This window comes from Bacillus sp. FSL H8-0545 (assembly GCF_038006105.1).
GTDB classification, from domain to species: Bacteria; Bacillota; Bacilli; order Bacillales; family Bacillaceae_G; genus Bacillus_A; species Bacillus_A cereus_U.
The window spans coordinates 1,221,545-1,279,215 of record NZ_JBBOUO010000001.1; the positions used below are offsets into that span (position 1 = coordinate 1,221,545).

The following is a 57,671-nucleotide window of genomic DNA, read 5'->3' on the forward strand; positions in this document are numbered from 1 at the left end:
CTTTTTCTAGTTCATCTACTCCTGATGTTAATTTATGCAAAGCGTCTTGTTGTTGTTTTAACGTTTCTAAAGTAAGTTGCTCTAATTGTTTCCCAGCTGAAGAGAAGAGGGAAAGAGATTGAGACCAGTTTTTCCAAAATGCATCGACTAATTCGTATGGCTTAGTTTCCATTGTGTGACCTCCAAATGTTTTTTTGCATATTATGAACGCAGATTACTCTGCTGTACCACCAGGTGAAGATGAAGAATCCTTTTCATCCTTTTCTGGAGAAGTAGAAAATGGAAAGAATGCATTGGTGTATAACGTGAAAAACGTCCGCAACATATTTTGATAATGTTCAAAAGAAGTCGCACATGTTGTTAAATATTGCTCTCCATATTCTGTTAAAGAATAAATTCGTTTCGCTGGCCCGCCTTCGCTTGTATCCCAAGTAGAAGAAATAAGATTTTCTTTTTCTAATTTGCGTAGTGTCCTATACACATTACCTTGGTCAACAGAAGAAAAGCCGATGTCCATTAGCATTTGAATAAGTTTGTAACCATGAAGACTCCAGTCTTTTAGACAGAGAAGTAAGAAAGGAACTAAGAAGTTTTTTGGCATGGAGTTTGGTTGTTTCGCTTGGTTTTTTTCCAAACTTTCTGGGTGTTCTGGTTCATTATGTAGCATGATTGTGCATCACCTCATGAATCAGTTAGATGGAATTTTTTGCTTATAAGTGCAATTTACACCTATCTGTTTTTAATGTCAATACATTTGTTGGAAAATAAAGAAAAATAAAATATATACTTGAATTTCTATTCGGAATATTAGAAAATAGTGAATAGGTTGAATTGTTTCAAAAACGAAAAAGGGAGTGTAGTCGAAGTGATTGATCAAAAATTCGATCCATTGCAAGCATGGAAAAATGCTTATGAACAAACCGAAACATTTTGGGGAAAAGCGCTCAATGAAACAATTAAAACAGAAGAATATTCTGCTTGGATGGGCAGCGTTCTAGATTTGAATTTGTTTTATCAAAAAGCATTAAATGATACGACAAAAAATTATTTAGAACAGGTGAATGTGCCGACGAGAGAGGATATCGCTAGAGTAGCTACGCTTGTTATTAACTTAGAAAATAAAGTTGATAACATCGAGGAAATTCTAGAAGAGAAAGTGGATTCATTAGGACAAGCTCCTACATTAAAGCGTGATGTTACGAAAGTAAAACAAGATATGCGCACGTTGGAAACGAAAGTTGATCAAATTTTAGAATTGCTAGAAAAGCAAAATGCAGTACTAGCTAAACTACAAGTACCTGTAAAAGAAGAAGTAAAGCCTGTAAATAAGCCAGAAAATAAAAAATGATAATCACGTTTGTTTATAACGTGTAAAAGAGAGAGGGAGAATCTCTTTTCATGTATAAACAACGAAACATAATTAATATATGGACTCAATTAGTATGAGTACCAAAATGATTCATAACAATCGTTCACAAATTCATTTAAGGGGGAAAAGAAATGGTTCAATTAAATGGCAAAGTAGCAATCGTAACAGGTGGGGCAAAAGGAATTGGAAAAGCAATTACAGTAGCATTAGCAGAAGAGGGAGCAAAAGTAGTTATTAACTATAACAGCAGTAAAGAAGCAGCTGAAAACTTAGTAAATGAATTAGGAAAAGAAGGACATGATGTTTATGCAGTTCAAGCGGATGTTTCTAAAGTAGAAGATGCAAACAGACTTGTAGAAGAAGCTGTGAATCATTTTGGTAAAGTTGATATCCTTGTTAATAATGCTGGTATTACAAGAGATCGTACATTCAAAAAGTTAAATCGTGAAGATTGGGAGCGCGTAATTGACGTGAACTTAAGCAGTGTATTTAATACGACAAGCGCTGTACTTCCATACATATCGGAAGCAGAAGAAGGTAGAATCATTAGTATTTCGTCTATTATTGGCCAAGCAGGTGGATTTGGACAAACAAACTACTCAGCAGCAAAAGCAGGTATGTTAGGATTTACAAAATCATTAGCGTTAGAACTTGCAAGAACAAATGTAACTGTAAACGCAATTTGCCCAGGATTTATTGATACTGAAATGGTAGCAGAAGTACCAGAAGAAGTGCGTCAAAAAATCGTTGCGAAAATCCCGAAAAAACGTTTTGGTCAAGCTGATGAAATTGCAAAAGGTGTAGTATATCTATGCCGTGACGGTGCGTATATCACAGGTCAGCAATTAAACATTAACGGCGGATTATACATGTAATGAAGTAAGAAAAAAGTGCATATCCATAGCAGGAATGCACTTCTTTTTTTAGAAAGAAATTGACCAAAAAGGAGATAGAAAAAATGACTACATTCGTAACGGAATGGGAAAAGCAATTGGAGTTGTACCCAGAAGAATATCGTAAAGCATATCGCCGTGTGAAAAGAGCGAGCGAAGTTTTATTACGCGAACCAGAACCACAAGTTGGTTTAACGCCGAAAGAGGTTATTTGGACGAAGAATAAAACGAAGCTTTATCGTTACATTCCAAAACAAGAAAAAACACAGAGAGTTCCAATCTTATTAATATACGCTCTTATTAATAAACCGTATATTATGGATTTAACTCCAGGTAATAGTTTAGTGGAATATTTAGTAGATCGTGGTTTTGATGTGTATATGCTTGATTGGGGCACATTTGGTTTAGAAGATAGTCATTTGAAATTTGATGATTTCGTGTTCGATTATATTGCAAAAGCAGTGAAAAAGGTAATGAGAACTGCAAAATCGGACGAGATTTCTTTACTTGGTTATTGCATGGGTGGAACGTTAACATCTATTTATGCAGCGCTTCATCCGGACATGCCAATTCGTAACTTGATTTTTATGACAAGTCCTTTTGATTTCTCTGAAACAGGATTATACGGTCCTTTATTAGATGAGAAATATTTCAATTTAGATAAAGCGGTTGATACATTCGGAAATATTCCGCCAGAAATGATTGATTTCGGAAATAAGATGTTAAAACCAATTACAAACTTTGTCGGCCCATATGTTGCTTTAGTCGATCGTTCAGAAAATGAGCGCTTCGTCGAAAGTTGGAAATTAGTTCAAAAGTGGGTAGGCGATGGTATTCCGTTCCCAGGTGAATCTTATAGACAATGGATTCGTGATTTTTATCAAAATAATAAATTAGTGAAGGGTGAACTCGTTATTCGCGGACAAAAGGTAGACCTTGCAAATATTAAGGCGAATGTCTTAAATATTTCTGCGAAACGTGATCACATTGCTCTGCCATGTCAAGTAGAAGCTTTACTTGATCATATTTCTAGCACAGATAAAGAGTATGTATGTTTGCCGACAGGACATATGTCTATCGTGTATGGTGGAACGGCTGTAAAGCAAACATATCCGACGGTTGGGAATTGGCTTGAAGAGCGTTCTAATTAAAGAGAAGAAATCCAACTAGCGTATGTTAGTTGGATTTTTTTATGGGAAATGACGAAACATAGGAAGGAGAAAAATACATTGTAGGAGTATAATTATGAAGCTTATGACTGGTAAGTTGTTTTGGAGTGCTGGAGTTTCTGTACCTTGTTATCCAACATTAGAAAATGATATGATATGTGATGTGCTAGTAATTGGAAGTGGAGAAGCAGGTGCTCATATAGCGTATTCATTAGCTAAAATTGGAATGCGTGTTATGCTCATTGAAAAAAGAGCAATTGCATGTGGTAGCACAGCTGCAAATACAGGATTATTACAATTTGTTAATGATAAATCGTTAACCTCTCTTATTCATACATTTGGTGAAGAGAAAGGGGTACGAGCATATAGACTTTGTTATGAAGCGCTGCAAACAATGGAGAAGGTTGTGCCAACTCTCGATATTGATCCCCATTTTATTCCGCGAAATAGTTTGTATTATGCAAGTAGAGATGAGGATATTTCATTTTTACAAGAAGAATATAATACGTTACGCCATTATGGATTTCCGGTTGAATATTTTACAGAGTCTGATATTAAGAAACGTTATTCATTTGCAAAACAAGCAGCGTTATATACAAGCGGTGATGCAGAAGTGAATCCGTATTTATTAGCGCATAGTCTTTTGCATAAAGCGAAACAAATGGGCGCTACTATATATGAACATACAGAGGCATTACATATTAAACAAATCCAAAATGATTTAATTTGTTACACGAATACAGGAAATAAAATCGTAGCAAAGAATGTTATTATGGCGACAGGTTATGAAGCAATTTTTGGAAAGAAAGAAAAAAATACAACAGTAGAAACGTCTTATGCCGTTGTGACAAATAAGATAGATCATTTTGAAGGCTGGCATGAGCAATCATTAATTTGGGAAACAGCACGTCCGTATTTGTATTGTCGAACGTATCAAAACCGCATTATTGTAGGCGGATTAGATGAGGCGCTGAAAATTCAAAAAATCGGCGATACGAAATTATTGCATAAGCGTAATCTCCTTATTAACATTGTAAAAGAAATGTTCCCGCAGTATAAAAATATACAGGCAGAGTACTATTGGGCAGCAGCATTTGGTGGCAGTCATGACGGTCTTCCTATTTTAAAAGAAGATAAAAACATACATAATTTATATTACGCACTGCCGTATGGGGGAAATGGAACTGTATATGGAATGGTATTTGCGAAATTATTTCAGCAGTTATTTACAAATGAAGAAAGTGATGATTTTTCTTTATTTAATCGATAGAAAAAAGGTAGCGAAGTGATGGAATGAGAGATATAAAAAAGTTTTTACAAAAGTTACGTCCCGTGCAACTTATCGTTGTATTTTATTTACTAGCGGTAGTTGTATCGGTAATTTTACTTAGTTTACCATTTGTTACGAAGCCTGGCGTGAAATGGACATTTATAGATGCGCTGTTTACATCTGTTAGTGCTGTAAGCGTTACAGGACTGTCTGTTGTGACTATTTCAGATACGTTTACAACAGCAGGAATTATTGTTTTAGCCCTGATTTTACAATTAGGCGGATTAGGAATTATGGCACTTGGTACATTCGTTTGGATTATAACGGGTAAAAAGATTGGTTTGCAGCGAAGAAGGTTAATTATGGCAGATCATAACCAAGGAAATTTATCGGGCCTTGTAGAATTGATGCGTTCTATTTTAATTGTAATTATTTCGATAGAACTCATTGGAGCAATACTATTAGGTACAAGATTTTTACTATATTTCCCGACTTGGCAAGAAGCTTATTTTCACGGTTTCTTTGCCGCTGTGAGTGCAACAACGAACGGAGGATTTGATTTAACAGGACAATCACTTATTCCGTACAAAAAAGATTATATTGTTCAAATGATTCATATGTTGCTTATTATTTTAGGAGCTATCGGTTTCCCAGTGCTAATGGAAGTAAAGCAATTCCTTAGTAAAAGGCGACAACAACTATTTCGCTTTTCATTATTTACAAAATTGACGACAATGACATTTTTTGCACTCGTTATTGTCGGAACAATTATGATTTTTCTATTAGAACGAAATCATTTTTTAGTAGGAAAGTCATGGCATGAAACTGTATTTTATACACTATTCCAATCTGTGACGACGCGAAGTGGTGGACTCGCTACAATGGACATACGTGAATTATCACAACCAACGCTTTTATTTATGAGTATATTAATGTTCATTGGAGCATCTCCAAGTTCAGTTGGGGGCGGGATACGTACAACAACATTTGCTGTTAGTATATTATCGCTATATACATTTGCAAGGGGCGGGAGAACAGTCCGTATTTTCAAACGTCAGCTACATGAAGAGGACGTGTTGAAAGCATCTGTCGTTATGACAATGGGGATTTTATTATGTGCCTCAGCGCTATTTATTTTATCCATTACGGAAAATGTACCACTTATGAGTTTAATAGTTGAAGTTTGTTCTGCTTTCGGGACGACTGGACTATCAACAGGTATTACTCCAGAGTTAACAACTGTTGGTAAACTTGTACTCATTGTACTTATGTTTATCGGACGCGTCGGTATTTTAACATTTATATTAGCTAGTGGTGGAAGAGAACAACCACCTCGCTATAAATATCCGAAAGAGAGAATTATTATTGGATAGTATGAAACCATTCTACCTACGTTAGGTAGAATGGTTTTTTTAATCGTTAATTCCAAATTGAGGGTGCATAAAAGCATCATTTTTGTTATTAACTTCGTTTTTTAGTAGTTCTTGATTTTCTTCTGAGATCCATCCGATATCATTTGTAGGATGGATCCATTCTTCTCCAGCCATAACGGCAGGATCTATTTCATCACTCCAATTATTAAGAGGACTGTTAGTGGAATCGTATTTACTGTCTCCAATTACAACATCGTATTGATTAATAAAAGGTTGTTGCATTGGTTTTCCTGTTCCTTTAAAAGAGGGAAAGTTCATTTGATGAGGGAGCGTCTCGTCTAAAATTGGTGATTGGATCGTTTCTTTCTCCTTCAAAGTCATCGCTCCTTTTTATAATGGCTTGTTCGTATGTAGTATTTCCATATATAAGCTCTTATGTACTTGTTAACACTTTCCAGTAATAATTACTGTAAGTTGTTTCAAACTAGAATAGAAAGTTATTTAGTGAGAGCAGGTGAGTATGGTGGTAAAAAGAAAAGTAAAACAAAATGCAGCAATTAATAATAATAAAACTCCGAAAGAAAGCTTACCAGATGCAGAATTTGCATTAGAGTACGAAGGAGAAAATAGTGCGAAGTACGCAAATCGTAATTCAAAAAAAGGTAAACAAAAATGAGGCGTTTTTTACAAACGCCTCATTTTTTTGTGGGATTATAAAGGTTTTTTTAATTATTTGTAAATTTTACGTTAGATATTAGCAGAAAAATGCGAAAAAACATAGAAGTAGCAACGTATTACACAAAAACAAACAACAAACAAAAGATTAATGTTGGTTTAATACTGCTTTTACACTAGTTGTTTATATTTGAGTTGTACATAAGATTTGTAAAAGGAGAGAGAGACAGTGAAAAAAACAATCTTTAAGGCTGTAGCAACTGGAATGGTATTTTCGTTATTAATGGGGTGTGGTGCAAAGAAAGAAGAAAGTGCTGGAGCAAAAGTGAAAGATGATAGATTATCTGGATCATTAACTATTTACACAGCGATTGAAGAAGAGCTTGTACCGATTTATCTTGATTCTTTTAAACAGAAGTACCCAGACGTGAAGTTGAACATTGTTCGTGATTCAACTGGAGTTATTACAGCGAAATTGCTAGCTGAAGGAAAAAATACACAAGCAGATGTTGTATGGGGAACTGCAGCGTCTAGTCTATTAGCTTTAGATAAAAAAGATATGTTAAAAGGATACTCTCCAAAAGGAGCAAATCGTGTTCTTCCGCAATTTAAAGATGATAAGCAACCAGAAAAATGGGTAGGTAATACGGCATTTATGACGGGGATTGCTGTAAATAAAGAAGAATTAAAGAAGAAAAATTTACCGATGCCAGAATCATATGAAGATTTAACGAAACCAGAATATAAAGGAACGCTAGTTATGCCGCATCCAGCTTCTTCTGGAACAGGGTTTTTAACAGTTTCTGCATGGTTACAAATTATGGGGGAAGATAAGGGCTGGGATTATATGAAGAAACTTCATGATAATATGGCAACTTATACTCATTCAGGTTCAAAACCAGCAAAATTAGCAGGGGCGGGTGAATATCCAGTTGGTGTGTCAATGGTTTATAGTGCTTTGAAAGAAAAACAAAAAGGTGCACCAGTTGAAGTTGTACTGCCGAAAGAAGGATTAGGTTGGGAAGTAGAAGCGAACGCACTTATTAAAAAAGATAATGCAAAAAATGATAAATTAGCACAAGCATTTTTAGATTGGGCAATTACAGATGATGTAATGAAGTTATACTTTGAGAAAAATGGATTTGCGACAATTAAAAATGATTATAAACTTCCAGATGGGTTCCCTAAAGATGTGACAGAAAAGTTATATAAAAAGAATGACTTTAAATGGGCAGCAGAAAATCGCGACAAAATTTTAGAAAAATGGGAAAAAGAGTTTGGCCAAAAAGCAGAACCGAAAAAGTAAGTGAGTGGGAGAGAGAAAAATGAGCGAATATTTATCAATTCAACACATTCAAAAACAGTTTGATGCATTTACAGCGTTAAAAGATATTTCTTTTACTGTGAAAAAAAATGAGTTTGTTTGTTTATTAGGCCCAAGTGGTTGTGGGAAAACGACGTTGCTCAGAATTTTAGCAGGACTAGAAGAGGCAACAACAGGTAGTATTGCTGTGAATGGAAAAGATATTACAGCATTACCACCTGGAAAGAGGAACTTCGGAATGGTTTTTCAATCGTATGCATTATTTCCGAATTTAACTGCACTTGAAAACATTGCATATGGCTTAAAGACAAAAAAATATGGAAAAGCAGAAGTAAAAGAGAAAGCGCTATCGGCGTTAGAACTTGTTGATTTGCTGAATGTAAAAGATAAATATCCTGCTCAAATGTCTGGTGGACAGCAGCAGCGAGTAGCACTTGCACGTGCGCTCGCTCTGTCTCCCGATATTTTGTTACTTGATGAGCCGTTATCTGCTTTAGATGCAAAAGTGCGTGAAAAGTTGCGCAGAGAAATGCGTGATTTGCAGGAAAAAGTGGGAGTAACAACTATTATGGTAACGCATGATCAAGAAGAGGCATTAACGATGGCTGATAAAATTGTTGTAATGAATCATGCGGAAATTATGCAGATTGGAACACCAGAGGAGATTTATCAAAGACCAGCCAATCCGTTTGTGGCAGATTTTATTGGTTCTATTAATTTCTTTTCGAAAAATAACGAAGAACATGCAATTCGTCCTGAACATGTAACTATTGTACAAAATAATGGTATTAAAACAGTTGTAGAAAGCATGGAATTTCGCGGATCTGTATACCGGACGGAAGTGCGGGTCATAGAAGAGAAAACACACCTTTATAATGAGAAAATTGTAGTAGATATATTGGCATCAGAAGTAGAGGAAACTGCTATTAGAAAAGGAAAGCCAATTCAAATCTCTTTCTCAGAAAATCATATGTTGTCATATGGAAAGAAGGTCATTGTATAGATGGAGATGTTAGAAAACTTTAAGGTGGAAAGTACGAAAAAAAAGATTAAGAGACGTATCGGTAAAGAAGAGTGGATACAAAGACTATTAATTATTGGTATGCTTCTTTCATTTTTTATCATGCTTGTATTGCCTTTATTACAACTGTTTACACAGGCCTTTTATGATAAAGATGGAGCTTTCGTTGGTGTTGCGAATTTCAGTAAATATTTCACAACACCAACGCTAGTTCAATCATTACAAAATACGGTATGGGTTTCGGGCGCTACAACAATTATTTCAGTTACACTCGCTTTCGCTTATGCATATGCAATCGCTCGTACGAATGTTTTTGGAAAGCGCGTATTTCAATACATAGCATTATTACCATTATTCGCACCAACGATGATGCACGGTATTGCGCTTACATATTTATTTGGTAATCAAGGGTTAATAACAAAAGGGGTGTTTGGTTTATTTGAAGGAATACAAATACCGTTATACGGACCAGTAGGAATTGTAATGGCTGAAGTTATGTATACATTTCCACAAGCATTCCTTATTTTATTAATTGCTCTTCAAGGTTCTGATTATCGTTTATATGAAGCTTCTAATATGTTAGGTGCAAGTAAAGTGAAACAGTTTTTTACGGTTACTTTACCTAGTGTGAAATACGGATTAATTAGTGCGATGTTCGTTGTATTTACACTTAGTTTCACTGATTTTGGGGCACCTAAAATTGTTGGAGGACAATATAACGTACTTGCTACTGACGTATATAAGCAAGTAATTGGACAGCAAAATATGTCCATGGGCGCAACTGTCGGAATGATTTTACTAATCCCAGCTATTTTCGCATTTGCAGTTGATCGTATTACGCAAAGAAAACAGGCGAATCTCTTATCTTCAAAAGCAGTGCCTTACAGAATAATAAATAATAAGAAAAGAGATGTTATTTCATTCGTATATTGTAGCGTAGTTACGTTTATGATCATTCTTTTATTTGTGGCAGTTGGTATTGCTGCAAGTGTGAAAGTATGGCCATATAATATGAGTTTTACACTTGAGCATTTTAATTTTTCAAGTTTGACAGGAGACGGAATTGAAGCATTTAAAAATAGTGTAATTGTCTCAGCTATTACGGCAGTTATCGGGGTGATTTTAACATTTGTGTTCGCTTATGCGATTGAAAAAATAGAACAGCTACATTTTTTCAGAAAAGTAGGCTACTTTTTCTCTATTGTACCGTTAGCGATTCCTGGATTAGTACTTGGATTAGGATATGTCTTTTTCTTCAGTCAACCAACAATTCAAATTCTAGGACTTTCAGTAACAAATCCGTTTCATTCCTTATATGGCACAATTGCTGTTTTAATATTAGTAAATATCATTCATTTTTACTCTGTAACGTTTGTTACCGCAACGACTGCTTTAAAGAAACTGGACCGAGAGTTTGAACTTGTTTCACAGTCGATGAGTGTACCATTCTATAAAACTTTCTTTCGAGTAACAGTACCGATGTGTTTACCAGCTATTTTAGAAATGGTTATGTACTATTTCGTAAATTCAATGGTAACTGTATCGGCAGTAGTGTTCTTATATGCGGCTGATTTTAAACTAGCTGCTGTATCAATTGTAAATATGGATGATGCAGGAAATGTAGCACCAGCAGCTGCAATGAGTGTACTTATTGTTGTTACAAATATTGTAGTGAGAGTTGTATATGAATGGGGAACGAAAGCACTTCGTAACCGAACGTCACAATGGCAAAAAAGATAAGTAAGAAGGGTGATGGATAGAATGAAAATTGAAGCAGTTATTTTTGATTGGGCAGGTACGACAGTTGATTACGGATGTTTTGCACCACTGGAAGTATTCATGAAGATTTTTCATAAACGCGGTGTTGAAATTACAGCAGAAGAAGCACGTAAGCCAATGGGATTATTAAAAATAGATCATGTAAGGGCACTAACAGAAATGCCTCGTATTGCAAATGAGTGGAAGCGTGTTTTCGGACAATTACCAACAGAAGCAGACATTAATGAGATGTATGAAGAATTTGAAGAAATTCTCTTTGCTATTTTACCGTACTATGCCACACCAATTGATGGAGTAAAAGAAGTGGTTTCTTCACTACGTGAAAGAGGTATTAAAATTGGATCAACAACTGGTTATACGAGAGAAATGATGGACATTGTTGCAAAAGAAGCAGAAATACAAGGGTATAAACCTGATTTTCTTGTGACGCCAAATGATGTTCCAGCAGGTCGTCCATATCCGTGGATGTGTTATAAAAATGCGATGGAATTAGGTGTATATCCAATGAATCATATGATAAAAGTTGGAGACACCGTGTCAGATATGAAAGAGGGCAGAAATGCTGGAATGTGGACAGTTGGTGTAATCCTCGGTAGTAGTGAGCTCGGTTTAACGGAAGAGGAAGTTGAGAATATGGATCCGTTAGAGCTTCGTGAAAAAATAGAAGTAGTTCGTAATCGTTTCATTGAAAATGGGGCTCATTTTACAATTGAAACGATGCAGGAGCTCGAAAGCGTAATTGAACATATCGAGAAACAAGAACTTATTATTTCATAAAGGAGGCATAGGGTCATGAATGAAAATCACTATTTATTATTAACGCCAGGACCATTAACGACAACAAAAACTGTAAAAGAAGTTATGTTATACGATTGGTGTACGTGGGATGTTGAATATAACACGATGGTGCAAGATGTAAGAAATAGGCTTGTATCGTTAGCGACAAAGGAAGAAGAAAAGTACACAACAGTTTTAATGCAGGGAAGCGGTACGTTTGCGGTTGAAGCAGTAATTGGTTCTGTTATTCCTAGAAACGGAAAGCTGCTAGTTTGTACAAATGGTGCGTACGGTAAGCGGATTGTACAAATGGCAGAGATGTTACATATAGATGTGGTGGTCAGTCAAACAGAAGAGTGGGAGCCTACTAATATTGCAGAAGTAGAAAAGTTATTGCAACAAGATAAAAAGATTACGCATATAGCAGTTGTTCATTGTGAAACAACGACAGGTATTATTAATCCAATTGTAGATGTATGTGAATTAGGAAAACAATACGGAAAAGTTACACTGGTTGATGCGATGAGTAGTTTCGGTGGTATTGAAATAGATATCGCTGAGTTGCAAATTGACTTTCTAATTAGTAGTGCGAATAAATGTATTCAAGGTGTTCCCGGATTCGGTTTTGTCATCGCAAATCGTGATGAATTATTGAAATGCAAAGGGCAAGCCCGTTCTTTATCATTAGATTTATATGATCAATGGGAAACGATGGAAGAGCAAAATGGGAAATGGCGTTTTACTTCACCTACACATGTTGTACACGCTTTTTATCAGGCATTGCTTGAATTAGAAGAAGAAGGCGGGGTAAGAGCCCGTTACAATCGATATTATAATAATCAAAAATTATTAGTGAACAAAATGAAAGAAATAGGCTTCAAGCCATTAGTAGATGAAAAATATCAATCTCCTATTATTACATCTTTCATTTATCCAGAAGCAGGATTTGAATTTTTGCAGCTGTATAATGAATTAAAGCGATATGGATTTGTTATTTATCCTGGTAAAATTTCGAAAGTAGATACGTTCCGCATTGGAAATATCGGTGATGTACATGAAGACGATATTAATCGCTTAGTTGATAGTATTGCTAAAGGGGTTGTTATAGGGTGAAAGTATTTTGCTTAGGTGGAGCAGGTAAAATTTGTCGTGAAGCAATTTTAGATTTAGTTCAATTTTCATCTTTTGAGACGATTACGTTAGCCGATTTTAATGAAGAGGAAGGCCGAAAAGTAGTAGAGTGGTTAAATGATCCTCGTGTTGATTTTGTAAAAGTCGATGTGACAAATCATGAGGATACGGTCGCAAAAATGAAGGGCTATGACATTGTAATGGATGGCACGACGATAAAGTTAAATGGCTTGTCTACTCGCTGTATTGCAGATGCCGGCTGTCACGGTGTGAACTTGAATGGATTTGGTGAAGAAAATAAATCCCATTCTATATTTGTTCAAAACGGAAAAGCATGTTTACCTGGGTTTGGTATGACGCCAGGTGTAACGCAAATGATGGCTATGTATGCAGCAAATCAGCTAGATACTGTAGAGTCAGTTAGAGTAAGTCATGGCTCATATCGTCCAATTGCTTTTTCTGCATCAATTACAGAAACAACGACATATGAATATGATCCACATTTACCGTCGCGTACAGTGTATGAAGATGGTGAATTTAAGCAAGTACCTCCGTTTGCGCGCCCGAGAGAAATTGAATTACCAGCGCCTTACGGAAAAACAATGCAGTATATCATCCCGCACTCAGAAACGATTACGTTAGCGAAGGCACTGGAGGATAAAGGTGTTGGGCTGATAGAAACGAGAGGTACTTGGCCAGAGCAAAATATGCAGCTCGTTCGTGCTTTATATGATTATGGTATATTGCGTAATGATCAAATTGAAATAAACGGTAAAGAAATTGGTATTATGGATTGTATTTCGAAGTATCTATTACAATCGAAAGAAGGGCAAGCAACAGAGCTTTATGGTTATGCACTTCATGTAGAAGTAGTAGGTATGAAAAATAATCAAAAACAGCGACATGTATTATACCATACACATCCGCTATCTGACGATTCTGTAGTAGGTTGGGAGAAATTAAGAGCCTATACAAGAAATGTTGGTATCCCATTTGGAGTTGCTACAGAGTTAATTGCAAAAGGAGTAGTTAATAAAGTCGGTGTTATTACTCCTGAAGAAGCTTTTGAAAATCCACAAATTATTTTTGATGAATTGGAAAAGCGTGGTATTTATATTCATGAAGAAATTTTCACTGAAAAAGAAAATTATAACTTTGTATAAGTAAGGCAGTTTATGAGGTAGATATAAATGGGGTGAGGCTATGTCTGTAGTAGGTGAAGAGAGAAAGAGGACAATTCTTGAGAAGGTAGAGTTTAAAGGGAAAGTAAAAGTTTCAGAATTAGCGAGAGAGTTCGCAGTATCAACAGAGACGATTCGTCGGTATTTAGAAGAATTAGATCGTGAAAAAAAATTGAAGAAAGTGTATGGTGGAGCTGTTCAACTTCCGGGAGCTGGGATAGAGGCACCGATGTTAGAACGAGAGATGCTGCATATAGAAGAGAAGAAAAGAATTGGGTATAAAGCAGCAACGTTTGTGGAAGATGGGGATGTTATTGCGATTGATGATGGAAGTACACCACTTCAAATGGTGCCATATCTTGTTCATCGTAAAAATTTAACGATTGTTACGAGCTCTTTTCCAGTAGCGACACAATTAATATCTTCTATTAATAAAAAGATGTTTCACGGTGAAGTTTTATTTATTGGTGGAAAGGTATCTCCAAAACATTCACGTGTGTCGGGTTCTATTTCGCAGCAAGTAATTCATCAATTTCATTTTCATAAAGCATTCGTTTCGATTGATGGATTGTTACCTAGCTTTGGGGTTTCCAGCTTTGAATTAGAAAAAGCGAAACTGTCAGAAGCGATGATTAAATTATCGGAGAAAACGTATATTTTATGCGATCATACAAAGGTAGGCGTAAAAGGGAACTACCGAATATCAGGATTTTCTCGTATTCAACATGTTATTTGTGATAAGAAAATGCCATATAGTTTTGAAGAAGAAGTTAAAAAGCATAATATTCAATGGACAGTTTGCTAGTAATCAGTGGGAAATTCCAGCTCTCTTTAATTATTAGTAATGTTTAACGTGAATTTTGAGATGCTCATGAATAATGAGTAATAAAGGTTTGTATTCGTGCAAAAAAAGTGGACACATTTTCTCGCTTCCTTCATATAATTTACCAATAGAAAAAAAGTTGGCTGAAGGAAAGAGGGGACAGGAATGTCGGAACGGGTATATAATAAGCTTGTATTGTACGCGAATGTTTTGCAAAAACTCGGTGTTATTAATGAAAAAGAAAAAAGTGAAATCCTTCATACGATAGGTAAAAAAGCCCTTTGAATAAAGGGCTTTTTTATTTTTTATCGTTGGAAATATAATTTCAATGTAATATTCCTATTGACAATGATAATGAGATTCATTATCATTTATTTGTAGGTAATTGATAAAAGTTATCAATTACTAAAAATTATATAAGACAAGGGGATATTATTTTGAAAAAAAATTATATTAAGGCGCTAGTAGTAGCAACAACATTAGCAATTCCATTTGCTGCGTATTCTACTCCAGCATTAGCAGCAATAAAAATTGAAGCAAATCAGTCGGTAGCAGCAGTGAGTGATCGTACGTATGATACTGAGATTAAAATTTATAAGGATCAAAAAGACGAGCCATCTATGGTTTCTCAATACATAAAAAATCCTAAAGTAGCGATTGAAGACGGGAAAAAAATTGTTACTGTAACTGTACAAGATAGCGATTATTTTCAATACCTTAGAATAGAAGATAGAAACCAGCCGGGTGTATTTCATGATGTGAAAGTTTTGTCAGAAGATAAGAGAAAAAATGGGACGAAAGTAGTTCAATTTGAAATTGGTGAATTTGAGAAGAAGCATAATATGCAAATGCATATACTTATTCCGGCTATTGGATATGATCATAAATATCAAGTTCAATTTGAAATTAAAGATCCGACTTTAGGCGAGAAAGAAACAGGGAAACCAGATGATGATTCTAATTCAGGCAATACGGAAACGGATACTCCAGTTGATAGTCAAAACATGATAACAGATAAGAAACTACGAGAACTTGTTAATAAAAAAGTATTTAATAGAAAAGATTTAAATACACCAATTACGAAAGAAGAGTTATTACAAGTAAATGATTTGTTTTTAAATACGAATGAGATTCTTGATTATAGTGCATTAAAATATATGCCAAATTTAAAATCTTTAACAGTTGCGAATGCGAAGATAAAAGATCCGTCGTTCTTTACGAACTTAAAGCAATTGAAACATTTGGCTTTACGCGCTAATGAAATTGTAGATGTAACACCACTTGTTAAGATGGATAATTTAGAATCTCTTGATTTAAGTAATAATAAAATTACGAACGTTGCACCACTAACGGAAATGAAAAATGTAACAAGTTTATATTTAGCAGGAAATCAAATTGAGGATGTAGCACCATTAGCGAAAATGGAACAATTAGATTACTTGAATGTGGCAAACAATAAAATTTCAAACGTTGCTCCGTTAAGTAAGTTGAAAAATGTAACATACTTATCTTTAGCAGGAAATCAAATTGAAGATATTACACCGCTGTATACGTTACCGTTAAAAGATTTAGTATTAACGCGTAATAAAGTTAAAGATTTATCAGGAATTGATCAATTGAATCAATTACAAGAGTTATGGATTGGGAAAAATGAAATAAAAGATGTTACTCCTCTAAGTAAGATGACACAGTTGAAAGTTTTAAACTTACCTAATAATGAGTTAAAGGATATTACTCCATTATCAAGTCTAGTAAACTTACAAAAACTTGATTTGGAAGCAAATTACATTTCAGACTTAACACCAGTTAGCAATTTGAAAAAGTTAGTATTTCTAAGTTTTGTTGCAAATGAAATCCGTGATGTTCGACCAGTTGTAGAACTAAGTAAAACGGCTTACATCAATGTTCAAAATCAAAAAGTATTTTTAGAGGAAACAGAAGTAAATAAAGAAGTGAAAGTACCTGTATACGAAAAAGATGGTAAAATCTCTACAAAAATTCGTTTGAAGAGTGAAGGTGGTACGTATAGTAACGATGTGGTTAAGTGGAGTACACCAGGTGAGAAAGTATATGAATTTGGTGTGAAAGATCCATTTGCGGATACAGGAATCTTCTTCACAGGGTCTGTTATTCAAAATGTTGTAAATGAAAAAGTAGCGGAAGAAGTAATTGAATTTAAAGATGTGCCAAAGGGTCATTGGTCAGAGAAAGCAATTAACTATTTAGCGAAAGAAAAGTTATTTATAGGCTATGGAAATGGGCAATTTGGATTTGGTGACAACATTACTCGTGGTCAAGTAGCAGTTTTAATACAAAAGTACTTGAAGTTGGAGCAAAATGTAGAACAGAAAACGAAGTTCACAGATACGAAAGGAAATATGTATGAAGGGGCTATTGAGGCAGTTACACAAGCCGGAATTATGACGGGCGATGGTAATGGTACGTTCCGTCCAAATGGAGTATTAACTCGATATGAAATGTCAGTAGTACTACAAAAAGTATTCCAGTTAAAGGCAAATGAAAATAGTGTAGAGAGCTTTAAAGATGTACCAAAGGGTCATTGGGCAGAGGGATATGTGAAAGCTTTAGCGGACAATAATATATCAAAAGGTGACGGCAAAGGTGATTTTTCAGGTGATGATTTCGTAACACGTGAACAATACGCACAATTTTTGTATAACGCAATAATTAAATAATAAATGAGAAAAATACGTTATTCTTTAATAAGAAGAATAACGTATTTTTTATATGTACAAAATCAGGTGCGAAATAGACAGGAGTGCTTATATGTGATATGCCTATTTTTCCGATAGGTGCTGAAACCGTATTGACAAAAAGGTATTCTCGTGTGATAATTCAATTAAATTTTTAGAATAATCAAAAAACATTCCTTTTACATAGAAAGGATTTGAACATTATATTAATATTACGCCGGGGGTGACGAAATGTTATTTTTTCTGAAGAAATGGAACGCATTAAAAGATGTGAAAGCAGAATTGGCACTTCGCGATTGGTTTTATGGTACAAAAATTAGTTTATCGCTGTGTACGTCAAAAGAGCCATTAACATTTTTAGTGAATGTAGAGGGAAGAGATAAAGGGGTATTTTCTGAAGAAGATTTTATTGTCGTAAATTGCATGTGTGAGCCAGTATTTGAAAACGAAGAAAAACCAGCTACAGAGTCGTTTATGCATGCGGATATTTATAAAAAAAGTAGTGCAGAATGTATTTTACAAGTGCAAACTGTAGATAGTCATTTAATGTCAGAGCTATATGGGAAAGAAGGAGAAGTAACATTCGAAAAACGCAGTGTGGAACGTGTTTTTGGAAAAGATGGTATTACAGAAATGACAATTCCAATTGTAGAAGATGAAAAAAAATTCGCTAATTTATTAGAAAATAATGTTCCAAATTTTGTTGAAGGTGGAGGAGTAGTCCTTGTTCATAATTACGGAATGATCGTGTGGGGGAAAACCCCAGAAGAAGCGAAAAAATGGTTGGAAGGTATAGAGTATTTAATGAACTATCACGTAAAGCTTTTAATGATAAAAGGGGCAAAAAGTTCTGTTATATAAAGATGTATTCACAAATATTATCATTCTATAAAAATGAAAGCGTTTTAAAAAGAAATTTCACTCATAAAATATAGGTCTCCTTATTATATATAGATTACATGTTGACATGTAAGGAGGAACATATTTTGCGAGTTAAATATCATTTTCTGCCAAAACAGCAGGTGACATTTTGCAAAACGAATGATTCTGGTGAAAAGGCGTTACAAATTATGAATGAAACGGGATTCCGCGCAATCCCTGTATTAGCAGAAAATGAGAAGGAATTCACGGGGATTATTTATAAAGTAGATCTTTTAGAAAAGAAGTGTAATAGCAGATTAGAGGATGTAAGTACAGAAGATGTACTGGAAAATCCAAATTCGTTTATTTTTGAAAAGGATTCTTTTTTTAGAGCTTTTTACGTTATTCGCCGTCTCCCGTTTTTAGCGGTTTTAAATGAGTATAATGAATTTGTCGGCATTTTAACACATTCTAATGTATTTGATGTCATTGAGGATTCGTTCGGTATGCGGACGGGTGGTTATATATTAACAATTGCAACACAAGATTGTAAGGGAACAATTAAAGAGCTTGGGACATTATTAAAAGCATATAATATTGGTGGACTGTTTACGCTTGATAACGGTGATCAATATATTCGCCGTGTTATCGTAAATATATCGGATGAGTTAAATGAAAAAAAATTAAAGCAATTAATTGAAAAGATAGAAAAAAAGGGATTTAGGGTGAGTCATGTAGATTATATTTAAGTTAAACAAGGTACCTATCTGCTATATGTAGATAGGTACCTTGTTTAGTGTGAGAAATGAATCTTATTTTGAAACAGAAGGTGGAGACAATGCTAAATCAGATAAAAAAATAAAGTCTGCATGCTCACGAATTTTAGGAATAGAAGTTTCTATAACACGTGATGTAATTTCACCTGGAGCCCCAACGTGTCCGATAGCTACCATAATGGGTTTGTCTTGGATTTTTTTTATAAGTAATTGTGCTTGTTTTGAAATGTGATTTACCGTATATACATCATCAAAAAATAATTGGTTTTCAATAATAGGCACGCCTAATTCTTTCCCGATTTTTGGGACAACACTATTAGGGTTTGTTTTACTATCTAAATAAAATAAACCGTGTTTTTTGCAGGCAGAAAGTATAAGACGTACAATCCTTTCATCAGCGGTTACTTTTGATCCCATATGATTGTTCATACCTATTGCATGAGGTATTTCTTGAATTGCTTGTTCGAGTCGGTTGTTTATTTCTTCATCGCTTAAATCTGTTGTAATCGCTTTTGGTCCAAGCCACTCTTTTTTTCCTCTAATTGGTTCCATTGGCATATGTATAATAACTTCATGCCCTTTTTTATGGGCAGCTATTGCATCTTGTTTAGTAGAGGGAAGAAATGGCATAACAGCAACAGTGAGTGGAATAGGAAGTGATAACATCTTATCTGTGCCTTTCATATTATTGCCGAAATCATCGATGACAATAGCAACCTTATTCGTATGAGCATTTGCTTGAATAGGAAATAGGAAGAAGGGTATGAACAAGGTGAAGACGAGAAATGTAATAGTATATTTACGCATATAAATATCTCCTTTCTATTTTATTCCGCTATTTGCGGGCAGTAAGACTCCCACCTCAAAATTCGGCTGGAGCAAAGAAGTTAGGTGGGGGATTCACTGCCCGTAAACGCCCGATTGGTGAGGGCTAATAATCAGTGGGGATGAACAAAACCCCTACTGATTAAAGTTTCACTTTATCAATCATCATTATGTTTTGCGTTTTTATATAAATTAAACAAAAAATGTCGAAGAAAAGTATATGGAAAATAGAGAATCCGCAGTTTACTTGGTATTTGCTAAAAAAGAAGATGAAAAAAATGTCTATTATTGCGAATGTATTTACAAAGATAGAATAATTTGTAATAATTCTCAAAGTGAGGGTAAAGATTTGTAAATTACAGGGGGAAAATGTTAAAATTTCTGATTCTTCAAATTCAAATAGGATTAAGTGTTTAAAGGGCTAAAGTAGAAGAGACGTTGAGAGTATGGAAGAAAAATAAGGGGGATATGGATGTTTACTGTAAAAAGGAAGTACACATTAGAAAAGCTTTCGCATGATATTCATATGAAACGTGAAGAAATGATTCATTTAGGATTAACAAGTGGATTAAATAGTATGGAGACAATTCAAGTTAGTCAAGAATTGGACAAGCTTATCGTACAGTATCAGCGTTACAAAGAAAAACAAACACCGAAATGGTTTTCAATTATAAAGGTTCCTATTTTTCAAATTGGGTATGAAGGGAAATCGAGCAATTTTTGGAGAATGTTTGTGGCTGGTTTTATGAAATAAGTATAATTACCCTTTTAGGATAAGGATAATTATACTATGTGTAATGGAATCTCTATATGAACTGTCGTTCCTTTGTTTTCTTTACTATCAATAAATATATGCCCATTGTACATCTCTACAATTCGTTTACATATAACAAGCCCAAGACCTGTTCCAGTATCTTTATTAGTAAAGAACGGATGAAAGAGGTGTTTTTGAATATGTTTTGGAATCCCTTTTCCAGTATCAATAATTTGCAATTGTGCGTGTTTTTCGTTGTTTGTTACTACAATGGTTAATGTATCACCAGAAGCCATGGCTTCAATTGCATTTTTTGTAATGTTTAAAACCACTTGTTTCATATGGTCTTTTGAGCAACGTATATGAACAGGGTGGTCTGGCAAATGTAAATGAAATACAATGTTATGTAGATTCGCCTCGGATTGAATAATTAATGCTACCTCATTAAGAATCGTTCTTACATCATATGTTTGTTCAATGATAGCAGTTGGCTTTCCAAGAATAAGAAATTCGCTTACAATTTCATTAATACGTTCTATTTCTTGTTCAATCACTGAAAAATAAAACTGATCCTCTTCATCTTTATATTTTTCTTTTAACAGAGCAACGAGTCCTTTAATTCCAGTAAGAGGGTTACGGATTTCATGGGCTGTACTAGCTGCAAAAGTTCCAACCAATTCAATTTTTTGCAGTTCATTTTGTTGTCTTTCTAGTTTTGTTTGACGTTTTAATAACATATATTGAGCAAGTAAAAATAAAATAGACATTAAAAATAAAGTAGCTATACACTCTATTGAAACCCACTGGTATAAAGTTTTTTGATGAATAGGTAACGGAGAAACAGAGACTTTCCAATTTAATCTTTGGAGTGGGGTAGTAAGCATATTAGAATGCCCATCGCTTGTTTCGTTATTATCATCGGTTAGAAAAACTACATCATGTTTATCAGTCACTTCGAAATGATATTGTGGTTTAATAGCATTTAAAGAATATGAAATGTAGTCAAAGCGTAAACTTGCTAATAATAAGCCTGAGAGTTCCTTTTGTCTATTAAATATTGGCGAGGCAATCATAATAGCTTGATGCCCAAGAACACGATCTGTAATAACTGATGATACAGTTGTTTTCTTAGATTGCAATGCATCTTGGATGTATTGGCGGTCAGAAACGTCAATAGGCGGCGAATCGCCTTGGGATGCGATTGTAATCATCCCATCTGTTGTAGCGTAATATAGACCGGAAAAACGTTCATCATTTCCATCGGTATCATGTACAATTTGTTTAATCCCATTGATGTTTCCAGTTTCGGTCCCTACGACTTTTGCGAGCATTTCTAAGGCAGATATAGCTTCACCAAGGTGATGGTCTAAATAGTCTCTATATAAGAAGAGAACAGTGTGAGCAGATAGTTTGTTTGCCTGTTGCATTTGATAAGTGTGATACGAAAAAAATGTGGCACCAATCCCTATCGTTGGCAGTATAACAAGCAGTATGTAAAAAACTATGCTTTGTAATTTGACTTTCAAATTTGGTACTCCTTCTTTTTTTATTATCATTATATATAAACTATGTTAAAATTGTCATGTTTTTATTCAAGAATCATTTGCATTACATTAGGGAAAGGAAAAGGAAAAGGGATGAGTAAATATTCATTCGGCAGTTGTAATGAAGCGCTACGTTGCTTTTCTTTTTGTTGCGGAGAATTTAAGTGAAGGGTTGAAATGGTATGACATCAAATAATGAGCGAGAAGACATTTCTCAATCTTTAAAAGTATTTATTGCACTATCCCGTGTACATCGTTCTGTTATGGATACTACAAATAAATCCATACAAAGTAACGGATTAAATCCAACTGAGTTTGCTGTATTAGAATTACTATATCATAAAGGAGGCCAACCACTTCAGCAAATCGGTGAGCGTATTTTAATAGCTAGTGGCAGCATTACATACGTTGTAGATAAGCTAGAGAAAAAAGGGCTTGTAAAACGAATTCCATGCCCAAATGATAGGCGTGTTATTTATGCGCAGTTAACGGAGTCTGGAGAGAGCTTTATTGCTTCTATTTTTCCAGGTCATGAGCAAGTTATACATCAGTCTTTTGAAATGTTAACGAAGGATGAGAAGGATGAATTACTTGATCTATTAAAAAAAATTGGAAAGTATGAAAAATGATGATATGTTCCAAAGAAGCTTTGGATAAAGAAATCCAAGGCTTTTTTGTGTGCATATATTCATGACATCATCTACCGCATTTTGCTGAAGAATAAGAGGAGATTTGTAAGTAAGCATTGAATTATAGTAATGATGCATATAATGGAGAGGGGGCTCGTTCATGTCATTTAAAGACTATGAATATAAACGGCCAAATATTGAAGAATTAAAAGAGAAGTTTATTGTTGCTTTAGAAAAGTTCGATAAGGCAAAAACGCTTGAAGAACAACAACAAGTAATTAATTCAATTAATGAAATTCGTAATGATTTTGGTACAATGGGGAACCTTTGTTACATTCGCCATTCTGTTGATACGACAGATGCTTTTTATAAGGAAGAGCAAGATTTCTTTGATGAATACTCACCAGTTGTGCAAGGCTATGGAACAAAATATTATAAGGCGTTAATTAATTCGCCATTCCGTGAAGAATTAGAAGCGTATTATGGAAAGCAATTATTTGCTCTAGCTGAATGTGATTTAAAAACATATTCAGATGACGTAGTGAAAGATTTACAATTAGAGAATAAATTGTCTTCACAATATACACAGTTATTAGCATCTGCAAAAATTGACTTTGCAGGAGAAGAAAGAACGTTATCACAACTTATTCCGTTTATGCAAGGAAAAGAAAGAAGCGAACGTAAAGCAGCAAGTGAAGCATACTACGGATTTTTAGCTGAGAATGAGGAAGAGTTAGATCGTATTTATGATGAGCTTGTTAAAGTGAGAACGAAAATCGCAAAAACACTTGGTTTTAAAAACTTTGTTGAATTAGGATATGCAAGAATGTATCGTACAGATTATAACGCTGAAATGGTAGCGAACTATCGTCAGCAAGTATTAGATTATATCGTTCCGGTTGCAACAGAGTTAAGAAATAGACAAAAAGCACGCATTGGTGTAGAAAAGCTCGCTTATTATGATGAAAACTTTGAGTTTGCTACAGGTAATCCAACTCCAAAAGGCGATGCCGATTGGATTATTAATCACGGGAAAACGATGTATAAAGAATTATCAGCTGAAACAGATGAATTTTTTAATTTCATGCTAGATCATGATTTATTAGATTTAGTTGCGAAAAAAGGAAAAGCTGGTGGTGGATATTGTACATATATCGAGAATTATAAAGCGCCATTCATCTTCTCAAACTTTAATGGAACGTCTGGTGATATTGATGTATTAACACATGAAGCTGGTCATGCTTTCCAAGTATATGAAAGTCGTAAGTATGAAATTCCAGAATATAATTGGCCAACATATGAAGCGTGTGAAATCCATTCAATGAGTATGGAATTCTTTACATGGCCATGGATGAAGTTATTCTTTGAAGAAGATGCGGATAAATATTACTTCTCACACTTAAGTTCAGCACTTCTATTTTTACCGTACGGTGTATCTGTAGATGAATATCAACATTATGTATATGAAAATCCAGAAGCATCGCCAGCAGAACGTAAGTCAGCATGGCGTAACATAGAGAAGAAGTATTTACCACATCGTGATTATGAAGATAATGATTATTTAGAGCGTGGTGGTTTCTGGCAACGTCAAGGCCATATTTATAGCTCACCGTTCTATTATATTGACTACACGTTAGCTCAAATTTGTGCACTGCAATTTTGGAAACGTGCAAGAGATAATAGACAAGAGGCTTGGGAAGATTATGTGAATCTTTGTCAGCAAGGTGGAAGTAAATCATTCTTAGAATTAGTAGAAGTTGCAAATTTAACATCACCATTCGCTGAAGGGTGTGTAAAAAGTGTAATTACAGAAATTGAAGAGTGGTTACGTGCTGTTGACGACACAAAATTGTAAAAAACATGCACTTTTTTCACATGTTTAACATCGACATAATGGAAAAATGATGAGATAATAAAAGAAAATTCAGAATTATTTTAGGGGTGTTTCTAATGGGGAGCACCCCTTTTCACTAACAAAAAGGGGGAAAGCACTATGCTTCAATCTAATATGGATGTTAGTTTAGAAACTTTAGTCCACTCATTACAGTCTACACGAAGCACGCTGTTATCAGAAATTGAAATGTTAAATGATACGGAGGTGAATGTAAAGCCACGCCGTGATAAATGGAGTATTATTCAAATTTTGCATCATTTGCATTTAGTTGAACAGTCTGTCACATCTGCCCTTGTATATGCTTTGCAAAAAAAAGAAAGAAAACTTGCTCCATTTAAAGACCTCCAACTTACGCTTGATCGAACACATAAACGAGAAGCTCCTCAACAAATGAAACCAACAGAAACATTAATGAAAAAACTGCAAGGAATTCAATTACTAGAACATTCACGACAAGAATTGTTTCATGCACTTCATAGTGTGATAGATGAAAAAGAATTATTTGAAAATGGATTAAAACATCCTATTTTTAATGATTTGAATTTATATCAATGGGTTCAATTTCTGGATTTACACGAACAAAGACATCTTACACAGCTAAAAGAAGCGAAACATGCAATTTTACAGCGGTAAAGTGAAACTTTAATCAAGGGGCATATCACTGATTATTAGTCCGCAACAATCGGGCTGTCTCATCAAATAGCGGGAAAAAGGAAAAGAAGCGGCGAACCGCTTCTTTTTCCTTTTTTACTCATGCATAGTTTTATTTCTTATTTTGGAATACTACATGAGGAAGAGAAAAAGGAGTTGAAAAGTATGTCAAAGAAAAAGAGAGAAGAAGAGCGCGCTTGGAAAGCTCGGAAAGAAAATCAAAAGCCGCATGGAAAGGTGAAAGCTTTTGCAGAATTAGTTGAAGGAACAGAAAAAACGTGATGAACTTCATCACGTTTTTTGTATGATCGGGAAAGTTAATAAAAATGTTGTACCTGTTCCTTTTTCACTCATAATGTCAACCTTTCCATTCATTGCTTGAATAACACTGAAGACGACCATCATCCCGAGTCCGGTCCCTTTTTCTTTCGTCGAGTAGAAAGGTGACCCGAGGCGTTTTACTTGTTCTTGATCCATACCAATACCTGTATCTTTTATATATAATTGTATATGTTTATGATCTGGAACTAATGTAAGAATAAGGTCACCACCGTTGGGCATAGCCTCAATACAGTTTTTTAAAATATTTAATAGGCATTGGTTCAGCTTTTGCTTTTCACCAGCTATAAAGAAGGATGTACTTTGTTTTATGTAATGTATACGAACATTTGTTAAATTGGCGAGAGGTGTAATTAAAGATAACGCATGGAGTAATTCTTCCTCTACTTGTAATTGTTGTTCTTTTTCAATACTCGGTTTTGCAAAAGTTAGGTAGTCTGTAAGAACATGATTTGCTTGTTCGATACCATTAATGGCTATGTCGATATATAATTTTCGTTCCTTCTCAGAACATGTATCTGACTGTAAAAGTTGCAAAAATCCTTTAGTTGAAGTTAAAGGGTTGCGAATTTCATGAGAGATAGAAGCTGCCATTTCACCGATTAAATGAAATTTTTCAGCATTCATAAGTTCATTTTGGAGACGAACTTGCGTTTGTAATATGTGTAGCAAATATAAAATAAGGATTGTACCAAGCATCGTACATAGTTCGTACACGATAATATGTGGTATATAATCTGCCGTATTTGTAACCTCTGAAAGGAAAAATGGTATCCAGCCAAATCCGAATATGAGGCTGTAAAAGATAGCGAGTGCTATTTTTATACGATTAGAACTTCGGTTAAACAGTTTGTATGTTAATAGTAGAACAATGAATAGTAGAACCGAAGCTATAAAGGATGGGAAAACACCTATCCCTCCTAATAAAAAGCGATATATGTTTAATACAGCTAAGATGGAAGCACCGGCAATAGGACCTCCTGTTAATGTACCGACAATTAATACGATATGACGCATATCAAATTGAAATCCATAGTTTGTTTTTGCTGCGAAAGTGATACATAGTATGGTAGCGAGGCAACATAATACAATAAACATAGCTGAATTTAATTTAGGAGAGCGTTTCCCTTTTTGATTCCAAAATAAATGATATAAAAGCATTGTAACAAGGATGGATAATATATTTAAAAAGAGATAAATAATAAAGAGTTTCAGTGGGATGTCTCCTCTCTTCTAACATTAAATTAATCATACTATAAAATGAAAGAAATGAAATGTGAAATAGCGGAAAAAATCAGAAATTTTTTCTGGTAGTATACAATATGTTACAATAATCTTTGTCAATGAAAGAAGAAATTCCGTGCACTGCATGGGAGAGGTTCGCGAACTCCCTCTATAAAAAACTATGGAAACAACAATATCATTAGGTATTGTTTTGTTTTTTTATTGTGACAGTTCAAGAACGTTCTTTCTTCTTATTCGTAGTAGAGAAGGAGAATGAGTGAAATGAAAAAAGAAAAAGCAGTTGTTGTTTTTAGTGGTGGACAAGATAGTACAACATGTTTATTTTGGGCAATACAACAGTTTGCAGAAGTGGAAGCTGTAACGTTTAATTACAATCAACGTCATAAGTTAGAAATTGATTGTGCAGTGGAAATCGCGAAAGAGTTAGGAATTAAACATACGGTACTAGATATGAGTTTATTAAATCAACTTGCTCCAAATGCGTTAACGAGAACGGATATGGAGATTACACATGAAGAAGGTGAATTACCATCAACATTTGTAGATGGACGAAATTTACTGTTTTTATCATTTGCGGCTGTATTAGCAAAACAAGTTGGAGCACGTCATATTGTAACGGGTGTATGTGAAACTGATTTCAGTGGTTATCCAGATTGTCGTGACGTGTTTGTGAAATCATTAAACGTTACATTAAATTTATCTATGGATTATCCGTTTGTTATTCATACACCACTTATGTGGATTGATAAAGCAGAGACATGGAAATTATCTGATGAACTTGGAGCATTTGAGTTTGTTAGAGAAAAAACATTAACATGTTATAACGGAATCATTGGTGATGGTTGCGGTGAATGTCCAGCATGTCAACTTCGTAAAGCAGGATTAGATACGTATCTACAAGAACGCGAAGGAGCGAGCAACTAATGGATAACTTTTTTGGATTTCGCATCGTAGAAAATTTGCAAAAAATGGACAAGGATATTCAGCGTGAACAACTCAAATATCATAATAAAAGAGTAATGGTCAGCAAGGAATTTACATTTGATGCAGCGCACCATTTACACTGCTATGAAGGGAAATGTAAAAATTTACATGGACACACATATAAAGTCGTATTTGGAATTAGCGGATATGTAAATGAAATAGGCCTTGCAATTGACTTTGGCGATATAAAAGAGATTTGGAAAAATGAAATAGAAATTTATTTAGATCATCGTTATTTAAACGAAACATTGCCAGAAATGAATACGACTGCTGAAAATATGGTCGTTTGGATTTATGAAAAGATGGCAGAAGCATTAACGAAAGATAATCGTGCGAACGAATACAAGGGAGCTCGTGTTGAATTTGTTCGTCTTTTTGAGACGCCGACTAGTTATGCGGAAGTAAGACGGGAGTGGATGCTCGATGAGTAAAATCCCCGTCTTAGAAATATTTGGTCCGACCATTCAAGGAGAAGGGATGGTTGTAGGACAAAAGACAATGTTTATCCGTACAGCGGGCTGTGATTATAGCTGTGCTTGGTGTGATTCTGCTTTTACATGGGATGGATCGGCCAAAGATCAAATTAAACAAATGACACCGGAAGACATTTGGAATGAGCTTGTAGAAATTGGTGGAGAAAATTTTTCTCATGTTACGATTTCGGGTGGAAATCCTGTTTTGCTGAAAAATATGCAATTTCTTCTTTCTATATTAAAGGAGAATGGAATGCGAACAGCGGTAGAAACGCAAGGGAGTAAATGGCAAGATTGGTTGCTTCAAATTGATGAGGTAACGATTTCTCCAAAACCACCAAGTTCAGCTATGAAAACAGATTTTCAGATGTTAGATTCTGTTATTCATAAACTAGCAGAGAAAGATTTTAGTTTAAAAGTAGTAGTATTCGATGATCAAGATTTTGAATATGCAGTTAAGATACACGAGCGTTATCCGAATGTACCATTTTTCTTACAAGTAGGAAATGATGATACGAAAACAGTGGATGATGCGGTGCTTATAAAAAAACTATTAGAAAAATATGAGTGGCTTATTGAAAAAGCTGTGAATTGTAAAGAAATGAATGATGCGAAAGTACTGCCTCAGCTTCATGCGTTAGTATGGGGAAATAAACGAGGGGTATAATGAGAAGGGATGTTTAAAATGGCAGGAAGATTAGATGAAGATTTAAAAGATGTAACATTATTAGGAAATCAAAATACAAAATATTTATTTGAATATAGCCCGGGAATTTTAGAGGTATTTGATAATAACCATCCAAACCGTGATTACTTTGTAAAATTCAATTGTCCTGAATTTACAAGTTTATGTCCGAAAACAGGACAACCAGATTTTGCAACAATTTATATTAGCTACATTCCAGAACAAAGAATGGTAGAGAGTAAATCTTTAAAGCTATATTTATTTAGCTTCCGAAATCATGGTGACTTCCACGAAGATTGCATGAACGTTATTATGAATGATTTAATTAAATTAATGGATCCACGCTATATTGAGGTATGGGGGAAATTTACACCACGTGGTGGTATTTCAATCGATCCTTACTGTAACTACGGCCGCCCAGGAACTAAGTATGAGAAAATGGCAGACTACCGTATGATGAATCACGATTTATATCCAGAAAAGATCGATAATCGTTAATATAGAAAGAAAGGATCTGTATGATATACAGATCCTTTCTTTCTATTATATTATGCATGTTGATTAATGACAGTATAGTTTTTATGGCTTACAACTGTAAGAGGTTCCATATCTAGTTCTCTAAAATTCTCCATAATTGTTATATCAACAATAACGGAGTTTTGATTTACCTTTTGAACACGGCCTTGCATTCCACCTTTAAATTCAATGATATCTCCAGTTTCTGCGATCTGCATAAGCAACTCTCCTTGTTCCAGTTTTCCCAAAAAAAGAATAATTTGGGCTTTTTTATTTCCTCTTATTTTGAACTATATTTACTACTTTGTAAATGTTTCCAAAGTAAAAATTCGAAAAATATTCACTTTTTGTAAGGAAATATGTAAAAAATATTGTTTAGGAGAGGAATGATGAAAGTGCATACATCTTTATATAGGAGTATAATGAAAGATACAATAACCTACTAAAGTGGGAGAAATTAGGGGCGGTAAAATGATGTTTGAAGTTGTGGGGAGCTTTATAGCGATTTTATTATTTTTATTTTCTTATATGCAGTTGAAGAAAGTGCGTCATCATGAAACAACTACATATTTTGATGGACTGGATGGTGTGCACACATCGATAACATATGATAGTGGTGGGGATATATAACTTTCTTTTTATGCATGGTATGATGGCAATAAGAAATAGTACGTAATATAGTTCGTAAGTGATGAATGGGGAGTGGAAAGAATGCGAATTTCTTTTATTCGTCATGGTCGTTTGGACAGTACTATAGAGCCAATGACAATTATTTCATTTCGTGAATGGATGAAGCAATATGATTTAGGGACTACAGTAAAAAAAACTCCTATACCAATTGAAACAATTGAGATGATTGAATCAGCGAATTTGGTCGTAACGAGTGATCAGAGGCGTGCTGCGCGATCAACAGCCGAATTAACGGATTCTTTATCTTTTGTGCAAAATCCTCTTTTTAGGGAAGCTGAAGTTCCAACGAGTTTTTATGCTCCAAAATGGTTGAAATGTAAGCCTAATGTATGGATGTTTATTGGACGTACACGATGGATAGTTGGTTATAGTAAAGATGTTGAGTCTTATAAGGAAGTACGAGAAAGAGCAAGGCAAGCTGCTAATATGTTGCACCGCTATGCGCTCGTACATGGATGTATTGCCCTTGTAGGTCATAGTTATTTTAATCCGATGATTGGGACTGAACTGAGGGCAATGGGGTGGTCTGGTTCGCCTATTTTCCATAGGAAGCCATGGGGATGTACAACGTATACATTTCATGAGGCGATGGATGGAAATGTATTAAATACAAAATTAACTTAAAAGAGGCTGTCCCTTTGGCAGCCTCTTTCTCTACATAACAAGCAAAAAAGAATTGTCTTTTTAAGATATAGAAACCAATGACCGTAATGGTTTTATTAGATGGGCATACGGTTCGCCAACGAGCATAACGGTTGTATCTTTTTTATAACCAAGTTTTTCATATAGTGAAAAAGCACGTTTGTTTTCTAAATTAACAAGTAAGGCAATTTTTTCATGACCTTTTTCAGTTGCATGAAGTTCAGCGGCATCGATTAATTTAGAGCCAATGCCACGTCCACTGTACATATTTGAAACTGACAACGTGTCAATATAATACTCATCAAGTTCAGCTTCTTTTTCTAACGTAATGGATTCATCTTCATGTAGTTCTCTTAAGTGGTGTGCGATTGGTGCATCAAGTTGCTCAGCGTCACTACCGTGATAAACGACAATAACTCCAACTACTTTTCCATCTTGTTCAGCCACTAAACAGTTTTCATAGCTCAATCGATTATTTTCTTTTGCGAACCATGTTTCAAGTCCTAGTATTACTTTTGCTTCAATTGTGCTACCTGTGATTTTTTCAGCAATTTCGTGCAGAGCGTCATACAGTAAAGGTGCTACTCCTACCGCATCTGTCTTTTTTGCTTTCCGAATCATAGTATCCCTCCTAGTTCTATGTATATATTGTAGCATAAAATAAAATAACAAACAGTGGCTTGGAACTTTGTTATACAGAGCGTCAAAAAGTTTGATATAGAGAAGTAGCTATGTTAGTATATGATATTTAGTGCGAATATAATAAAGTGATATAGCTATAAAAATAATGAAAGTGAATTACATAATAGCAACGGGATAATTTTACCGTTGTCGACCTATAGAAGATGCGATAAAATAAACTATTGCAGAGAGGTGAAATACATGGATAAACAATTAGCAAATGCAATTTTGGATCAGCTGAAAAATGGTGAAATAAAGGAGTATGTTGCGACGAAAGATGTATTTTATACGTTCAGGGAAGTTGTTGTAAATCGAGAAGATTTTAAACATATTATCGGGAACGCACAGCGCGGTGGACAGGTAATTTATACATATTCAGAAACACCACGTTCATAAATAGAAGATAAAGGAGAGGAGAATTATGGGGGATTTTAAACAAGGCATCTTGCCACATTGGGATTACATGTGGAAAGATAGAGCTGGGAATAGGTTTATGGGAATGGTTATGTATCCAGAGAAACGAAAATGTTCAGCAAAAATGCTTCAGAAAATAAAAAGAGCATATGAGCAAGCAATAGAAATTAAAGTAACTGTACAAGTTCAACATACATATCAGTACGTAGAAGGAATGATTGTATACTTTGATGAAGAAGCTCCTGTATGCACAATGCTTGATAAAGATGAGAATCCACATCATATATTTGTAAAAGATATTTTGCGTATTGAGCACCCTGAATAATTTTTTTCATAAATAAATTGAAGTTCCATAATAATAATCTTTTTCTATAATAGTTATCTTTTAGTATGTAACGAGGAACGAAAGAGTATGTATAATATTTAATAAAGTAAAATTGATAAATGTAATCGTTTTTTGGAACAGATTATCGTTTAAGGTCTGTTCTTTTTTGCGTGATGCTGGAGAAATATATTACTCCAGCATTTACTGTTTTATGACAAAAAATATTGTTAACTTTTTAAAAAACAAGGTTAAATTCGTTGACAAGTTTTTTGAAAAGCACTTTATTGACATGAGTTTTAGAATGTTGTTTCATAGTCTTTGTATTGAAAAAAATCGACGGTCATGTCGAAAAGTAAAAGTTAAAAAAAGAAAGAATTTATACATATATCTTGTGTCTTATTTTGAAACGTAATACAATATATAGAGAAAACAAGAAACGACATACAGAGAATATAGATTGGAGAGGGAGGGTCGGAAATGTTAGTTGCATATGATTCTATGACAGGAAACGTGAAGCGTTTCATCCACAAATTAAATATGCCGGCCGTTCAAATTGATGAAGCTCTAGTATTAGATGAAGACTTTATTCTTATTACGTATACAACAGGTTTTGGAAATGTACCGGAACGTGTTTTAGACTTTTTAGAACGCAATAATGAAAAATTAAAAGGCGTATCTGCAAGTGGCAATCGTAATTGGGGAGACATGTTTGGTGCAAGTGCTGACAAAATTTCTACTAAATATGAAGTGCCTATTGTATCAAAATTTGAGTTATCTGGAACAAATAATGATGTAGAATATTTTAAAGAAAGGGTGCGGGAGATTGCGACACATTGAACTGAATAATGAAATCACGCAAATGCAGGACGGTTTTTATCAGCTTCATAAAGATAAAGAGGCATTAGAAGTCTTTATGGAAGAAGCTAGAGAGAATACCGTTCATTTTAATAGCGTGGCAGAGCGAATGGAGTATATGAAAGAACATGATTACTATTACAACGTTCTGGACGAGTATAGGTTGGAGGAAGTAGAAGGAGTTTATAACATCGCTTATGGTGAAAACTTCGAGTTCCAATCTTATATGGCAGCATCTAAGTTCTATAAAGATTATGCGTTAAAAACGAATGATCAAAAACAATACTTAGAAAGCTATGAAGATCGTGTAGCAATTGTGTCATTATACTTAGGACGCGGTGATGTTGCGAAGGCAAAACAATTCGCAAGCATGATTGTAAAACAAAACTACCAACCAGCGACACCAACCTTTTTAAATGCGGGAAGAAGCAGAAGAGGAGAAATGGTGTCTTGTTTCTTGTTAGAGATGGACGATAGCTTAAATTCAATCGGTTTTAACATTAATACTGCGATGCAATTATCGAAAATCGGTGGTGGAGTAGCTTTAAACTTATCTAAGCTACGCGCACGTGGTGAGCAAATTAAAGGTATTGATAACGCCGCAAGTGGTGTAGTGCCTGTTATGAAATTGCTTGAAGATTCGTTTTCATATGCGAATCAACTTGGCCAACGAAAAGGTGCCGGCGCTGTATACTTAAACATTTTCCATTGGGATATTATAGAATTCCTTGATACAAAAAAAATAAATGCCGATGAGAAGAGCCGTATTCAGTCTCTATCAATCGGAATTATCATTCCAAGTAAGTTCTTTGAGCTTGCTGAGAAAAACGAACCTTTCCATGTTTTCGCGCCTTATACAGTATTTAAAGAGTACGGAAAACATTTAGATGATATAGATATCGACGAAATGTACGATGAATTAATGAGCAATCCGAAAGTGAAGAAGAAGCCACTAGATATTAGTGCGCGTGATATGCTTATTAAAATTGCTATGATTCAGCTTGAGTCTGGTTACCCATACTTAATGTTTAAATCAAATGCAAATAACCAGCATCCACTGAAGGATATTGGAACTGTGAAGATGTCGAACTTGTGTTAAATATGTAGCACCTTCTAGCAGAAATGCTAGTCGAAAACTCCGTTAAACGGGGAAAGCCTCAAGTTTGAGGTAACCTACCGTGCTAAATCTTATCTTAGAATGAAAATATAAAAGTTCAGAATGTATCTTATTATTTTGTATAGCAGAGTTATTGAACAACATAAAGTAATAAGAGACTTTCTGAAAGATTAAGATAAGTAAAAGCCTAACGACTATCCCATTTGGGAGTAGAGCGCAAGCGATTGGCGCTCGAAAAGCGGAGCACCTAACCAGGTAATGCTGTAGGTGATGATATAGTCTGTCCTGTATGGTGACATACAGCAGTTGCATGAGCAACGGACTGAGGAGTAGCGAACTCGGTTGAACATTCGAGACAGAAATCTTCCAGCTACAAGAAACTTCTGAAATAAATGATTACGGTACAGAAGACATTATCCGTCGTGATATTAACTGTAACTTAGGATCGTTAAATATCGTAAACGTAATGGAAAATAAAGAAATTCGTGAAGCAGTTCATGCGGGAATGGAAGCTTTAACAGCTGTTTCTGATATGACGATCATTCCGAATGCCCCAACTGTGAAAAAAGCAAATGATGAGCTTCATTCAGTTGGACTTGGAGCAATGAACTTACACGGATATTTAGCAAAAAATAAAATCGCTTATGAAAGTGCAGAAGCGAAAGAATTCGCTCGTACATTCTTTATGATGTTAAATTACTACTCGATTGAGAAAAGTATGGAAATCGCTAAAGAAAAAGGCGAGACATTTAAAGACTTCGATAAGTCTGATTATGCAAACGGCACATACTTTGAAAAGTATGAAACGACAGATTACAGCCCAGTAACTGAAAAAGTTCAGCAATTATTTGAAGGAATTCATATTCCAACAAAAGAAGATTGGACAAGTTTAAAAGAGCAAGTACAGAAGAATGGTTTATACAACTCATATCGTCTTGCAATCGCTCCGACACAATCGATCAGTTACGTTCAAAATGCAACTTCAAGCGTAATGCCAATCGTAAGTCAAATTGAATCAAGAACGTATGCGAATGCGACAACATATTATCCAATGCCGTATTTATCAAAAGATACGTTCTGGTACTATAAATCTTCTTACGATATGAATCAGTTTAAATTAATTGATTTAATTGCAGAGGTTCAAGAACATATTGACCAAGGAATTAGTACCATTCTTTATGTTAATAGTGATATTTCAACACGTGAGTTAGCACGTTACTACATTTATGCACATAAAAAAGGCTTGAAGAGTCTTTATTATACGAGAACACGTAAATTAAGCGTGGAAGAGTGCGTGGCTTGTACCGTTTAATATAAAAAGTGAGACATTATGAGCAGGGTTTTTCTGAACCCTGCTCATGCTTAGTTATCAATTTTTTATGTTTATTTAGAGAAGGGGCGATTTAATGCGTGCGGTAAACTGGAACAAAAAAGAAGATGATTTTAGTTTAATGTTTTGGAAGCAAAACATCGCTCAGTTTTGGACAGAAGAAGAAATCGCAGTGTCTTCTGACAAAAATACTTGGGCACAATTATCAAAAGAAGAGCAAATTGCTTATAAGCGTGTATTAGGTGGTTTAACACTTTTAGATACGAAACAAGGCGGCGAAGGGATGCCTCTTGTACTTGTTCATCTTGAAAATTTACAAGCGAAAAGTGTATTAGCTTTCATGGGCGCTATGGAAGAAGTACATGCGAAGAGTTACAGCCATATTTTCACAACGTTAGCTACTGAAGAAGAAATTGATGATATTTTTGAATGGGTAGATAACCATCCATTACTTGAGAAAAAAGCTGGTATTGTTACTAGTTACTATCGTCGTTTATTAAAGCCTGAAGTAACGAAAAAAGAGTTATACATGGCAATGGTAGCAAGTGTGTTCTTAGAAAGTTACTTATTCTATAGTGGGTTCTTCTATCCACTTTACTTAGCAGGTCAAGGCAAATTGACGGCAAGTGGTGAGATTATTAACTTAATAATTCGTGACGAGTCAATTCACGGCGTATTCGTTGGTATTTTAGCACAACAAATCTTCACAGAACTTTCTGCAAAAGAGCAACAAGAAGTACAAACGGAAACGCAAGAGTTATTAATGGAACTGTATGAAATTGAATTGGCATATACAGAAGAAATTTATACTTCTATCGGTCTTGTAGAGGATGTAAATCGTTTCGTTCGTTACAATGCGAATAAAGGACTTATGAACTTAGGACTTGAGCCGAAGTTTGAGGAAGAAGAAATTAACCCAATCGTTTTAAATGGTTTACGTACAGATACGAAAAACCATGACTTCTTCTCTGTAAAAGGAAATGGTTACGTAAAAGCAACGAATGTTGAAAAGTTAGCAGACGATGACTTCGTATTCAATTTTTAATATAGTGTTGTAGAAAAAGCTGTCTTTATAGAAAAGACAGCTTTTTTGCTATGAATAGTTTACATAATGTTATTATTTCATGGAAATATTTTAATCTTGTAAAAGCCCAATTTTTGAGGAAGTGGGAATAAAAAAACAAGGATTAAAGTTTTATTTTTCATATTTAGTCGTATGAGAGATTGAATAACTTATGCCAAAATGAATAAAAAATGAGAAGAAATGAGACCAAACTCCACCTATACGTTCTTTTTACTATTGAATTTTTAAATGCTAGAAATTTTGGCTTAAAAATTGCATGAATATTTAAAAAGTAAAGAAAAGGGAGGTAATATCCGGTGTGATATACAGTTATTTGAAAACGCTTCCTTTTAACTGTCGATTTTTAAATGGAAATTAGATAGAGAAAGTAGGGGGAATGATAGGTGGGAAAAGTAGTTGGTTTAAAACGTTCATTAGGGCTTTGGTCAATTGTTATGCTAGGGGTCGGGTATATGACACCGATGGTTGGGTTTGATACATTTGGAATCGTTTCTGAAAAAACGGGTGGTCATGTTCCAGGAGCTTATCTTATTGCATTAGCAGGGATGTTGTTTACCGCTGCAAGCTACGGCAAAATGGTAAAGGTTTTTCCTACCGCTGGATCTGCTTATACGTATACACAGAAGACAATTAGTGCAAGGCTTGGGTTTCTTGTTGGATGGTCCGCGTTATTGGATTATTTGTTTCTACCGATGGTGAACGCACTATTAACGAGAATTTATATGTCAGCATTTTTCCCAAGTGTTCCTAGTTGGGTATGGGTCATTGGCTTTGTTCTCCTTGTTACATTAATAAATATGATTAGCGTAAATGTTACTGCTAATTTCAATACGTTCTTAGTAATATTTCAAGTGTTAGTAATGGCCGTATTTGTTTTTCTAGTTATAAAAGGCTTATTAGCCGGAGAGGGAACAGGAGAAATCTTTTCCATTCAGCCGTTTTTTCAATCAGATATACAAATATCACCGTTAGTTGCAGGTGCGACAATTCTTTGTTTCTCGTTTTTAGGTTTTGATGCAGTAACTACATTTTCTGAAGAGACACCAAACGCGGAGAAAACAATTCCTCGAGCTATTTTTCTTACTGCTTTAATCGGTGGAGTTTTATTCATTACTACTACGTATTTTACACAATCTATGTTTCCAGATACATCTGTATTTAAAAATCAAGAATCAGCATCTCCAGAAATTGCACTATATGTCGGTGGGAAATTATTTCAAGCTTTCTTTTTAGTAGGAACCCTTATGGGGACACTTGCGTCCGGTTTAGCTTCTCATACAAGTGTATCTCGATTACTATACGTAATGGGGCGAGATAATGTAATTCCGAAGAAAATATTCGGATACATTCATCCTCGCTGGCGAACTCCAGTATATAATATTATTTTTGTAGGAATTATTTCGCTCTTCGCTATATTCATTGATTTAGAAACAGCAGCATCTCTTATTAACTTTGGAGCGCTTATTGCATTTACATTTGTTAATTTGTCTGTGATTTCTTACTATATAATCAAGAAAAAAAGATATAAAACGATAAAAGATTTCTTAAATTACCTAGTTATGCCTATTTTGGGTGCTGCTACTGTAGCAGTACTATGGTTTAACCTCAATATCCATTCACTTATTTTGGGACTTTGCTGGGCTGCTATTGGAATTGGGTACCTTCTATATATTACGAAGATGTTTCGTTCAGCTCCTCCGCAAATGCATTTTGAAGAAGTACAGGAAATATAAAGTGAAACTATAATCAGTGGGGGTTTACGGGCAGTTGATCTCCACCTAACTTCTTTGCTCCAGCCGAATTTTGAGGTGGGAGTTTTACTGCCCACAAATAGCGGGATAAAAAAGCAAAAGACATCGGGAATGGATCCGATGTTTTTTGCTTTGAAGATTGGGCAATCATGCAGTATTGCATAATTCATTCAACGATTCATAAGGAAGAGGGGCAAGTCTAGGGAGGATGGCTGATAAATGATGGTCAATATAGTATTTTCATTTGGCACAATTATTGCTTTGTACAATTAGTAAAAATATAAAAGCGGGGTGTTTTCAGTCACAAAGGTTAGAAGAACAATATTAATAGAATAAAAGAAAGGGATGATTGATTGTGTATTATGATATTATTACGAGTCCGTGTTATGGAATAATTGAAAAAGTGTCTATTAATAAGGATTCGCGAATTTATGAATGGGAGCCATTATTCTCTATTAAAGATATGAATGGTAAACTGGAAGTAATTAAGATGGGATGTAGTGGAGAAGTTCAATCTTTAGAAGTAGAGGCAGGGGATAAAGTAATTCCAGGTATGGTATTAGCTTATATTCAAGAAGATCTTTTCGTTAGTGGTAGTGATTAATGATAGAACAATGAGGAAGATGGAGGCGTTCATCTTCCTTTTTTTATTAAGTAAAGGAAAAAACGTTTTATTTTCAGATTAATTAAAAAAATCTGTTTTTAATGTTACAATACAAATTAAATAGTTCAAAGGAGGAATAGCAACATGTTTTCCATTGCTCATAAAAAAATTAGACCTATTGTTTCTCTACCTATCGATCAATCTGAAAAGGAATGGAATATAGATGTTAAAAATATAAAAGAATCTTTTCTATTTTTAAAAAGAGAGGAGAAATTATTTGCATACGTTCATGTGAAGGATCTGCTATCAAATAGTAAGGGATTAACTGCTAAGGTATTGCTTTCAAATGCTGTTTCACTAGATACAATATGTCATCTTAGTAAAGATATTTCTTTAACAGCTCTTTTTCAAATTATTGGAGCGCCGATTGCGATAGTAAAAAATGAAATAGATGAGCTAACAGGATATATAAGAAGAGAGGATGTTTTTGCAGAACTATTTAAACAAGAAAATCAGAGTGTTGATATATTGAAAATTATTTTAACATCTATTCCAATGGGGATTTTTGTAGTAGATCGTGAAAAGAAAATTGTAAATTGCAATGAGTCTGGTTTGAAGATGATTAAATCGACTCCTGAAAAAGTTATGAATGTACCAGCAGAACTGATTTTTAATGAAGAGCACATTAATAACGTATTTACAACGGGAAAAACGATCTTGAATCAATTACAAATCACAAATGAGATGGGTGTATTAGTTGACTATAGTCCGATTCCAAACTTTGATCAAAGTATTGAAGGAATGGTTATTATTGTGCAAGATTTGCCGATGGTCGAGGACATGGCGATGGAAATTGAATATATAAAGGATTTAAATAAAGATTTACATGCAATCTTGTCTAGTATTTATGATGAAATATTAGTTGTTAATCATAAAGGGGAATTAATTCGTTATAGTGAAACTGTTATCAATGATTTTTGGGGGAGGAATTTGAAAGAACTTTTAGGAAAAAATCTTTTAGACTTAGAAAAGAAAGGATTATTTAGTCCATCTGTTACGCGATTAGTGTTGGAAAAACAAAAAAAGGTATCAGTTGTACAAGAAACAAAAAGCGGAAGAAAAATATTAGCAGTTGGAAACCCTGTATTTAATGAAAACGGAGAGCTTCATCGTATTATTATTGCATCAAGGGATATTACCGAAGCGACGAGATTGAAGACGGAATTACATGAAATAAAGAAGATATCAGAGCGATATAAGAAGGAGTTAGATGACTTTAAAAATAAAGATCGTTTTCTTAAGAAGCTTATTTACTGTAGTCCAAAAATGGAGCAAATTATTAACCAAGCTAAAAAAATAGCAGATTTTTCTTCCAATGTTCTTATTTCTGGAGAATCTGGCGTCGGAAAAGAAGTAATTGCTCAGGCAATTCATCAACTTGGAAACCGGTCTTCAAAGCCATTCTTAAAATTAAATTGTGGTGCAATTCCAGAAACTTTGTTAGAAAGTGAACTATTTGGTTATACGAAAGGTGCTTTTACAGGAGCCGATAAAAATGGAAAAGAAGGATATTTTAAGCGGGCTGATCAAGGTATTTTATTTTTAGATGAAATTGGAGAAATGCCTTTACATTTGCAAGTGAAGTTGCTTAGAGTCTTGCAAGAACAAGAAGTAATTCCTATTGGAAGTACAATACCTACGAAAATAAATGTACAAATTATTGCTGCTACAAATAAGAGTCTTGAAAAGATGGTGGAATCTGGAACATTCCGTGAAGATTTATTTTATCGCCTAAATGTAATTCCATTGCGAGTTCCTCCTCTACGAGAGCGAATGGAAGATGTTCCGGTACTTGCCTTTCATTTCTTGCAACAGTTAAATGAAAAATATAATAAAAATTATCATTTAACTCCAGATGCGCTTAGCTTACTAGAGTTTTACTCATGGCCAGGAAATGTACGTGAATTACAAAATATGATTGAACGTTTAGTCGTATCAGCAGACGATCCAGTAATTGAAGCGGAGTTTGTTAGTAAGTTTTTAACACCTGGTTATGACTTTAAAAAATCAAAACCAGTTATTACAAGAGTATTACCACTACAAGAAGCACTACATTCTGTAGAAGAACAATTGATTTTACTTGCAATGAAGCAGTACAAAACAACGACTAAGGCTGCAAAAGCTCTTGGAATCAGCCAATCTTCAGTGAGTCGTAAATATCAAAAAATTGTTAGTGAAAAAGGGATAGCGGCTGATATCATCTCTTATTCCTAAAAAAGGAGAAGGTCACATAGACTTCTCCTTTTTGTGTGCGCCCAGCATGTACATATTCTCTAGGGTTCAAGTCCGGGGTCGTGAAGGCGGTAGCGGAAATGATTAACGTTCCGGTTTATGCAAAATGGAATAGTGTATGCGAAAATGCATAAATTATTTGTTGTTTTTAAGAAAATAGTCAGTTTATCCCGCTATTTGCGGGCAGTAAAACTCCCACCTCAAAATTCAGGTGGAGCAAAGAAGTTAGGTGGGAGATCAACTGTCCGTAAACGCCCGATTGGTGAAGGCTAATAATCAGTGGGGGATGAACAAAACCCCCACTGATTAAAGTTTCACTTTATGTATGATTCCTTTGAATTTTAAATATTGGCATGAAATTTGCTTATAAATATATAAACGATCGATAAAGGGGGCTTCAATATAGTGCTAGATTTAAAAATGTATGTAAACGGTGAATGGATAGATTCTAGTAATCAAGAGAAAAGAACGATTATTAACCCTGCGAATGGCAAGGGTATAGCATATGCACCTGAAGGAACGATTGAGGATGCAAAATACGCGATAGAAGTGGCAAGAGCGGCTTTCGATAGTGGAATTTGGTCAGAAACATCCACTGCTGAAAGGGCATCATATTTATTTAAAATAGCAGATGAAATTGATAAAAATATAGAAGAATTAGTATACCTTGAAACAATGGATAATGGGAAAACGTACCGTGAGGCAGAAGGAGATATTGGAGATGCAGCGGCTTGTTTTCGCTATTATGCCGGATTGATTACAAAGCCAGATGGTCAAACATATCATGTAGCCGATCCGATGCAAGCGATGGTTGTAAGGGAGCCAGTTGGTGTTTGTGGATTAATTGTTCCATGGAATTATCCACTATTGATGAGTGTATGGAAAATTGCACCTGCTTTAGCAGCTGGAAATACAATTGTGTTTAAACCTTCTGAAGTGACACCAATCACTGCAACAAAGCTATTCGAAATCCTTGAAAAAGTAGGGCTACCAAAAGGTGTTGCCAATATGGTAATGGGGGCCGGTCCAATAGTAGGAAATGAAATTGCAGCGAGTAATAAAGTGGATATGATTTCCTTTACAGGTGGAACAAAAACAGGTAAGCACATTATGAGAACAGCGGCAGATAATATGAAAAAGATTTCGTTAGAACTTGGAGGGAAATCTCCAAATATTATTTTTGCAGATGCAGATTTTGAGACCGCTATTGATTATGCTCTATTCGGTATTTATGCAGGTAGCGGACAAGTATGTTCAGCAGGATCAAGAATCCTTGTAGAAGAAAAGATTTATGATAAATTTGTTAATAGTTTTGTAGAGCGAGCGCAGCAAATTAACGTTGGACCTGGTGATAATCCAGAATCAGAAATGGGGCCACTTGTAAGTCAAGAACATATGGAAAAAGTATTACGTTATATTGAAATTGGGAAAGACGAAGGTGCAAACGTTGCTTGCGGAGGTAGACGAATAATGGAGGATGGAAAAGGTGAGGGTTTCTTTATTGAACCAACAGTCTTTGTCAATGTAAAACCTGATATGCGCATTGTCCAGGAAGAAATATTTGGTCCTGTTGTAGTAATTCAAAAGTTTAAAGACGAACAGGAAGCAATTGAGTTGGCAAATGGTACAGACTATGGCTTGGCTGGAGGGGTATTTACAGTTGATGGTGCAAAAGCAATGCGTGTGATTCGCAAACTTCGCGCAGGAATTACGTGGATTAATAGCTATCATCCAACATACAATGAGGCACCTTGGGGCGGATATAAGCAAAGTGGTATAGGTCGTAGTCTAGGAACGTTTGGTTTAGAAGAATTTCAAGAAATTAAGCAGATTAATATAAATCTAGAAGTAGAACCAATAGGCTGGTTTGCAAATAAAAAAAATGTAGGAGTGAATTAGATGGGAACGAACGTAGAAAATAAATTGAATGAGAAAGATGTAAAAGGTTCAAATGTAAATGAGTATATTACGAAAGTACTACAGTTAATTGAAAAAGAAAAGGTTACTGAAGAAGAGGCAAACTGGATTCAAAAAGAAACAGTAGACGGATTTAGAGAGCATGTAAACCCTGGTTTTCTTGCTTATAGAAAAACAGTAACAAAAGATGGACAATTTGCAGCAGTAGAATGGTCAGATGAAGGATCTTGTTTCATGGATATTAACGGTAAAAGATATATTGACTGTTTAGGTGGATTTGGAATTTATAATGTTGGTCACCGTAATCCGAAAGTGGTAAAAGCTGTGACAGATCAATTAAAACGTCAAGCATTGCACAGTCAGGATTTACTGGATCCACTTCGAGCAATGCTTGCAAAGATTTTAGCGGATATTACACCGGGTGATTTGAAATATTCCTTCTTTACAAACAGTGGTACAGAAAGTGTGGAGGCAGCATTAAAACTAGCAAAAATGTATAGTGAACGAACAACTTTCATTGCTACAACTCGTGCCTTCCATGGTAAGAGTCTTGGTTCCTTATCAGGAACGGCAAAAGGAATGTTCCGTAAGCCATTCTTACCATTGATTCCGGGTTTTCGTCACGTTCCATTTGGCGACATTGATATGATGAGAAAAACATTTGAGACATGTGCATTAGTAGGAGAAGATGTTGCAGCAGTTATTTTAGAACCAATTCAAGGAGAGGGCGGTATTATTTTACCTCCAGAAAATTATTTGAAACAAGTACGAGAGCTTTGTGATGAGTTTGGATCACTCCTTATTTTTGATGAAGTACAAACTGGAATGGGACGTACAGGAAAAATGTTTGCTGCAGAATTATATGATGTAGTGCCGGATATTATTTGTCTTGCGAAGGCGTTTGGTGGAGGTGTAATGCCGGCGGGAGCTATTGTTGCGAAAGAAGATGTATTCAAAAGTTGGTTTGAAAATCCATTTATGCATACAACAACATTTGGAGGAAATCCTCTTGCATGTGCTGCTGCAATTGCAACAATCCATGTATTATTGGAAGAAAAATTACCGGAACGAGCTATGGAAGTTGGGGAGTATTTCTTGAATGGATTGAAACAAGCAGCAGAAGGGCACGAAGATAAAATCTTTGAAATTCGTGGTCAAGGTTTAATGATTGGGATTGAATTCCATAAAGACGAGATTGGTTATGAAGTGTCAAAGGCGATGTTTGATCAAGGAATTCTTGTTGCGGGAACATTAATTAACTCAAAAACAATTCGTATTGAACCATCCCTTACAATTAGTTATGAAGAAGTAGATACAGTGATTAATACGTTTAAATCTGTGCTAAATCAAGTAAAAGTAAAATGAATTTAAATTCAAACGAGTAATATATTTATATGTTATTACAGAAAGGCAGTGTAACGAAAAGTTACACTGCCTTTTTATTACATTTTTAATTGGAAGTATTTACATGATTCTTGTCTTAGTGTACTATTTAACTAACACACTAAGACAGGAGGGGAGAAATGAAAATCGAGTTTTCTCCAAACACACCAATTTACATTCAAGTAATGGAATACGTAAAAAAGGAAATTGTAACAGGACATTTATTGTCTGGTGATAAAATTCCCTCCGTACGTGAATTAGCGAGTGAATTGCAAGTAAATCCAAATACGATTCAGCGTACATTTCAAGAATTAGAGCGAGATGGAGTTGTTGTAACACGTAGAGGAATGGGGCGATATGTAACGAATGAAGGGGAGAAAATTATGGATCTGCGAAAAGATATGGCGAAAGAATTACTTCATTCTTTTATAGATGGAATGGACAATTTAGGTTTTTCAGAAGAAGAAATTCTTTCAATTCTTCGTTCTTCATTACATGAGACAAGGGAGGAGAACGAATGACAGAGCTATTAAAAATAGAAAATCTATGGAAGCGATATGGATTGAAAGCAGTAATCCGGAAATTAAACATAGAGATTACAGAAGGGAAAATTGTTGGGCTTGTTGGGGATAACGGGAGCGGGAAAACGACGTTATTGAAAATGATTGCAGGCCTGCAGCATCCTTCAGAAGGTAGTATAGCAATTAACGGTAAAAAAGTAGGGTTAGAGACGAAAGAAATCGTTTCATTTATGTCTGATAAGCCAGTCTTTGATGATTGGATGACTGTAAAAGATGCATTATTCTTTTATAGAGATTTTTATAAAGACTTCGATATTCAAAAAGCAGTAGATACGATTGCGGAATTTAAAATACCATTAGAAGAAAAAATTACAGCATTATCAAAAGGTATGGTTGAAAAGCTTCAAATTATTTTAACGTTTTCTCGAAAAGCGAAGTTATACGTACTGGATGAACCACTTGGCGGGATTGATCTCGTTTCTAGAGAGCACGTATTGGATCTCATTCTACAATTTTATAGAGAAGATTGTACGATACTAATCTCAACTCATTTAATAAATGAAGTTGAAAATATTTTTGATGAAGTAATCTTTTTAAAAGATGGAGAAATTGTATTGTATGAAAATGTGGAAGAGTTACGTTTTCAGAGAGGGAAAGCAGTTCATGAATTGTTTAAGGAGGTGTTTAGTAAGTGAAGTCGTTACTTTCTTATTTATGGAATGTGAATAAGAAAAAATATATTGTTACTTTTTTAATTTTTGTGTTAATTGAAGCGATTTTATTTTCACAAATGATTATAAAAAAGAGTGAAACAGCTGTGATAAAACAAGAAGCGATATTCGGATTTATTATTATGATCTTCATATTTTATGTATTGTATATGTTTTTACAAACGATGAAGTCGTGTTCACGTTTACTAACAAATCCATTGCTACGGGTTACAGCGATATCTGGGAAACAATATGTTTTTTCTATCCTTATCTACTTTTTTATTGTAATGGCTATATGGTATGGAATATGTGGAATTCTTTTCTATGTGGGTTATGTATTAGCATTTCCTACGACGTATGTATATATAGATGCAAAAGAGGTTATGCAAGCAGGTATAATAAATAATTTAATATACACAATGAGTGATTTGTTTGAATTTTCATTTGCGGTGTTACAAATTTTATTAGCAGTTACTCTCGTTAAATTGCTTACTAAGAAGAAGAAGATACAAAATATAATGATTGTCATTATTTCTCTAATAGTAAGTATATCGATTACTTTAGTGACAACATTGCTAGGAAAATTAGCTCCAGCTTTCCAAGGGTTGCGAAGAGTAGAATATCGTAGTGAAAGTGACAATCTGTTTATTGATATGTTTCAAGAAAATGGATTTAATATGTTTAATATAAGTTTTATGATAATTGTTAGTGCCTTACTAGTATATGTAATTGCTTATATCATCGACAAAAAACTAGAAGTCTAAAGGAGGAGTCAGCATTGGGAAACGTAGTAGTGAAATTAGAAAATGTTCGAAAAAAGATTGGTAAGACAGAAATTATTCGGGGCTTATCATTTGAGGTTCAAGAAGGAGAAGTATACGGGTTCCTTGGACCGAACGGTAGTGGTAAGACGATGACAATTCGTATGATGACAGGTCTTATTTCGATGACAGAAGGTGATATTACAATTTGTGGCCATAGTATTCGCACAGAGCGTGAAAAGGCGTTAGAGCAAATTGGAGCGATTGTAGAAAATCCCGAGCTATATGATTATATGACAGGAATGCAAAACTTAAAGCAGTTTGCAAACATGGCAATTACCCCAATTAGTAAAGAGCGTATCGCTGAAATTATAAAGCTTGTTGATTTAGAGCATGCCATTCATAAAAAGGTGAAAACATATTCACTTGGAATGAAACAACGCCTAGGAATCGCACAAGCGTTACTTCATCAACCAAAAATATTAATTTTAGATGAACCGACAAATGGATTAGATCCAGCTGGTATTCGCCAAATTCGTGACTATTTACAACGATTAGCGAAGGAAGAAAATATTGCAGTCATTGTATCAAGTCATTTATTAAGTGAAATTGAATTAATGTGTGACCGCGTCGTTATTATAAAGCAAGGTGAGTTTGTGCAAGAGTATAACTTACATGAACAAGCGAAGCATGATGAAACGGTAGTTGTAGCGTTTGAAGTAGATCAAGTTCAGAAAGCAAATGAAATCATTAAAGGTAAGGAACAAGGGAATGTAATTGTGACACCTATAATGAAAGAAGAGATTCCGCAAATTGTAAAAGAGCTAGTAAATGCTGATGTACTCGTATACGGTGTTACTGTTCAAAATAAAACGTTAGAGGATGAATTCTTAGCGATTACAGGGGGAGTGAAAGCGTAATGTTTAAATTAATTCAAAATGAATTTTTGAAGTTACATGCGAAAAAAGGTATGTACATTTTAATAGGTGTAATTGCAGCATTGGAGATTTTGGGAGTTTTAGCGATGCTGAAATGGGGAGGAGGACATGAGTTTAAAGGATCATATTTAGACTTTGTAAGTTCAGAGATTGGTTTGATTACCTTGTTTGCAACAATTTTTGGAATTACGATTGCTTCTCGTACAATTACTGATGAGTTTCAAAAAGGTACAATTAAGCAGTTATTAATCCGTCCTAGAAAACGAATTACAGTTTTGTTCTCTAAATATATTACAGTGTTACTTACTATATTATTTATCATATTTGCTAGCACGTTAATCGCAATGATTATTGGCGGGATTGTAATGGATGGTAGTAAAACAGAATTAACGTTAGGAATCATAATGAAGTCCATTTTATATCAAGTACTTTCACCGTTCTTCTTTGCAACTCTTGCCTTTTTCTTGGCAAATGTATTTAGAAAGTCTGTATTACCATTAATTATTACGTTGTTCCTATTTTTCTTGCAAGGAGCAATTAATATGGTGCTAATAATGTTTGCAAAAGGTGTAGCGAAATTTGTTGTGTTCTTCCATTTAAATTTAAGTGTTTACGACAGCAATAAATTAGTTAGTGGTGGAATGGAACCACCATTTACAGAATTTACGTTTACAACTTCATTATTACTTGTAGTTGCATACTTTGCTGTATTACTTGTAGCATCAAGTGTATTATTCCAAAAACGTGACGTATTATAATAGAAAAAATCCCCGTGTTAACGGGGATTTTTATTAACCAAATTTTTTTGATTTATATAGTTTTTAAGTGTGGCAAATACATATTTACTTAGGAATATAATTGTAACTAAGTTGAAGAACATCGATATCGTATATCAAATAAGGTCGTTATTATATAATTTAATAGATATGTTGTCCGAAATTATTTGAGAAAAATAGGAAGATTTTCAACTATATTCATATTATAATTTAGTTATTCGGCCAGTTGTGGGAGAAGGGCTACCCATAAAACACTGATTAAAGTTGCACTTTATCCCGCATTAACGGGCAGTAAAACTCCCACCCAAAAATTCGGCTGGAGCAAAGAAGTTAGGTGGGAGATCAACTGCCCGTAAAAGCCCGATTGGTTCAACTAATAACCAGTGGGGGATGAACAAAACCCCCACTGATTAAAGTTTCACTTTATATCATCTCTGGAGGTGTTCAATATGCAATATGCATTTTCACGTATAAGGCTACGTAGTTTTTTTGGATGGATGATTATAGGGATGTTCCTGACGATGATTCCATTAAGTTTATCAGGTGCTTCTGACAATACGATAGAGTTCCTGTCACAAATATCAATCTTTTTCGCATTTCCACTATTATGGCTATATTTAAAAACAAGTAAAAATAATGTTGTTTTTAAAAGTTTTTTTGATAAACCCGGACGTTTACATTGGGGGTTAATTGTATTAGCAACGATAATGGGAATGATTTTTTCAGTCGGTATATCTCAAATTCAATTTTATATTTTAGCACATACTGTACCTAATTTCTTAGTTACCATGTTAGAAGATGGAAATGTAATTAATACGAGTAACATATACATGACGATATTTACTTTCATTTCAGCATGTGTATTAGCCCCAATAATGGAAGAGGTTATTTTTAGAGGTTTTTTCTTACAACGAATGGCTTACAAATGGGGGATTAAACGTGCAGTTATTATATCCTCTCTTATTTTTGGACTAGGCCATTTTGATGTTATCGGTGCTTTCATGTTCGGTGTTATTATGTGCCTTCTATACATAAAGACAAAAAATATATGGACGAATATTGCTGTGCATGCTCTAAATAATTTGATTGCAACGAGTATGCAATTTGTAGGTGGAGATGGAAGTGACGCAATCTCGATTACTGAATTACAAGCACAAAGTAATTTATGGATCGGCATTGGTCTTGCGATTATCGGTTTATTATGGTTAATTCCTTTTATTTGGAAACAATGGCGTACTGTAAAAGAAGTAGGTGTGCCACCGCTTCGCTTAATAAATGAAGAAAAAGTGATGAATTCATCACGTGAAAATGAAATGTATAGCCAAGTTATACTAACGAATAGATTGATGGCGGTGGAACTGCCAGATGAGGCTGTCAACCAGCTCAAGTTAGAAGAAAATGAGTATGTAACAATAGCTGTAGAAGAAGATAAGATTATTATAAAAAAGGCGGATTATAGGCCATAAAAAAGTAGCTCTCCAGTATGAAAAGGAGAGCTACTTTTTAATTTGTAATAATCTCTACACGGAAGTTATTTCCGTTTTTCACGTATTTAATATCTGTAACGATCCGAACGGTTTTTAGAAGTTCAACTTTTTCACCAATTCGAGGGATGGTCGGAACATTGTCCCAAATACCAAGCAAGTCATCTAATTGTGCCGTTTTTTCATAAAACCAGATTTTCAATGTAAAGCCCCTTTCTCGAACTTTGTGTATTTTAATACATGATATATCATTTTTATTCTCAATGTAAGAGGTTTTTACTCTTTTTTGTGAATAAAGATGAATTAATCTTCTGGGAAGATATGTTCAATATCCGGAGTAAGAGCTACTTCTGATAATACGATATGAGAAACTGTCGTTGCATATGAAGAAACATCATTGATAAATTCTTCAAGTTCAACGAGTGAAGGAACAGAGATTTTTACAATGTAGCATAAGCTTCCTGTTACTCGGTAACAAAAACTTGCAGATGGATAAGACTGAATAAACTGTTGCATACGTGTTGTATCACCATTTTTTAAAGTGATTTCTAAAATACAATCTAAAACAAGTCCTGCTTTTTTATAATTGATATCGATTGTGTATTTTTGAATAATTCCTTCACTTTCAAGTTTACGAACACGCTCTGTAGTAGACGGAGCGGATAAGTTTACTCGTTTTGCCAATTCGCGCATCGAAAGGCGACTATCATTATATAATTCATTTAAAATTTTTCGATCAACACGGTCTAATTGCATTTGTAAATATACCTCCAGTAAAATGATAATTTTTGTAAAGGAAAATTATAAATTAAGATTCATATGAAATGTAAAGTGAGCTTTATTTATTTTACAATAAAAAAGAGGGAAATAGGAGGGGAAATGATGGAGAGAATTATATTATCAAATATAGGAGATACAAATTTTCAAAAATTATTAGGGCATAATCCGGATATATTAAATTCGTGGAGTACGTTAGAGAATACACTGTATAGTACAGGGACCCTTTCCGCAGAGTTAAAGGAGCAAGTAAGAAGAACATTAGCGTTTGGGAATGAATGTCCGTACTGTATGGCAAAGGGAAAGCCGGATGATATACAAAAGATAGAAGAAATTAGCGTAGCCGTTACTTTTGCACATGCATTTGTTCATAACCAAAAGGCGATAGATGATAATATGTTTCATGTATTAAAACAATATTGGACTGAAAAAGAAATTGTAGAGCTTTGTGCCTATATTTGTTTTATTACTGCGTCACAGCAACTTGGTTTTCTGTTTCAATTACAGCCCAATTAACTAGGAGGATAATATGCTTAATCACGCAGCACTTATAATCATTGATGTACAGGAAGCATTTAACTTACCGTACTGGGGCACAAGGAATAACCTTTTTGCGGAAGAAAATATGAAAATTTTGTTAGAAGAATGGAGAAAAAGAGAATTACTAGTTATTCATATTCAGCATGTGAATAAAGAAAATGTGGAGTCAATGTTTCATCTAGATGCAGAAACAGTACGTTTTAAAAAAGAAGTGAGGCCATTACCAGGTGAGATTATTATTCAAAAGGTTGTTAACAGTGCGTTCATTGGGACAAATTTAGAAGAGATATTACGAGTAAAAGATTATACTTCTTTAGTAGTTGTAGGATTAACGACAAATCATTGTGTAGAGACGACAACACGGATGTCAGGTAATTTAGGATTTACAACGTATGTAGTGAGTGACGCGACGGCTACTTTTAACCGCATCGGTCCAGATGGCACAGAGTATAGCGCAGAGGATATTCACAATATGACGCTTGTAAACTTGCATGATGAATTTGCTGCTATTGTGACGACGAAAGAAGTGTTAAAAACTATTTCGATAAAATAATTGCAGAATTATGTAGAAAAAAATAAGAATATTTCGTATAATCTAAGTATAATCATTTTGAAAATAGGGGTGTCATCATATGGAGCAAATTCCAGTAAAGAAAATAGAAGAAGTACTCGTTTTAGCAGGAGATGATAAACAAAAGCAAAAGGAATTTTATGAATTGCTCTTAACAACGGAGTTTTATGTTGCTGGTTCATTAGAAGCAGAGGAGGGGGCAACAGAAGGCACACTTCGTTTACGTCATTTCCAAGGAGAGGGTAGATGGATTGTTCCATTCTTTACACAATTGGAATTTGTAAAAGCTGTGTTGCCAGAAGGGACACCCCTTATTACGATACGTGGAAAAGAATTATTGGGTAGCATCGAGAAAGATGCTACAGCTGTATTAAATGTTGGAACAGATGTGAGTAAAACATTTATTCCAGAAGAAATTGCAGAGATAGCATCAGGACGAATCTTTAATTATTATAAGTAAAAGGAAAAGCTTAGCAGCTTTTCCTTTTTAATTTGAACATGGAGTGGCTATACCAGAAGAAATAGAAACAGTTTTGTTAGTTGTATTTATTGTTGCTGTAGCTCCGAGGGGAATACCGATATTTGGACTTATATGTCCAATCGGTAAACCGAATAACACAGGTATATTATATGGCATGAAATATTCATATAATATTGTTTGCAATGATTGAGATGGCTTAGAAGGGTTGCAGTCGTGACAACTTGTAAAAATAACGCCACTGCATTCATTAAACTGTCCAGATAAAAGTAGTTGATTTAACATCCGGTCAATGCGGTACGGTTCTTCACCAATATCTTCAAGCAATAAAAGTCTATTTGACGTATTTATCTCATAGGGCGAGCCAATTATACTTGTTAACACAGTTAAATTCCCTCCAACTAATGTGCCTGTAACTGTACATGGAGAGGTAGGTACGATACATTCTGATGCATATAAGATAGATGAATACGGATGGAATAGTTGATTGAAAGAAGATAAAGAGAGAGAATCTATACCTTTTCCTAATTCTTCAATCATTGGACCATGAAAAGTTACAAGCTCTGCATAACGTGAAAAGGCAGTATGTAAAGCCGTAATATCGCTATATCCCCAAAAAATCTTTGGGTTCCGTTGAATGATTTCATATTGAATGTAAGGGAGGAGACGAGCGCTGCCGTAACCACCTCGTGCACAAAAGACTGCTTTGACCTCAGTATTTGTAAATGCTTCATGTATATCATCAAGACGAACTTGATCACTTCCAGCTAAATATCCATACTTTTCATAAACACTCTTCCCAATTATTACGAATAAACCCATCTCTTGTAATACGGTCACACCTTTTAATACATTCTCAAGTGTTGGTGGGCCAGACGGTGCAATAATCATTACTGTATCACCTTTTTGCAACGCATTTGGATAAATCATTGTTCTCAGCCTCCTTCTCTTTCAATATATTCGCTTGAGCGAAAGTTCAATCCTTGTAAAAGAAGGGGAAAGCATGTCATATAAAGAAGGTATAGGGAAAGTAGGAGGGAAAATGATGTTTACAAGTCGAGTAATAAATATATTACAAATTAAGTATCCGATCATTCAAGCAGGTATGGCAGGAGCGATTACAACGCCAGAACTTGTTGCAGCTGTGAGTAATAGCGGAGGATTAGGTACGCTTGGAGCAGGGTATATGAGCCCAGAACAAATCCGTGAAGCGATTTATAAAATAAGGGAACTAACAAATAAGCCTTTCGGTGTTAATTTACTTTTAACGAAAGAGATACAGATAGAAGAAGAGAAGGTAAACGAGGCGAAAGTATTACTTAGTGGAGTGAATAGAGAATTAGGTATAGAGGAAGAAAAGACTTTAAAACTTCCAAAAAGCTATAAAGAACAATTACAAGTATTATTAGAGGAAAAGGTACCAGTCGTTAGTTTTGCATTTCAAACGTTAGAAAAAGAAGAAATAGATGATTTGAAAAAGGAAGGGATAAAAGTTATCGGAACAGCTACCCATGTAGCGGAAGCGAAAGCACTTGCTAAGTTAGGGGTAGATATTATCGTCGGGCAAGGTAGCGAGGCAGGAGGGCATAGAGGAACGTTTATTGGGAAAGAACAAGATGCGATGATTGGTACATTTGCATTAATCCCGCAATTAGTAGCGGGGGTACCTCATATCCCGATTGTTGCAGCAGGTGGTGTAATGAATGGGCAAGGGCTTGTTGCGGCATTTGCGTTAGGGGCAGAAGCTGTTCAAATGGGATCAGCCTTTTTAACGAGTGAAGAAAGTATTACGCATGACGTGTATAAAGAGGCGATTTTACATAGTACAGATACGAGTACAACGGTAACCCGTGCGTTTTCCGGGAAATATGCACGGGGTATTCGTAATGAATTTATAGAGAAACATGAAGGAAGAGAAGAGAATTTACCGATGTATCCAGTGCAAAACGTATTAACTTCAAAAATACGTCAAGAAGCAGCGAAGCAAAATAAGGAAGAGTATATGTCGCTTTGGGCGGGACAAGCATCATCATTAGCACGAACGGAATCAGCTCAGCACGTAGTAAAACGTGTCATGAAAGAAGCAGAGAACGTAATTGAACAATTACAAGATGTATATAGAAAAAGACCACTTGAATAATTCAAGCGGTCTTTTCGTTAGTTTGCTTTATAAAATTGTTGGATAGCTTCGTCGATGTAAACCCAGCCTTTCCAACCTAAGTGCATATGATCTTTTAAGAAGTACTTATCATATTCATGATTTGAGAAATCAGCAATTGGATAGCCAGCTTGCTTAATTTGCTCATGAACTTTATTGTAGTATAATTCGCGTTTTTCTTTCGGGAAGCCAGCGTAATCATACCAAGGACCTTTTACAGGAACAGAAATGAAGAGCGGTTTTGCGCCAGATTGTTTTAATAAATCAAGTACAATTTGTAAATCTTCATATTCTGGTGATTGGTCATAAGCATCATTTTTTAAGTACCCTTCACGTTGCTTTAATTTCTTCTTAATTTTGCTATTGAAGTAATCATCTTCGATACCATATTCGTTAGAGCTTGATTCTACTGCACCTGTTTGATCAGCATGCTTACGAGCTTCTTCCCAGTTCATTTGTTTCAATGATGGATCAAGTTTTTCTTTATGCGGCTTAATATCAAACATAACTGTAAATAAATCTTTACGATCTAGAATGTTACGATAAATATAAGCGAAAGGTTTAGCAGCAAGTGCTTTTACTTTATACTTTGTATCATCGTAGGCGATACCTTCAAGCGAAATTTTTAATAAAGTTTCTTTTTTAACAATCTCAAAGTTTAATAAGCGTTTTGCAATTTGTTTTTTCATTTCAGGTTTTAAATCATCGTTGAAAATGAAGTGGTAACCTTGTTGTTTTGAAAAGTTAGGTGCAAAGTGTGTCTCATCAATACCTTGTGGTACAAACCATTGCGGAGAAAGAACGAATATCATTTTCTTATCTTTCAATTGATCCATTGTAGATGCGAAGTTTAATACATGTACAAGGTCTTGTGTTCCGCCGCGTCCAAGTAGGAATGGTGTGAATCCTTCAGGCTTTACTTTGAAATAATTCGATGGATGAAAAGCATCCATACGTGCGAATTCCGATGAACCGTACATCGGAAGGTATTTCGGGTCTGCTAACATCTTTTGCTGCAAAATCATACTTTGAATCTTTTCTTCTTTTAAAGAAGTCGCAGCTTGTTCTACTTTCTCATCACTTAAAAGTGGGAGTAGGAAGCGCGTAGGAATAAGTAAGAATACAGCAAAAAGGGCCAATGCTAAAAGCATCGGACCAAATTTTACTTTGTTCATCGGATTTCTTCTAACTTTTTAATAACCATATTTGGTGTAGCCCACTCATCGCGGTCAAAATCAGAAATAGAAACTTCAATCTCTAAACGCTCTTGGAATTCTACTAATAAAGATACTACAGCGAAAGAATCAAGAATACCTTCTTCAAATAATTGAACATCTAAGTTTTCTTTCACAATATCGTTTTCACATACTTCTTCTAAAATATCTAATACTTGCTCTTTGAATTCTGCCATTTTTAAAATCTCCTTTATATCCGAAATATATTATATGTGCGACTTCTTAATAGTATAAGAAGGGTGCATTAAAAGTATCTGTTAAGGTGTCCAGAGAAGATCAGGAAACCGAAACATACAACGTGGAACGTAATTACAATCGCAAGGACATGCGTAAATTTATTATTTGGCCAAAACTTAAGCTTCTTGTTTTTTCGTTCGAAAATATCGAACAAGATAAACAAGGCAGCGTGATAAAGCCCATAAATAATGTATTGATACACATGCTCACCAGTAATATGCCATATTCCCATGATGAAAAAGTTCAAAAATGCACCGATATACGAAATTGTGTAACGGTTTTTAATTAGCTTTTTCTTCGTTGCGAAAAAGACGAAACGCATGTAAATAAAGTCACGGAACCAGAATGATAAACTCATGTGCCAGCGATTCCAGAAGTCTTTAATGTTACGACTAATGAATGGTTTATTAAAGTTTTCTGGAGTTTTAATTCCCATCATATAACTTACACCAATTACAAATGAGCTATAACCAGCAAAGTCAAAGAATAAATATAAGCTATAGCTATACATGTAAATCATATTTGATAGGATTGTATCTTGCTGAGCGAATGCCGGATCCATAAAATATTGCTTTATTAAGTAAGCAATAATAAATTTATACAAGAAACCTTGGAAAATACGGTTTAGCCCTGTATATAGTAAATTTTGATATTCTTCTGCACTAGGTGGCTTTTGAATATCTTTTTGGAATCTGCGGTAACGATCGATAGGTCCCGTTGAGATAGCCGGGAAGAATAAAATGAATTCCCAAAAATTAAAGAAGGAAAGTTCTTTAATTAAGTTATCACGAACTTCAAATACCATTTGTACTGCTCTAAATGTTACATAGGACATTCCTAAAAATACAACAAACTTTAGCTCAGGTACAAACGGTGCGATTTTTGCCAAAATAAGCGGTAAAATCGATAAAATAACAGCTATACAAAACGTGAATGTACTATTATTTTGTTTTCTTAACATTAAATAGCCTTTAATAAGGGCATATTGCCAAATAATAAATGCTGCTAACATCATTGCTTGCTTCGGTTTATCAGAGAAGATAATAACGAGCATTACTAATGTTAAAACGGCATTATATTTACGCAACATTTTACCTTTTAATCCAGCTATGATAGTAGGTATTAATAAAATGCCTACTATAGCGAAAAAATAAAATGATCCATATGCGGTCATGCTGTAACCTCACTCAATAATTTTTTGCGATCTACCTTTCCATTTGGTGTCATTGGAATAGAAGATTGATACATGAATTTACGTGGAATCATGTAGTTTGGTAATCGCTCATTGAGTTCTTTTTTAATTGCAGATGTTAATTTGAATTCTTTTTCAAATGAATGCTCTCCAGGAACAACAACCGCTAATAAATAATCGTATTTTTCACCTTTTTTAATTGGAACAATAACTGCTCCTTCTACGTAAGAACACGCACGAAGGTGATGCTCAATTTCTTCTAATTCCATTCGATAACCATGAAGCTTAATTTGGAAATCAAGACGACCATTATAGAATAGAAGACCATTTTCTACATAGCCAGCATCGCCTGTTTTATAGGCGCGCTCGCCGTCAATCATGGTAAATGCTTTTTCTGTTAATTCAGGGCTTCCTAAATATCCAACGCTTACGCTTGGACCGACAATTACGATTTCACCCTTTTCACCATCAGGTGCAAGTGTGCCGTCTTCTTTCATAATAAGAAGGCGACAGTCTGATTTACAGTAGCCGAC

Annotated in this window: 63 protein-coding genes, 1 pseudogene and 1 riboswitch (2 of these 65 running past the window's edge); of the genes and pseudogenes, 49 read left to right on the forward strand and 15 right to left on the reverse strand. The window is 34.8% G+C overall.

The features are described 5' to 3' along the window. A protein-coding gene (phaP, locus tag MHI07_RS06430; protein ID WP_002011575.1) for a polyhydroxyalkanoic acid inclusion protein PhaP crosses the window boundary here: on the reverse strand, nt 1–172 show its beginning. It extends 353 nt beyond the left edge of the window; 172 of the gene's 525 nt are visible here — the first part of the coding sequence; its start codon is at nt 170–172; its stop codon lies beyond the left edge, outside the window. A gap of 42 nt (nt 173–214) precedes the next feature. Beyond that, nucleotides 215–667, reverse strand: a complete 453-nt coding sequence (gene phaQ / locus MHI07_RS06435) for a poly-beta-hydroxybutyrate-responsive repressor (protein WP_000903018.1) — start codon at nt 665–667, stop codon at nt 215–217. A gap of 198 nt (nt 668–865) precedes the next feature. Between phaQ and phaR the strand changes: the two genes are divergently transcribed. The 5 genes from phaR (at nt 866) to MHI07_RS06460 (ending at nt 6,074) form a co-directional block, all read left to right on the forward strand. Continuing rightward, nucleotides 866–1,348: a polyhydroxyalkanoic acid synthase subunit PhaR gene (phaR, locus tag MHI07_RS06440; RefSeq protein ID WP_000566956.1), complete on the forward strand. Its 483-nt coding sequence runs from the start codon at nt 866–868 to the stop codon at nt 1,346–1,348. A gap of 152 nt (nt 1,349–1,500) precedes the next feature. Next, the gene (locus MHI07_RS06445) at nt 1,501–2,244 is read left to right on the forward strand and encodes an acetoacetyl-CoA reductase (RefSeq protein WP_000250406.1); all 744 of its coding nucleotides are present in this window, start codon (nt 1,501–1,503) and stop codon (nt 2,242–2,244) included. An 83-nt stretch (nt 2,245–2,327) separates the two neighbouring features. Beyond that, on the forward strand, nt 2,328–3,413 hold the full coding sequence (phaC, locus tag MHI07_RS06450) for a class III poly(R)-hydroxyalkanoic acid synthase subunit PhaC (protein WP_002011573.1): 1,086 nt from the start codon (nt 2,328–2,330) through the stop codon (nt 3,411–3,413). Between the two features lie 94 nt (nt 3,414–3,507). After that, complete coding sequence (locus MHI07_RS06455) at nt 3,508–4,701, forward strand: NAD(P)/FAD-dependent oxidoreductase (protein WP_002158747.1); 1,194 nt, start codon at nt 3,508–3,510, stop codon at nt 4,699–4,701. A 23-nt stretch (nt 4,702–4,724) separates the two neighbouring features. Continuing rightward, nucleotides 4,725–6,074 carry a TrkH family potassium uptake protein gene (locus tag MHI07_RS06460; RefSeq protein WP_088078076.1) on the forward strand — a complete coding sequence of 450 codons (1,350 nt, stop codon included), beginning with the start codon at nt 4,725–4,727 and terminating at the stop codon, nt 6,072–6,074. A 39-nt stretch (nt 6,075–6,113) separates the two neighbouring features. Here MHI07_RS06460 and MHI07_RS06465 read toward each other — a convergent pair whose 3' ends face one another. Further along, nucleotides 6,114–6,449, reverse strand: a complete 336-nt coding sequence (locus MHI07_RS06465) for a DUF3905 domain-containing protein (protein ID WP_340822631.1) — start codon at nt 6,447–6,449, stop codon at nt 6,114–6,116. A 148-nt stretch (nt 6,450–6,597) separates the two neighbouring features. Here MHI07_RS06465 and MHI07_RS06470 point away from each other — a divergent pair, with 148 nt between their 5' ends. From MHI07_RS06470 to cbpA, 11 genes are all read left to right on the forward strand, one after another. Beyond that, nucleotides 6,598–6,750: a hypothetical protein gene (locus tag MHI07_RS06470; protein WP_000240799.1), complete on the forward strand. Its 153-nt coding sequence runs from the start codon at nt 6,598–6,600 to the stop codon at nt 6,748–6,750. 228 nt (nt 6,751–6,978) lie between these two features. Continuing rightward, entirely contained in the window at nt 6,979–8,055 is a 1,077-nt protein-coding gene (locus MHI07_RS06475) for a putative 2-aminoethylphosphonate ABC transporter substrate-binding protein (RefSeq protein WP_340822633.1), read from the forward strand. Between the two features lie 19 nt (nt 8,056–8,074). After that, nucleotides 8,075–9,076, forward strand: coding sequence for a putative 2-aminoethylphosphonate ABC transporter ATP-binding protein (locus tag MHI07_RS06480; protein WP_078179558.1), 1,002 nt, complete (start codon nt 8,075–8,077; stop codon nt 9,074–9,076). Next, nucleotides 9,077–10,834 (forward strand): putative 2-aminoethylphosphonate ABC transporter permease subunit, encoded by a 1,758-nt coding sequence (locus MHI07_RS06485; RefSeq protein ID WP_340822635.1) that lies wholly within the window; start codon nt 9,077–9,079, stop codon nt 10,832–10,834. 21 nt (nt 10,835–10,855) lie between these two features. Beyond that, nucleotides 10,856–11,650 (forward strand): phosphonoacetaldehyde hydrolase, encoded by a 795-nt coding sequence (gene phnX, locus MHI07_RS06490; protein ID WP_340822637.1) that lies wholly within the window; start codon nt 10,856–10,858, stop codon nt 11,648–11,650. A gap of 15 nt (nt 11,651–11,665) precedes the next feature. Beyond that, nucleotides 11,666–12,763, forward strand: a complete 1,098-nt coding sequence (gene phnW, locus MHI07_RS06495; protein ID WP_340822639.1) for a 2-aminoethylphosphonate--pyruvate transaminase — start codon at nt 11,666–11,668, stop codon at nt 12,761–12,763. Continuing rightward, nucleotides 12,760–13,944, forward strand: a complete 1,185-nt coding sequence (locus MHI07_RS06500) for a saccharopine dehydrogenase family protein (protein WP_340822641.1) — start codon at nt 12,760–12,762, stop codon at nt 13,942–13,944. Before phnW ends, MHI07_RS06500 begins: the two co-directional genes overlap by 4 nt. Before the next feature lie 40 nt (nt 13,945–13,984). Then, on the forward strand, nt 13,985–14,767 hold the full coding sequence (locus tag MHI07_RS06505) for a DeoR/GlpR family DNA-binding transcription regulator (RefSeq protein ID WP_002158735.1): 783 nt from the start codon (nt 13,985–13,987) through the stop codon (nt 14,765–14,767). A 455-nt stretch (nt 14,768–15,222) separates the two neighbouring features. Next, nucleotides 15,223–17,481, forward strand: a complete 2,259-nt coding sequence (locus tag MHI07_RS06510; protein ID WP_340822644.1) for an NEAT domain-containing leucine-rich repeat protein — start codon at nt 15,223–15,225, stop codon at nt 17,479–17,481. A gap of 249 nt (nt 17,482–17,730) precedes the next feature. After that, nucleotides 17,731–18,360: a class II aldolase/adducin family protein gene (locus MHI07_RS06515; protein WP_340822646.1), complete on the forward strand. Its 630-nt coding sequence runs from the start codon at nt 17,731–17,733 to the stop codon at nt 18,358–18,360. A 125-nt stretch (nt 18,361–18,485) separates the two neighbouring features. Continuing rightward, nucleotides 18,486–19,109: a cyclic di-AMP binding protein CbpA gene (gene cbpA, locus MHI07_RS06520; RefSeq protein WP_002140932.1), complete on the forward strand. Its 624-nt coding sequence runs from the start codon at nt 18,486–18,488 to the stop codon at nt 19,107–19,109. A gap of 63 nt (nt 19,110–19,172) precedes the next feature. Here cbpA and MHI07_RS06525 read toward each other — a convergent pair whose 3' ends face one another. Continuing rightward, complete coding sequence (locus MHI07_RS06525; protein ID WP_215581033.1) at nt 19,173–19,943, reverse strand: divergent polysaccharide deacetylase family protein; 771 nt, start codon at nt 19,941–19,943, stop codon at nt 19,173–19,175. Between the two features lie 490 nt (nt 19,944–20,433). Here MHI07_RS06525 and MHI07_RS06530 point away from each other — a divergent pair, with 490 nt between their 5' ends. Next, a complete protein-coding gene (locus MHI07_RS06530) occupies nt 20,434–20,715 on the forward strand; it encodes an aspartyl-phosphate phosphatase Spo0E family protein (RefSeq protein ID WP_002149628.1) in 282 nt (93 codons plus the stop codon). Between the two features lie 29 nt (nt 20,716–20,744). Here MHI07_RS06530 and MHI07_RS06535 read toward each other — a convergent pair whose 3' ends face one another. Beyond that, nucleotides 20,745–22,241, reverse strand: coding sequence for a DUF3149 domain-containing protein (locus MHI07_RS06535; protein WP_340822650.1), 1,497 nt, complete (start codon nt 22,239–22,241; stop codon nt 20,745–20,747). 200 nt (nt 22,242–22,441) lie between these two features. Here MHI07_RS06535 and MHI07_RS06540 point away from each other — a divergent pair, with 200 nt between their 5' ends. The 4 genes from MHI07_RS06540 (at nt 22,442) to MHI07_RS06555 (ending at nt 25,715) form a co-directional block, all read left to right on the forward strand. Then, nucleotides 22,442–22,888, forward strand: a complete 447-nt coding sequence (locus MHI07_RS06540; RefSeq protein WP_000203343.1) for a MarR family winged helix-turn-helix transcriptional regulator — start codon at nt 22,442–22,444, stop codon at nt 22,886–22,888. 160 nt (nt 22,889–23,048) lie between these two features. Further along, nucleotides 23,049–24,743, forward strand: coding sequence for a M3 family oligoendopeptidase (locus MHI07_RS06545; RefSeq protein WP_340822654.1), 1,695 nt, complete (start codon nt 23,049–23,051; stop codon nt 24,741–24,743). 138 nt (nt 24,744–24,881) lie between these two features. Beyond that, the gene (locus tag MHI07_RS06550) at nt 24,882–25,415 is read left to right on the forward strand and encodes a DinB family protein (RefSeq protein ID WP_002149622.1); all 534 of its coding nucleotides are present in this window, start codon (nt 24,882–24,884) and stop codon (nt 25,413–25,415) included. A gap of 183 nt (nt 25,416–25,598) precedes the next feature. Beyond that, entirely contained in the window at nt 25,599–25,715 is a 117-nt protein-coding gene (locus MHI07_RS06555; protein WP_000038354.1) for a DUF6254 family protein, read from the forward strand. Nucleotides 25,716–25,724: 9 nt separating this feature from the next. Here the strand turns inward: MHI07_RS06555 and MHI07_RS06560 are convergent, their stop codons facing one another. Beyond that, a complete protein-coding gene (locus MHI07_RS06560) occupies nt 25,725–26,933 on the reverse strand; it encodes an ATP-binding protein (protein WP_002158729.1) in 1,209 nt (402 codons plus the stop codon). A 208-nt stretch (nt 26,934–27,141) separates the two neighbouring features. Continuing rightward, nucleotides 27,142–27,185, forward strand: a riboswitch (PreQ1 riboswitch). A gap of 93 nt (nt 27,186–27,278) precedes the next feature. On the opposite strand from MHI07_RS06560, the gene queC reads away from it, so the two are divergent. Genes queC through queF form a run of 4 tightly spaced genes read left to right on the forward strand, consistent with a single transcriptional unit; the run spans nt 27,279 to nt 29,657 of the window. After that, on the forward strand, nt 27,279–27,941 hold the full coding sequence (gene queC, locus MHI07_RS06565; RefSeq protein ID WP_002158728.1) for a 7-cyano-7-deazaguanine synthase QueC: 663 nt from the start codon (nt 27,279–27,281) through the stop codon (nt 27,939–27,941). Then, nucleotides 27,941–28,432: a 6-carboxytetrahydropterin synthase QueD gene (gene queD, locus MHI07_RS06570; RefSeq protein WP_002011526.1), complete on the forward strand. Its 492-nt coding sequence runs from the start codon at nt 27,941–27,943 to the stop codon at nt 28,430–28,432. Before queC ends, queD begins: the two co-directional genes overlap by 1 nt. Continuing rightward, a complete protein-coding gene (queE, locus tag MHI07_RS06575; RefSeq protein ID WP_204209160.1) occupies nt 28,425–29,141 on the forward strand; it encodes a 7-carboxy-7-deazaguanine synthase QueE in 717 nt (238 codons plus the stop codon). Before queD ends, queE begins: the two co-directional genes overlap by 8 nt. An 18-nt stretch (nt 29,142–29,159) precedes the next feature. Continuing rightward, complete coding sequence (queF, locus tag MHI07_RS06580) at nt 29,160–29,657, forward strand: preQ(1) synthase (RefSeq protein ID WP_002158726.1); 498 nt, start codon at nt 29,160–29,162, stop codon at nt 29,655–29,657. 50 nt (nt 29,658–29,707) lie between these two features. On the opposite strand, the gene MHI07_RS06585 is transcribed toward queF, so the two are convergent. Then, on the reverse strand, nt 29,708–29,893 hold the full coding sequence (locus MHI07_RS06585; RefSeq protein ID WP_002064385.1) for a YkvS family protein: 186 nt from the start codon (nt 29,891–29,893) through the stop codon (nt 29,708–29,710). Between the two features lie 229 nt (nt 29,894–30,122). Here MHI07_RS06585 and MHI07_RS06590 point away from each other — a divergent pair, with 229 nt between their 5' ends. Then, on the forward strand, nt 30,123–30,305 hold the full coding sequence (locus MHI07_RS06590; RefSeq protein WP_154214432.1) for a hypothetical protein: 183 nt from the start codon (nt 30,123–30,125) through the stop codon (nt 30,303–30,305). Nucleotides 30,306–30,386: 81 nt separating this feature from the next. Further along, complete coding sequence (locus MHI07_RS06595) at nt 30,387–30,989, forward strand: histidine phosphatase family protein (RefSeq protein WP_204209159.1); 603 nt, start codon at nt 30,387–30,389, stop codon at nt 30,987–30,989. A gap of 60 nt (nt 30,990–31,049) precedes the next feature. On the opposite strand, the gene MHI07_RS06600 is transcribed toward MHI07_RS06595, so the two are convergent. Continuing rightward, nucleotides 31,050–31,628, reverse strand: a complete 579-nt coding sequence (locus MHI07_RS06600; RefSeq protein ID WP_204209158.1) for a GNAT family N-acetyltransferase — start codon at nt 31,626–31,628, stop codon at nt 31,050–31,052. Nucleotides 31,629–31,889: 261 nt separating this feature from the next. Between MHI07_RS06600 and MHI07_RS06605 the strand changes: the two genes are divergently transcribed. The 18 genes and pseudogenes from MHI07_RS06605 (at nt 31,890) to MHI07_RS06690 (ending at nt 49,932) form a co-directional block, all read left to right on the forward strand. After that, a complete protein-coding gene (locus MHI07_RS06605; protein ID WP_002149609.1) occupies nt 31,890–32,084 on the forward strand; it encodes a hypothetical protein in 195 nt (64 codons plus the stop codon). A 25-nt stretch (nt 32,085–32,109) separates the two neighbouring features. Continuing rightward, nucleotides 32,110–32,427, forward strand: coding sequence for a hypothetical protein (locus tag MHI07_RS06610; RefSeq protein WP_002158721.1), 318 nt, complete (start codon nt 32,110–32,112; stop codon nt 32,425–32,427). Nucleotides 32,428–32,904: 477 nt separating this feature from the next. Then, the gene (gene nrdI / locus MHI07_RS06615; RefSeq protein WP_000959445.1) at nt 32,905–33,264 is read left to right on the forward strand and encodes a class Ib ribonucleoside-diphosphate reductase assembly flavoprotein NrdI; all 360 of its coding nucleotides are present in this window, start codon (nt 32,905–32,907) and stop codon (nt 33,262–33,264) included. Further along, nucleotides 33,251–34,378: pseudogene (locus MHI07_RS06620) on the forward strand (ribonucleotide reductase N-terminal alpha domain-containing protein); the annotation flags it as partial. The gene nrdI and the pseudogene MHI07_RS06620, both read left to right, overlap by 14 nt. 382 nt (nt 34,379–34,760) lie before the next feature. Beyond that, nucleotides 34,761–35,711, forward strand: a complete 951-nt coding sequence (locus tag MHI07_RS06625; protein WP_307838605.1) for a ribonucleotide reductase — start codon at nt 34,761–34,763, stop codon at nt 35,709–35,711. A gap of 94 nt (nt 35,712–35,805) precedes the next feature. Next, nucleotides 35,806–36,774, forward strand: a complete 969-nt coding sequence (gene nrdF, locus MHI07_RS06630) for a class 1b ribonucleoside-diphosphate reductase subunit beta (RefSeq protein ID WP_002064394.1) — start codon at nt 35,806–35,808, stop codon at nt 36,772–36,774. A 422-nt stretch (nt 36,775–37,196) separates the two neighbouring features. Further along, nucleotides 37,197–38,546 (forward strand): APC family permease, encoded by a 1,350-nt coding sequence (locus tag MHI07_RS06635; protein ID WP_340822665.1) that lies wholly within the window; start codon nt 37,197–37,199, stop codon nt 38,544–38,546. Between the two features lie 373 nt (nt 38,547–38,919). Next, entirely contained in the window at nt 38,920–39,168 is a 249-nt protein-coding gene (locus MHI07_RS06640; RefSeq protein ID WP_002149602.1) for a hypothetical protein, read from the forward strand. A 144-nt stretch (nt 39,169–39,312) separates the two neighbouring features. Then, complete coding sequence (locus MHI07_RS06645; protein ID WP_340822668.1) at nt 39,313–41,442, forward strand: sigma 54-interacting transcriptional regulator; 2,130 nt, start codon at nt 39,313–39,315, stop codon at nt 41,440–41,442. Between the two features lie 117 nt (nt 41,443–41,559). Continuing rightward, nucleotides 41,560–41,733, forward strand: a complete 174-nt coding sequence (locus MHI07_RS06650; RefSeq protein WP_340822670.1) for a hypothetical protein — start codon at nt 41,560–41,562, stop codon at nt 41,731–41,733. Nucleotides 41,734–41,865: 132 nt separating this feature from the next. Next, nucleotides 41,866–43,359, forward strand: a complete 1,494-nt coding sequence (locus MHI07_RS06655; protein ID WP_340822673.1) for an aldehyde dehydrogenase family protein — start codon at nt 41,866–41,868, stop codon at nt 43,357–43,359. Continuing rightward, the gene (locus MHI07_RS06660; RefSeq protein WP_078173244.1) at nt 43,360–44,742 is read left to right on the forward strand and encodes a putrescine aminotransferase; all 1,383 of its coding nucleotides are present in this window, start codon (nt 43,360–43,362) and stop codon (nt 44,740–44,742) included. Between the two features lie 158 nt (nt 44,743–44,900). Next, nucleotides 44,901–45,281, forward strand: coding sequence for a GntR family transcriptional regulator (locus MHI07_RS06665; protein ID WP_078173243.1), 381 nt, complete (start codon nt 44,901–44,903; stop codon nt 45,279–45,281). Beyond that, nucleotides 45,278–45,976: an ABC transporter ATP-binding protein gene (locus MHI07_RS06670; RefSeq protein ID WP_088098841.1), complete on the forward strand. Its 699-nt coding sequence runs from the start codon at nt 45,278–45,280 to the stop codon at nt 45,974–45,976. The genes MHI07_RS06665 and MHI07_RS06670 overlap by 4 nt, the downstream gene beginning before the upstream one ends. Then, on the forward strand, nt 45,973–46,755 hold the full coding sequence (locus tag MHI07_RS06675; RefSeq protein ID WP_340822680.1) for an ABC transporter permease: 783 nt from the start codon (nt 45,973–45,975) through the stop codon (nt 46,753–46,755). Before MHI07_RS06670 ends, MHI07_RS06675 begins: the two co-directional genes overlap by 4 nt. Before the next feature lie 14 nt (nt 46,756–46,769). Next, complete coding sequence (locus tag MHI07_RS06680) at nt 46,770–47,672, forward strand: ABC transporter ATP-binding protein (protein ID WP_002158711.1); 903 nt, start codon at nt 46,770–46,772, stop codon at nt 47,670–47,672. Continuing rightward, on the forward strand, nt 47,672–48,448 hold the full coding sequence (locus tag MHI07_RS06685) for an ABC transporter permease (protein WP_340822683.1): 777 nt from the start codon (nt 47,672–47,674) through the stop codon (nt 48,446–48,448). Before MHI07_RS06680 ends, MHI07_RS06685 begins: the two co-directional genes overlap by 1 nt. A 467-nt stretch (nt 48,449–48,915) precedes the next feature. Continuing rightward, the gene (locus tag MHI07_RS06690; protein WP_340822685.1) at nt 48,916–49,932 is read left to right on the forward strand and encodes a CPBP family intramembrane glutamic endopeptidase; all 1,017 of its coding nucleotides are present in this window, start codon (nt 48,916–48,918) and stop codon (nt 49,930–49,932) included. 37 nt (nt 49,933–49,969) lie between these two features. On the opposite strand, the gene MHI07_RS06695 is transcribed toward MHI07_RS06690, so the two are convergent. Together MHI07_RS06695 and MHI07_RS06700 are read right to left on the reverse strand one after the other, a co-directional pair. Beyond that, nucleotides 49,970–50,152, reverse strand: a complete 183-nt coding sequence (locus tag MHI07_RS06695) for a DUF3913 family protein (RefSeq protein ID WP_000707108.1) — start codon at nt 50,150–50,152, stop codon at nt 49,970–49,972. A 101-nt stretch (nt 50,153–50,253) separates the two neighbouring features. Continuing rightward, nucleotides 50,254–50,706, reverse strand: a complete 453-nt coding sequence (locus MHI07_RS06700) for an Lrp/AsnC family transcriptional regulator (protein ID WP_002011610.1) — start codon at nt 50,704–50,706, stop codon at nt 50,254–50,256. A gap of 123 nt (nt 50,707–50,829) precedes the next feature. Here MHI07_RS06700 and MHI07_RS06705 point away from each other — a divergent pair, with 123 nt between their 5' ends. From MHI07_RS06705 to MHI07_RS06715, 3 genes are all read left to right on the forward strand, one after another. Beyond that, the gene (locus MHI07_RS06705; protein WP_199659860.1) at nt 50,830–51,243 is read left to right on the forward strand and encodes a carboxymuconolactone decarboxylase family protein; all 414 of its coding nucleotides are present in this window, start codon (nt 50,830–50,832) and stop codon (nt 51,241–51,243) included. Between the two features lie 13 nt (nt 51,244–51,256). Further along, nucleotides 51,257–51,820 (forward strand): cysteine hydrolase family protein, encoded by a 564-nt coding sequence (locus MHI07_RS06710; protein WP_340822690.1) that lies wholly within the window; start codon nt 51,257–51,259, stop codon nt 51,818–51,820. Between the two features lie 79 nt (nt 51,821–51,899). Further along, nucleotides 51,900–52,298, forward strand: a complete 399-nt coding sequence (locus MHI07_RS06715; RefSeq protein WP_340822693.1) for an SseB family protein — start codon at nt 51,900–51,902, stop codon at nt 52,296–52,298. A gap of 27 nt (nt 52,299–52,325) precedes the next feature. On the opposite strand, the gene MHI07_RS06720 is transcribed toward MHI07_RS06715, so the two are convergent. After that, entirely contained in the window at nt 52,326–53,246 is a 921-nt protein-coding gene (locus MHI07_RS06720; protein WP_204209150.1) for a S66 peptidase family protein, read from the reverse strand. Between the two features lie 73 nt (nt 53,247–53,319). Here MHI07_RS06720 and MHI07_RS06725 point away from each other — a divergent pair, with 73 nt between their 5' ends. Beyond that, the gene (locus MHI07_RS06725) at nt 53,320–54,456 is read left to right on the forward strand and encodes an NAD(P)H-dependent flavin oxidoreductase (RefSeq protein ID WP_340822696.1); all 1,137 of its coding nucleotides are present in this window, start codon (nt 53,320–53,322) and stop codon (nt 54,454–54,456) included. Nucleotides 54,457–54,473: 17 nt separating this feature from the next. Here the strand turns inward: MHI07_RS06725 and dltD are convergent, their stop codons facing one another. The 4 genes from dltD to dltA form a co-directional block, all read right to left on the reverse strand. Continuing rightward, a complete protein-coding gene (dltD, locus tag MHI07_RS06730; protein ID WP_002201220.1) occupies nt 54,474–55,649 on the reverse strand; it encodes a D-alanyl-lipoteichoic acid biosynthesis protein DltD in 1,176 nt (391 codons plus the stop codon). After that, nucleotides 55,646–55,885, reverse strand: coding sequence for a D-alanine--poly(phosphoribitol) ligase subunit DltC (dltC, locus tag MHI07_RS06735; RefSeq protein ID WP_002011622.1), 240 nt, complete (start codon nt 55,883–55,885; stop codon nt 55,646–55,648). The genes dltD and dltC overlap by 4 nt, the downstream gene beginning before the upstream one ends. Nucleotides 55,886–55,953: 68 nt before the next feature. Continuing rightward, complete coding sequence (gene dltB, locus MHI07_RS06740) at nt 55,954–57,120, reverse strand: D-alanyl-lipoteichoic acid biosynthesis protein DltB (RefSeq protein ID WP_215581060.1); 1,167 nt, start codon at nt 57,118–57,120, stop codon at nt 55,954–55,956. After that, nucleotides 57,117–57,671 carry the 3' end of a D-alanine--poly(phosphoribitol) ligase subunit DltA gene (gene dltA, locus MHI07_RS06745; RefSeq protein ID WP_002158701.1) on the reverse strand. It continues 960 nt past the right edge of the window, so 555 of the gene's 1,515 nt are visible here — the last part of the coding sequence; its start codon lies off the right edge, out of view; it ends in the stop codon at nt 57,117–57,119. Before dltA ends, dltB begins: the two co-directional genes overlap by 4 nt.

Excerpts from the sequence above, each read along its gene's own strand:
- phaQ (WP_000903018.1), bottom strand. The coding sequence starts at position 667 with ATGCTACATAATGAACCAGAACACCCAGAAAGTTTGGAAAAAAACCAA.
- MHI07_RS06445 (WP_000250406.1), top strand. The coding sequence starts at position 1,501 with ATGGTTCAATTAAATGGCAAAGTAGCAATCGTAACAGGTGGGGCAAAA.
- phaC (WP_002011573.1), top strand. The coding sequence starts at position 2,328 with ATGACTACATTCGTAACGGAATGGGAAAAGCAATTGGAGTTGTACCCA.
- MHI07_RS06455 (WP_002158747.1), top strand. The coding sequence starts at position 3,508 with ATGAAGCTTATGACTGGTAAGTTGTTTTGGAGTGCTGGAGTTTCTGTA.
- MHI07_RS06460 (WP_088078076.1), top strand. The coding sequence starts at position 4,725 with ATGAGAGATATAAAAAAGTTTTTACAAAAGTTACGTCCCGTGCAACTT.
- MHI07_RS06480 (WP_078179558.1), top strand. The coding sequence starts at position 8,075 with ATGAGCGAATATTTATCAATTCAACACATTCAAAAACAGTTTGATGCA.
- MHI07_RS06485 (WP_340822635.1), top strand. The coding sequence starts at position 9,077 with ATGGAGATGTTAGAAAACTTTAAGGTGGAAAGTACGAAAAAAAAGATT.
- phnX (WP_340822637.1), top strand. The coding sequence starts at position 10,856 with ATGAAAATTGAAGCAGTTATTTTTGATTGGGCAGGTACGACAGTTGAT.
- phnW (WP_340822639.1), top strand. The coding sequence starts at position 11,666 with ATGAATGAAAATCACTATTTATTATTAACGCCAGGACCATTAACGACA.
- MHI07_RS06505 (WP_002158735.1), top strand. The coding sequence starts at position 13,985 with ATGTCTGTAGTAGGTGAAGAGAGAAAGAGGACAATTCTTGAGAAGGTA.
- MHI07_RS06515 (WP_340822646.1), top strand. The coding sequence starts at position 17,731 with ATGTTATTTTTTCTGAAGAAATGGAACGCATTAAAAGATGTGAAAGCA.
- MHI07_RS06525 (WP_215581033.1), bottom strand. The coding sequence starts at position 19,943 with ATGCGTAAATATACTATTACATTTCTCGTCTTCACCTTGTTCATACCC.
- MHI07_RS06530 (WP_002149628.1), top strand. The coding sequence starts at position 20,434 with ATGTTTACTGTAAAAAGGAAGTACACATTAGAAAAGCTTTCGCATGAT.
- MHI07_RS06540 (WP_000203343.1), top strand. The coding sequence starts at position 22,442 with ATGACATCAAATAATGAGCGAGAAGACATTTCTCAATCTTTAAAAGTA.
- MHI07_RS06545 (WP_340822654.1), top strand. The coding sequence starts at position 23,049 with ATGTCATTTAAAGACTATGAATATAAACGGCCAAATATTGAAGAATTA.
- MHI07_RS06550 (WP_002149622.1), top strand. The coding sequence starts at position 24,882 with ATGCTTCAATCTAATATGGATGTTAGTTTAGAAACTTTAGTCCACTCA.
- MHI07_RS06555 (WP_000038354.1), top strand. The coding sequence starts at position 25,599 with ATGTCAAAGAAAAAGAGAGAAGAAGAGCGCGCTTGGAAAGCTCGGAAA.
- MHI07_RS06560 (WP_002158729.1), bottom strand. The coding sequence starts at position 26,933 with ATGCTTTTATATCATTTATTTTGGAATCAAAAAGGGAAACGCTCTCCT.
- queC (WP_002158728.1), top strand. The coding sequence starts at position 27,279 with ATGAAAAAAGAAAAAGCAGTTGTTGTTTTTAGTGGTGGACAAGATAGT.
- queD (WP_002011526.1), top strand. The coding sequence starts at position 27,941 with ATGGATAACTTTTTTGGATTTCGCATCGTAGAAAATTTGCAAAAAATG.
- queE (WP_204209160.1), top strand. The coding sequence starts at position 28,425 with ATGAGTAAAATCCCCGTCTTAGAAATATTTGGTCCGACCATTCAAGGA.
- queF (WP_002158726.1), top strand. The coding sequence starts at position 29,160 with ATGGCAGGAAGATTAGATGAAGATTTAAAAGATGTAACATTATTAGGA.
- MHI07_RS06585 (WP_002064385.1), bottom strand. The coding sequence starts at position 29,893 with ATGCAGATCGCAGAAACTGGAGATATCATTGAATTTAAAGGTGGAATG.
- MHI07_RS06595 (WP_204209159.1), top strand. The coding sequence starts at position 30,387 with ATGCGAATTTCTTTTATTCGTCATGGTCGTTTGGACAGTACTATAGAG.
- MHI07_RS06600 (WP_204209158.1), bottom strand. The coding sequence starts at position 31,628 with ATGATTCGGAAAGCAAAAAAGACAGATGCGGTAGGAGTAGCACCTTTA.
- MHI07_RS06605 (WP_002149609.1), top strand. The coding sequence starts at position 31,890 with ATGGATAAACAATTAGCAAATGCAATTTTGGATCAGCTGAAAAATGGT.
- MHI07_RS06610 (WP_002158721.1), top strand. The coding sequence starts at position 32,110 with ATGGGGGATTTTAAACAAGGCATCTTGCCACATTGGGATTACATGTGG.
- nrdI (WP_000959445.1), top strand. The coding sequence starts at position 32,905 with ATGTTAGTTGCATATGATTCTATGACAGGAAACGTGAAGCGTTTCATC.
- nrdF (WP_002064394.1), top strand. The coding sequence starts at position 35,806 with ATGCGTGCGGTAAACTGGAACAAAAAAGAAGATGATTTTAGTTTAATG.
- MHI07_RS06645 (WP_340822668.1), top strand. The coding sequence starts at position 39,313 with ATGTTTTCCATTGCTCATAAAAAAATTAGACCTATTGTTTCTCTACCT.
- MHI07_RS06650 (WP_340822670.1), top strand. The coding sequence starts at position 41,560 with ATGCAAAATGGAATAGTGTATGCGAAAATGCATAAATTATTTGTTGTT.
- MHI07_RS06660 (WP_078173244.1), top strand. The coding sequence starts at position 43,360 with ATGGGAACGAACGTAGAAAATAAATTGAATGAGAAAGATGTAAAAGGT.
- MHI07_RS06665 (WP_078173243.1), top strand. The coding sequence starts at position 44,901 with ATGAAAATCGAGTTTTCTCCAAACACACCAATTTACATTCAAGTAATG.
- MHI07_RS06670 (WP_088098841.1), top strand. The coding sequence starts at position 45,278 with ATGACAGAGCTATTAAAAATAGAAAATCTATGGAAGCGATATGGATTG.
- MHI07_RS06685 (WP_340822683.1), top strand. The coding sequence starts at position 47,672 with ATGTTTAAATTAATTCAAAATGAATTTTTGAAGTTACATGCGAAAAAA.
- MHI07_RS06690 (WP_340822685.1), top strand. The coding sequence starts at position 48,916 with ATGCAATATGCATTTTCACGTATAAGGCTACGTAGTTTTTTTGGATGG.
- MHI07_RS06700 (WP_002011610.1), bottom strand. The coding sequence starts at position 50,706 with ATGCAATTAGACCGTGTTGATCGAAAAATTTTAAATGAATTATATAAT.
- MHI07_RS06705 (WP_199659860.1), top strand. The coding sequence starts at position 50,830 with ATGATGGAGAGAATTATATTATCAAATATAGGAGATACAAATTTTCAA.
- MHI07_RS06710 (WP_340822690.1), top strand. The coding sequence starts at position 51,257 with ATGCTTAATCACGCAGCACTTATAATCATTGATGTACAGGAAGCATTT.
- MHI07_RS06715 (WP_340822693.1), top strand. The coding sequence starts at position 51,900 with ATGGAGCAAATTCCAGTAAAGAAAATAGAAGAAGTACTCGTTTTAGCA.
- MHI07_RS06720 (WP_204209150.1), bottom strand. The coding sequence starts at position 53,246 with ATGATTTATCCAAATGCGTTGCAAAAAGGTGATACAGTAATGATTATT.
- MHI07_RS06725 (WP_340822696.1), top strand. The coding sequence starts at position 53,320 with ATGTCATATAAAGAAGGTATAGGGAAAGTAGGAGGGAAAATGATGTTT.
- dltD (WP_002201220.1), bottom strand. The coding sequence starts at position 55,649 with ATGAACAAAGTAAAATTTGGTCCGATGCTTTTAGCATTGGCCCTTTTT.
- dltC (WP_002011622.1), bottom strand. The coding sequence starts at position 55,885 with ATGGCAGAATTCAAAGAGCAAGTATTAGATATTTTAGAAGAAGTATGT.
- dltB (WP_215581060.1), bottom strand. The coding sequence starts at position 57,120 with ATGACCGCATATGGATCATTTTATTTTTTCGCTATAGTAGGCATTTTA.